The organism is Klebsiella sp. HMSC25G12 (assembly GCF_001807705.1).
GTDB classification, from domain to species: Bacteria; Pseudomonadota; Gammaproteobacteria; order Enterobacterales; family Enterobacteriaceae; genus Klebsiella; species Klebsiella variicola.
This window is the reverse complement of the sequence record NZ_KV789895.1, coordinates 143,127-199,272: the sequence shown is the minus strand read 5'-3', so window position 1 is coordinate 199,272 and position 56,146 is coordinate 143,127. Positions and strand designations below refer to the sequence as shown.

General features: G+C 57.9%; 50 protein-coding genes, 2 tRNA genes, 2 pseudogenes and 1 riboswitch (1 of these 55 running past the window's edge). Of the genes and pseudogenes, 28 read left to right on the top strand and 26 right to left on the bottom strand.

Annotated elements, in window-relative coordinates:
* A riboswitch (molybdenum cofactor riboswitch) is annotated at positions 1–10 on the bottom strand (it extends 129 nt beyond the left edge of the window).
* A 208-nt stretch (positions 11–218) separates the two neighbouring features.
* From yvcK to pmrB, 4 genes are all read left to right on the top strand, one after another.
* Complete coding sequence (gene yvcK / locus HMPREF3096_RS15705) at positions 219–1,124, top strand: uridine diphosphate-N-acetylglucosamine-binding protein YvcK (protein WP_008805745.1); 906 nt, start codon at positions 219–221, stop codon at positions 1,122–1,124.
* Positions 1,125–1,227: 103 nt separating this feature from the next.
* Positions 1,228–2,868, top strand: coding sequence for a phosphoethanolamine transferase EptA (gene eptA / locus HMPREF3096_RS15700; protein WP_032729724.1), 1,641 nt, complete (start codon positions 1,228–1,230; stop codon positions 2,866–2,868).
* Entirely contained in the window at positions 2,868–3,539 is a 672-nt protein-coding gene (gene pmrA / locus HMPREF3096_RS15695; protein WP_023297250.1) for a two-component system response regulator PmrA, read from the top strand. The genes eptA and pmrA overlap by 1 nt, the downstream gene beginning before the upstream one ends.
* 3 nt (positions 3,540–3,542) lie before the next feature.
* Positions 3,543–4,640, top strand: a complete 1,098-nt coding sequence (gene pmrB, locus HMPREF3096_RS15690; protein ID WP_012968668.1) for a two-component system sensor histidine kinase PmrB — start codon at positions 3,543–3,545, stop codon at positions 4,638–4,640.
* A 250-nt stretch (positions 4,641–4,890) separates the two neighbouring features.
* Here pmrB and uvrB read toward each other — a convergent pair whose 3' ends face one another.
* The gene (gene uvrB, locus HMPREF3096_RS15685; protein ID WP_032729722.1) at positions 4,891–6,912 is read right to left on the bottom strand and encodes an excinuclease ABC subunit UvrB; all 2,022 of its coding nucleotides are present in this window, start codon (positions 6,910–6,912) and stop codon (positions 4,891–4,893) included.
* A 411-nt stretch (positions 6,913–7,323) separates the two neighbouring features.
* Here uvrB and HMPREF3096_RS29445 point away from each other — a divergent pair.
* Together HMPREF3096_RS29445 and HMPREF3096_RS15680 are read left to right on the top strand one after the other, a co-directional pair.
* Positions 7,324–7,533 (top strand): annotated as a pseudogene (locus HMPREF3096_RS29445) (hypothetical protein); the annotation flags it as partial.
* A gap of 89 nt (positions 7,534–7,622) precedes the next feature.
* Positions 7,623–8,345 carry an ABC transporter ATP-binding protein gene (locus tag HMPREF3096_RS15680; RefSeq protein WP_008805739.1) on the top strand — a complete coding sequence of 241 codons (723 nt, stop codon included), beginning with the start codon at positions 7,623–7,625 and terminating at the stop codon, positions 8,343–8,345.
* Here the strand turns inward: HMPREF3096_RS15680 and bioD are convergent.
* Genes bioD through bioB form a run of 4 tightly spaced genes read right to left on the bottom strand, consistent with a single transcriptional unit; the run spans position 8,287 to position 11,935 of the window.
* Positions 8,287–9,009: a dethiobiotin synthase gene (gene bioD / locus HMPREF3096_RS15675; RefSeq protein WP_008805737.1), complete on the bottom strand. Its 723-nt coding sequence runs from the start codon at positions 9,007–9,009 to the stop codon at positions 8,287–8,289. The two genes, HMPREF3096_RS15680 and bioD, sit on opposite strands and share 59 nt — an antisense overlap.
* Complete coding sequence (gene bioC, locus HMPREF3096_RS15670) at positions 9,002–9,757, bottom strand: malonyl-ACP O-methyltransferase BioC (protein WP_032729720.1); 756 nt, start codon at positions 9,755–9,757, stop codon at positions 9,002–9,004. The genes bioD and bioC overlap by 8 nt, the downstream gene beginning before the upstream one ends.
* A complete protein-coding gene (bioF, locus tag HMPREF3096_RS15665) occupies positions 9,741–10,898 on the bottom strand; it encodes an 8-amino-7-oxononanoate synthase (RefSeq protein ID WP_048293363.1) in 1,158 nt (385 codons plus the stop codon). The genes bioC and bioF overlap by 17 nt, the downstream gene beginning before the upstream one ends.
* Positions 10,895–11,935, bottom strand: coding sequence for a biotin synthase BioB (bioB, locus tag HMPREF3096_RS15660; RefSeq protein ID WP_023297246.1), 1,041 nt, complete (start codon positions 11,933–11,935; stop codon positions 10,895–10,897). Before bioB ends, bioF begins: the two co-directional genes overlap by 4 nt.
* A gap of 85 nt (positions 11,936–12,020) precedes the next feature.
* On the opposite strand from bioB, the gene bioA reads away from it, so the two are divergent.
* Entirely contained in the window at positions 12,021–13,310 is a 1,290-nt protein-coding gene (gene bioA / locus HMPREF3096_RS15655; RefSeq protein ID WP_012542401.1) for an adenosylmethionine--8-amino-7-oxononanoate transaminase, read from the top strand.
* 70 nt (positions 13,311–13,380) lie between these two features.
* Positions 13,381–13,857 (top strand): kinase inhibitor, encoded by a 477-nt coding sequence (locus tag HMPREF3096_RS15650; protein ID WP_012542402.1) that lies wholly within the window; start codon positions 13,381–13,383, stop codon positions 13,855–13,857.
* A 100-nt stretch (positions 13,858–13,957) separates the two neighbouring features.
* On the opposite strand, the gene HMPREF3096_RS15645 is transcribed toward HMPREF3096_RS15650, so the two are convergent.
* The 6 genes from HMPREF3096_RS15645 to hutI form a co-directional block, all read right to left on the bottom strand.
* A complete protein-coding gene (locus HMPREF3096_RS15645; RefSeq protein WP_012968669.1) occupies positions 13,958–15,340 on the bottom strand; it encodes an amino acid permease in 1,383 nt (460 codons plus the stop codon).
* 98 nt (positions 15,341–15,438) lie between these two features.
* Positions 15,439–16,965, bottom strand: coding sequence for a histidine ammonia-lyase (gene hutH, locus HMPREF3096_RS15640; protein ID WP_032729716.1), 1,527 nt, complete (start codon positions 16,963–16,965; stop codon positions 15,439–15,441).
* Positions 16,962–18,650 carry a urocanate hydratase gene (hutU, locus tag HMPREF3096_RS31480; protein WP_008805729.1) on the bottom strand — a complete coding sequence of 563 codons (1,689 nt, stop codon included), beginning with the start codon at positions 18,648–18,650 and terminating at the stop codon, positions 16,962–16,964. The genes hutH and hutU overlap by 4 nt, the downstream gene beginning before the upstream one ends.
* 142 nt (positions 18,651–18,792) lie before the next feature.
* The gene (locus HMPREF3096_RS15630) at positions 18,793–19,518 is read right to left on the bottom strand and encodes a histidine utilization repressor (protein WP_008805728.1); all 726 of its coding nucleotides are present in this window, start codon (positions 19,516–19,518) and stop codon (positions 18,793–18,795) included.
* Between the two features lie 61 nt (positions 19,519–19,579).
* On the bottom strand, positions 19,580–20,536 hold the full coding sequence (gene hutG, locus HMPREF3096_RS15625; protein WP_032729713.1) for a formimidoylglutamase: 957 nt from the start codon (positions 20,534–20,536) through the stop codon (positions 19,580–19,582).
* Positions 20,533–21,852, bottom strand: coding sequence for an imidazolonepropionase (gene hutI, locus HMPREF3096_RS15620; RefSeq protein WP_162550400.1), 1,320 nt, complete (start codon positions 21,850–21,852; stop codon positions 20,533–20,535). The genes hutG and hutI overlap by 4 nt, the downstream gene beginning before the upstream one ends.
* A 154-nt stretch (positions 21,853–22,006) precedes the next feature.
* Between hutI and HMPREF3096_RS15615 the strand changes: the two genes are divergently transcribed.
* Positions 22,007–23,290 (top strand): putative acyl-CoA thioester hydrolase, encoded by a 1,284-nt coding sequence (locus HMPREF3096_RS15615; RefSeq protein ID WP_008805725.1) that lies wholly within the window; start codon positions 22,007–22,009, stop codon positions 23,288–23,290.
* Positions 23,291–23,563: 273 nt separating this feature from the next.
* On the opposite strand, the gene HMPREF3096_RS15610 is transcribed toward HMPREF3096_RS15615, so the two are convergent.
* On the bottom strand, positions 23,564–26,251 hold the full coding sequence (locus tag HMPREF3096_RS15610) for a cation-transporting P-type ATPase (RefSeq protein ID WP_008805724.1): 2,688 nt from the start codon (positions 26,249–26,251) through the stop codon (positions 23,564–23,566).
* Positions 26,252–26,302: 51 nt separating this feature from the next.
* A complete protein-coding gene (locus HMPREF3096_RS15605; RefSeq protein WP_008805723.1) occupies positions 26,303–26,734 on the bottom strand; it encodes a universal stress protein in 432 nt (143 codons plus the stop codon).
* A gap of 533 nt (positions 26,735–27,267) precedes the next feature.
* On the opposite strand from HMPREF3096_RS15605, the gene HMPREF3096_RS15600 reads away from it, so the two are divergent.
* Genes HMPREF3096_RS15600 through HMPREF3096_RS15590 form a run of 3 tightly spaced genes read left to right on the top strand, consistent with a single transcriptional unit; the run spans position 27,268 to position 32,381 of the window.
* The gene (locus tag HMPREF3096_RS15600; protein ID WP_012542406.1) at positions 27,268–28,353 is read left to right on the top strand and encodes an efflux RND transporter periplasmic adaptor subunit; all 1,086 of its coding nucleotides are present in this window, start codon (positions 27,268–27,270) and stop codon (positions 28,351–28,353) included.
* Positions 28,354–31,419, top strand: a complete 3,066-nt coding sequence (locus tag HMPREF3096_RS15595) for an efflux RND transporter permease subunit (RefSeq protein ID WP_012542407.1) — start codon at positions 28,354–28,356, stop codon at positions 31,417–31,419. It abuts the gene before it with no gap.
* Between the two features lie 38 nt (positions 31,420–31,457).
* A complete protein-coding gene (locus HMPREF3096_RS15590; protein ID WP_162493330.1) occupies positions 31,458–32,381 on the top strand; it encodes an acyltransferase in 924 nt (307 codons plus the stop codon).
* Between the two features lie 16 nt (positions 32,382–32,397).
* Here HMPREF3096_RS15590 and HMPREF3096_RS15585 read toward each other — a convergent pair whose 3' ends face one another.
* The gene (locus HMPREF3096_RS15585) at positions 32,398–32,904 is read right to left on the bottom strand and encodes a hypothetical protein (RefSeq protein ID WP_012542408.1); all 507 of its coding nucleotides are present in this window, start codon (positions 32,902–32,904) and stop codon (positions 32,398–32,400) included.
* Between the two features lie 734 nt (positions 32,905–33,638).
* Here HMPREF3096_RS15585 and HMPREF3096_RS15575 point away from each other — a divergent pair.
* Both HMPREF3096_RS15575 and HMPREF3096_RS15570 read left to right on the top strand, forming a co-directional pair.
* Positions 33,639–33,854: a biofilm development regulator YmgB/AriR family protein gene (locus HMPREF3096_RS15575; protein WP_012968674.1), complete on the top strand. Its 216-nt coding sequence runs from the start codon at positions 33,639–33,641 to the stop codon at positions 33,852–33,854.
* 82 nt (positions 33,855–33,936) lie between these two features.
* Entirely contained in the window at positions 33,937–34,491 is a 555-nt protein-coding gene (locus tag HMPREF3096_RS15570) for a helix-turn-helix transcriptional regulator (RefSeq protein ID WP_008805716.1), read from the top strand.
* 37 nt (positions 34,492–34,528) lie between these two features.
* On the opposite strand, the gene HMPREF3096_RS15565 is transcribed toward HMPREF3096_RS15570, so the two are convergent.
* Together HMPREF3096_RS15565 and HMPREF3096_RS15560 are read right to left on the bottom strand one after the other, a co-directional pair.
* Positions 34,529–35,263, bottom strand: a complete 735-nt coding sequence (locus HMPREF3096_RS15565; RefSeq protein WP_008805715.1) for a MerR family transcriptional regulator — start codon at positions 35,261–35,263, stop codon at positions 34,529–34,531.
* A gap of 154 nt (positions 35,264–35,417) precedes the next feature.
* Positions 35,418–36,629, bottom strand: coding sequence for a diguanylate phosphodiesterase (locus HMPREF3096_RS15560; RefSeq protein WP_032729709.1), 1,212 nt, complete (start codon positions 36,627–36,629; stop codon positions 35,418–35,420).
* Between the two features lie 330 nt (positions 36,630–36,959).
* Here HMPREF3096_RS15560 and ycgZ point away from each other — a divergent pair, with 330 nt between their 5' ends.
* From ycgZ to HMPREF3096_RS15545, 3 genes are all read left to right on the top strand, one after another.
* A complete protein-coding gene (gene ycgZ, locus HMPREF3096_RS15555; RefSeq protein WP_012542413.1) occupies positions 36,960–37,205 on the top strand; it encodes a regulatory protein YcgZ in 246 nt (81 codons plus the stop codon).
* Between the two features lie 125 nt (positions 37,206–37,330).
* Positions 37,331–37,636 (top strand): hypothetical protein, encoded by a 306-nt coding sequence (locus tag HMPREF3096_RS15550; protein WP_008805712.1) that lies wholly within the window; start codon positions 37,331–37,333, stop codon positions 37,634–37,636.
* A gap of 51 nt (positions 37,637–37,687) precedes the next feature.
* Positions 37,688–37,954 carry a biofilm development regulator YmgB/AriR family protein gene (locus HMPREF3096_RS15545; RefSeq protein ID WP_012542414.1) on the top strand — a complete coding sequence of 89 codons (267 nt, stop codon included), beginning with the start codon at positions 37,688–37,690 and terminating at the stop codon, positions 37,952–37,954.
* Between the two features lie 107 nt (positions 37,955–38,061).
* Here HMPREF3096_RS15545 and pgl read toward each other — a convergent pair whose 3' ends face one another.
* Complete coding sequence (gene pgl / locus HMPREF3096_RS15540; RefSeq protein ID WP_070544522.1) at positions 38,062–39,057, bottom strand: 6-phosphogluconolactonase; 996 nt, start codon at positions 39,055–39,057, stop codon at positions 38,062–38,064.
* Between the two features lie 228 nt (positions 39,058–39,285).
* Between pgl and HMPREF3096_RS15535 the strand changes: the two genes are divergently transcribed.
* Positions 39,286–40,104 carry a pyridoxal phosphatase gene (locus HMPREF3096_RS15535; RefSeq protein ID WP_008805709.1) on the top strand — a complete coding sequence of 273 codons (819 nt, stop codon included), beginning with the start codon at positions 39,286–39,288 and terminating at the stop codon, positions 40,102–40,104.
* Here the strand turns inward: HMPREF3096_RS15535 and modC are convergent, their stop codons facing one another.
* The 4 genes from modC to HMPREF3096_RS15515 form a co-directional block, all read right to left on the bottom strand.
* Positions 40,105–41,163, bottom strand: coding sequence for a molybdenum ABC transporter ATP-binding protein ModC (gene modC / locus HMPREF3096_RS15530; protein WP_012968677.1), 1,059 nt, complete (start codon positions 41,161–41,163; stop codon positions 40,105–40,107).
* Positions 41,164–41,165: 2 nt separating this feature from the next.
* Positions 41,166–41,855, bottom strand: a complete 690-nt coding sequence (gene modB, locus HMPREF3096_RS15525; protein ID WP_008805707.1) for a molybdate ABC transporter permease subunit — start codon at positions 41,853–41,855, stop codon at positions 41,166–41,168.
* On the bottom strand, positions 41,855–42,628 hold the full coding sequence (modA, locus tag HMPREF3096_RS15520) for a molybdate ABC transporter substrate-binding protein (RefSeq protein ID WP_012542417.1): 774 nt from the start codon (positions 42,626–42,628) through the stop codon (positions 41,855–41,857). Before modA ends, modB begins: the two co-directional genes overlap by 1 nt.
* Positions 42,629–42,770: 142 nt before the next feature.
* Positions 42,771–42,920 carry an AcrZ family multidrug efflux pump-associated protein gene (locus HMPREF3096_RS15515; protein WP_002895156.1) on the bottom strand — a complete coding sequence of 50 codons (150 nt, stop codon included), beginning with the start codon at positions 42,918–42,920 and terminating at the stop codon, positions 42,771–42,773.
* Positions 42,921–43,073: 153 nt separating this feature from the next.
* Between HMPREF3096_RS15515 and modE the strand changes: the two genes are divergently transcribed.
* The 7 genes from modE (at position 43,074) to gpmA (ending at position 50,915) form a co-directional block, all read left to right on the top strand.
* On the top strand, positions 43,074–43,862 hold the full coding sequence (modE, locus tag HMPREF3096_RS15510) for a molybdenum-dependent transcriptional regulator (protein ID WP_023322245.1): 789 nt from the start codon (positions 43,074–43,076) through the stop codon (positions 43,860–43,862).
* A 67-nt stretch (positions 43,863–43,929) separates the two neighbouring features.
* Entirely contained in the window at positions 43,930–45,402 is a 1,473-nt protein-coding gene (gene modF, locus HMPREF3096_RS15505) for a molybdate ABC transporter ATP-binding protein ModF (RefSeq protein ID WP_032729706.1), read from the top strand.
* 209 nt (positions 45,403–45,611) lie between these two features.
* The gene (gene galE, locus HMPREF3096_RS15500) at positions 45,612–46,628 is read left to right on the top strand and encodes a UDP-glucose 4-epimerase GalE (protein WP_012542419.1); all 1,017 of its coding nucleotides are present in this window, start codon (positions 45,612–45,614) and stop codon (positions 46,626–46,628) included.
* 9 nt (positions 46,629–46,637) lie between these two features.
* Complete coding sequence (gene galT / locus HMPREF3096_RS15495; RefSeq protein WP_032729705.1) at positions 46,638–47,684, top strand: galactose-1-phosphate uridylyltransferase; 1,047 nt, start codon at positions 46,638–46,640, stop codon at positions 47,682–47,684.
* Positions 47,685–47,686: 2 nt separating this feature from the next.
* A complete protein-coding gene (gene galK / locus HMPREF3096_RS15490) occupies positions 47,687–48,835 on the top strand; it encodes a galactokinase (protein WP_012968679.1) in 1,149 nt (382 codons plus the stop codon).
* Complete coding sequence (gene galM / locus HMPREF3096_RS15485; protein ID WP_032729703.1) at positions 48,829–49,872, top strand: galactose-1-epimerase; 1,044 nt, start codon at positions 48,829–48,831, stop codon at positions 49,870–49,872. Before galK ends, galM begins: the two co-directional genes overlap by 7 nt.
* A 290-nt stretch (positions 49,873–50,162) precedes the next feature.
* Positions 50,163–50,915 carry a 2,3-diphosphoglycerate-dependent phosphoglycerate mutase gene (gene gpmA, locus HMPREF3096_RS15480; RefSeq protein WP_002895089.1) on the top strand — a complete coding sequence of 251 codons (753 nt, stop codon included), beginning with the start codon at positions 50,163–50,165 and terminating at the stop codon, positions 50,913–50,915.
* A gap of 73 nt (positions 50,916–50,988) precedes the next feature.
* On the opposite strand, the gene aroG is transcribed toward gpmA, so the two are convergent.
* The gene (gene aroG, locus HMPREF3096_RS15475; protein WP_032729700.1) at positions 50,989–52,041 is read right to left on the bottom strand and encodes a 3-deoxy-7-phosphoheptulonate synthase AroG; all 1,053 of its coding nucleotides are present in this window, start codon (positions 52,039–52,041) and stop codon (positions 50,989–50,991) included.
* 314 nt (positions 52,042–52,355) lie between these two features.
* Here aroG and HMPREF3096_RS15470 point away from each other — a divergent pair, with 314 nt between their 5' ends.
* Together HMPREF3096_RS15470 and zitB are read left to right on the top strand one after the other, a co-directional pair.
* Positions 52,356–52,733 (top strand): YbgS-like family protein, encoded by a 378-nt coding sequence (locus tag HMPREF3096_RS15470; RefSeq protein WP_012542423.1) that lies wholly within the window; start codon positions 52,356–52,358, stop codon positions 52,731–52,733.
* Positions 52,734–52,851: 118 nt separating this feature from the next.
* Positions 52,852–53,796: a CDF family zinc transporter ZitB gene (gene zitB, locus HMPREF3096_RS15465; protein ID WP_032729693.1), complete on the top strand. Its 945-nt coding sequence runs from the start codon at positions 52,852–52,854 to the stop codon at positions 53,794–53,796.
* Here zitB and pnuC read toward each other — a convergent pair.
* Complete coding sequence (gene pnuC, locus HMPREF3096_RS15460; protein WP_008805696.1) at positions 53,793–54,512, bottom strand: nicotinamide riboside transporter PnuC; 720 nt, start codon at positions 54,510–54,512, stop codon at positions 53,793–53,795. The genes zitB and pnuC overlap by 4 nt on opposite strands.
* A gap of 35 nt (positions 54,513–54,547) precedes the next feature.
* Entirely contained in the window at positions 54,548–55,591 is a 1,044-nt protein-coding gene (nadA, locus tag HMPREF3096_RS15455) for a quinolinate synthase NadA (RefSeq protein WP_012968682.1), read from the bottom strand.
* Between the two features lie 69 nt (positions 55,592–55,660).
* Here nadA and HMPREF3096_RS30925 point away from each other — a divergent pair.
* Positions 55,661–55,809, top strand: a pseudogene (locus HMPREF3096_RS30925) (hypothetical protein).
* 76 nt (positions 55,810–55,885) lie between these two features.
* Here the strand turns inward: HMPREF3096_RS30925 and HMPREF3096_RS15450 are convergent.
* Together HMPREF3096_RS15450 and HMPREF3096_RS15445 are read right to left on the bottom strand one after the other, a co-directional pair.
* Positions 55,886–55,961: transfer RNA gene (locus tag HMPREF3096_RS15450), tRNA-Lys, on the bottom strand.
* Positions 55,962–56,007: 46 nt separating this feature from the next.
* Positions 56,008–56,083, bottom strand: a tRNA-Lys gene (locus HMPREF3096_RS15445).
* Positions 56,084–56,146 lie beyond the last annotated feature (63 nt).

Sequence of the window (56,146 nt, the reverse complement as noted above, 5' to 3'; positions counted from 1 at the left end):
AACAGGTTATGCCGATAGTAGCGCGTTACGGACGGTTTCGCCATTTGCGATTTCGTTATATAACCTTGTATATATCGCTACCTTCGTGCATTTTCGCTACAGAATAGCCATAAATCATTTTTTTGCCTTGATGTCGGTCAGTTTGTCGGGCTCCTCCCATCGTCTTTTAGGGGTAGATCGGGTAGTGTGTGGCCGTTTATGTGAAATAAGGAATTTCTATGCGCAATCGTACATTCGCTGACCTCGATCGGGTGGTCGCGCTCGGCGGCGGGCATGGTCTGGGCCGGGTGATGTCCTCCCTCTCCTCGCTCGGCTCGCGGCTGACCGGCATTGTCACCACCACCGACAACGGGGGCTCCACCGGGCGGATCCGCCGCTCGGAAGGCGGCATTGCCTGGGGCGATATGCGCAACTGCATCAATCAGTTAATTGCCGAGCCCAGCGTGGCGTCGGCGATGTTCGAGTATCGTTTTAGCGGTAATGGCGAACTTTCCGGGCATAACCTCGGAAATCTGATGTTAAAGGCGCTGGACCACCTGAGCGTGCGGCCTTTAGAAGCTATCAATTTAATCAGAAACCTGCTCAAAGTAGACGCGTTTCTTATCCCGATGTCGGAACAACCGGTGGATTTGATGGCGCTCGATCATGAAGGCCATGAAGTTTACGGCGAAGTGAATATCGATCAGCTCGACAACCTACCGCAGGAGCTGATGCTTACCCCACCGGTACCCGCCACTCGCGAGGCGGTGGAAGCGATCGCCGAAGCCGATCTGATCCTCATCGGCCCGGGCAGCTTTTACACCAGCCTGCTGCCGATCCTGCTGCTCGACGAGATGGCCCAGGCGCTGCGCCGCACCCCGGCGCCGATGGTGTTTATCGATAATCTGGGCAAAGAGCACAGCCCGGCGGCGAGGCTGTCGCTGGCGGAACGCATTGCGATTATGGAGCGCTACGTGGGTAAGCGGGTGGTGGATGCGGTGATCGCCGGGCCAAAAGCCGATATCCGCGGCATCAACGACCGGCTGGTGATCCAGACGCCGCTGGAGGCCAGTGACGTGCCCTATCGCCATGATCGGGCGCTGCTCCGCGGCGCGCTGGAAAAGGCGATTCAGCTTCCTGGCTGACGCTGCGCGCCGGAGGGCCAACCTTCGGTGCACCTTAAAATCTTAAGGTTGTCTTAAAATAGGGCTGGCACTATACGCTTATCTCTTTCTGTGGGTAGGTATTATGTCGTTATTGCCTCTGCGTCGGCCGCTCTTCAGCCGCACGACTTATTTGATTCTCTTTGCTTGCTATATCGGTATCTTTCTCAACCTGGCTTTTTATCGCCAGGTTTTCCCGTTACTGCCGGTAAACAGCCTGCATAACTGGCTGGTATTCCTCAGTATGCCGATCGTGGCCATTAGCGTGATGAATATCATCACCACCCTCGCCTCGTTCCTGAAGCTCGATCGGGTGGTCATCAGCCTGTTTATTCTGCTCAGCGCGTCGGCGCAGTACTTTATCTGGAACTTCGGGGTAGTGATCGACCGCAGCATGATCACCAATATCCTCGACACCACTCCGGCGGAGAGCTTTGCTCTGCTCTCCGGCGAAATGATCGCCGTACTCGGCCTCTCGGGGGTTTTAGCGGTATTCGTCGCCTGGTGGGTGAAAATCCGTAAGCCCGCCACGCGGTGGCGCGGCGCGGCGATGCGCCTGCTCAATATCGCCGTTTCGGCGCTGCTGATTATTCTGGTGGCCGCGCTGTTCTACAAAGATTACGCCTCGGTGTTCCGTAACAACAAAGAGCTGGTGAAATCCCTGAGTCCCTCCAACAGCATTGTGGCGCTGAACTCGTGGTATGCGCACAACCGCATGGACAATCTGCCGCTGGTGAAGATTGGCGAAGATGCCAGGCAGAAACCGGTGATGCATAGCGGCCCCCGCAAAAACCTGACGATTGTGGTGCTGGGCGAAACCTCGCGCGCCGGGAACTTCTCGCTGGGCGGCTACGATCGGGAGACTAACCCACGCCTGCAACGGGACGACGTGGTGTACTTCCCGAAAACCACCTCCTGCGGCACGGCAACTGCGGTTTCCGTCCCCTGTATGTTCTCCAATATGCCGCGCGCGCATTACGATGAAGAACTGGCGCACCATCAGGAAGGCGTCCTGGATATTCTGCAGCGCGCCGGTGTTCAGGTGCTGTGGAACGACAATGACGGTGGCTGTAAGGGCGCCTGTGACCGCGTACCGCACCAAAACGTCACCGAACTGCACCTCAGCGGTCAGTGCATCGACGGCGAGTGCTACGATGAGGTCCTGTTCCATAATCTGGACAGTTACATCGACAACCTGAAACAGGATGGCATTATCGTACTGCATACTATCGGCAGCCACGGCCCAACCTATTACAACCGCTATCCGGCTGAATTCAAAAAATTCACCCCGACCTGCGATACCAATGAAATCCAAAGTTGTACGCAACAACAGTTGACCAATACCTACGACAACACCATTCTGTATGTCGACTATGTTGTTGATAAAGCGATAAAATTACTGCAATCCAAACAGGATAAATTTACCACTAGCCTGGTTTATTTGTCCGATCACGGCGAATCGCTGGGTGAAGATGGCGTCTATTTGCATGGTCTGCCGTACTCAATTGCGCCGGATACGCAAAAACACGTGCCCATGCTGCTGTGGCTGTCGCCGGATTACCAGCAACGTTACGGTGTCTCCAGCCAGTGTTTGCAACAACAGGCTAAGACGAAGGATTATTCACAAGATAATCTGTTCTCCACCCTGCTCGGCCTGCTCGGCGTCAGCACCCACGAGTACCAGGCAGCAGATGATATTTTAACGCCATGTAGAGAGGCTGGTTGATGAAAATCTTAGTCATTGAAGACGATGCGCTGCTGTTGCAGGGGTTGATTCTGGCGATGCAAAGTGAAGGATACGTATGCGACGGCGTCTCCACAGCGCACGAAGCGGCGCTATCGTTGGCCAGCAATCACTACAGCCTGATCGTACTCGACCTCGGCCTGCCGGATGAAGACGGTCTGCATTTTCTCACCCGCATGCGGCGGGAGAAGATGACCCAGCCGGTGCTGATCCTCACCGCCCGCGATACGCTTGAGGATCGCATTAGCGGTCTCGATACCGGCGCGGATGACTATCTGGTGAAACCCTTTGCCCTGGAAGAGCTGAATGCGCGCATTCGCGCCCTGCTCCGCCGGCATAATAACCAGGGCGATAACGAAATCAGCGTCGGCGATCTGCGCCTCAACGTCACCCGCCGCCTGGTGTGGCTGGGTGAGGCGGCGCTGGAATTGACGCCAAAAGAGTATGCCCTGCTGTCGCGGCTGATGATGAAAGCCGGTAGCCCGGTGCATCGTGAGATCCTCTACAACGACATCTACAGCTGGGACAACGAGCCGGCGACCAATACCCTTGAGGTGCATATTCATAACCTGCGCGAAAAGATTGGCAAATCGCGGATCCGCACCGTCAGGGGTTTTGGCTATATGCTGGCTAACCACATCGACACGGAATAGACCATGGCTCTGTTTGCAACCGAAACCTGGACCATGCGCCACCGGCTGCTGCTGACCATTGGCGCCATCCTGGTGGTCTGCCAGCTGATCAGCGTCTTCTGGCTATGGCATGAGAGCAAAGAGCAGATCCAGCTGCTGGTGGCCAGCGCCATCGAAGGCCACAATAACCAGAAACATGTGGAGCATGAGGTACGGGAAGCGGTCGCCAGCCTGCTGGTGCCGAGCCTGTTGATCGTTGGCCTGGCGCTGTATATCAGCATGCTGGCGGTGCGCAAGATCACCCGCCCGCTCTCCCGACTGCAAAGCGAGCTGGAGAGCCGCACGCCGGACAACCTCACCCCCATCGTGCTCAGCGAATCGGTGCCCGAAGTCACGGCGGTGACCACCGCCCTGAATCAGCTGGTTTCCCGCCTCAATCTGACCCTCGACCGTGAGCGGCTGTTTACCGCCGACGTGGCGCATGAGCTACGTACCCCGCTGGCCGGCCTGCGGTTGCACCTCGAACTACTGGCGAAAGTGCACGGCGTGGGCGTCGACCCGCTGATCCAGCGCCTCGACCAGATGACCACCAGCATTTCGCAGCTGCTGCAGCTGGCGCGCGTCGGACAGTCTTTTTCCGCCGGCAGCTATCAGCAGGTGCTGCTGCTGGATGACGTGGTCAAACCGCTGCAGGATGAGCTGGAGACCATGCTGGCGCAGCGTCAGCAGCGGCTGCTGCTGACGGATGTCGAAAGCGAGGCCATCGTCTCTGGCGACGCGACGTTAATCCGTGTGATCCTGCGCAATCTGGTGGAGAATGCTCACCGCTACAGCCCGGAAGGGTCAACTATCCGCGTGTCGGTGAAAGCGGGCCTGATGCCGGTGATGGCGGTGGAAGATGAAGGCCCAGGGATTGATGAGGCGAAAAGCGGCGAACTCAGTAAAGCGTTTGTGCGCATGGACAGTCGCTACGGCGGCATAGGCCTCGGACTGAGCATCGTCACGCGCATTGCTCAGCTGCATGACGCCCAGTTCTTCCTGCACAACCGCCAGCCGGGGCCCGGCGTCCGCGCGTGGGTGTTATTCCCGCGGCGCGCGGGTCAGAACGTCAGTACCCACTGATGGAAAAAGGCAACAATAATAACCAGGGCGGTGGCGACCGCCAGATATTCACGGAAGTTGATTTTTTGCATGGGCGCTATCCTCATCATGGGGAGGTTAGTGTCGCCTGGCGAGATTAAGCAAACATTAAGAAGGCCGCAATGCGGCCTTTTTTCTTCTCAAAGGTTTGCTATCTGGTAGCGGGACAATGAGAGAAGCGTCCCGCCTTCACTACGCCCCACACGCCCACTCCGGCAGTATGCGCCGGGACTCAGGAGGCGGCGATAAACAGCTCGCGCAGCTGATGCAACTGGTCGCGAATTTGCGCCGCCTCTTCGAACTCGAGGTTCTGGGCGTGCTGCATCATCTGCCCTTCCAGCTCGTGGATCTTCTGCTGCAGCGCTTTTGGCGTCATCTCCACGGCGCTAAGCCCGGTAGGCTCAACGGCCTTCGCTTTACCGCGCCCTTTGGCTTTAGTTTTCGCCAGGCCCTGGCCCAGCTGCAGGATATCCACCACTTTCTTGTTGAGGCCCTGCGGTACGATGCCGTGCTCTTCGTTATAACGCTGCTGTTTCTCCCGTCGACGCTCGGTCTCGCCAATGGCTTTGGCCATGGAAGGGGTGATCTTATCGCCGTAAAGGATGGCCTTGCCGTTGATGTTTCGCGCCGCGCGGCCGATGGTCTGGATAAGCGAGCGTTCGGAGCGCAGGAAGCCCTCTTTATCGGCATCCAGGATCGCCACCAGCGACACCTCCGGCATATCCAGCCCCTCACGCAGCAGGTTGATCCCTACCAGCACGTCAAACTCGCCAAGGCGCAGGTCGCGGATAATCTCCATGCGCTCGACGGTGTCGATATCCGAGTGCAGATAGCGCACCCGCTCGCCGTGCTCCTCAAGATACTCGGTTAAATCCTCCGCCATCCGCTTAGTGAGGGTGGTCACCAGCACGCGCTCGTTGATGGCCGTGCGCAGGCGGATCTCTGACAACAGATCGTCTACCTGGGTGGCTACCGGCCGCACTTCGATGATCGGGTCAAGCAGACCGGTCGGCCGCACCACCTGATCCACCACTTCGCCGCCGGATTTATCCAGCTCGTAGGCGCCGGGGGTTGCCGAGACGTAGATGGTTTGCGGGGCCAGCGCTTCAAATTCTTCAAACTTCATCGGCCGGTTATCCAGCGCCGACGGCAGGCGGAAACCGTACTCCACCAGCGTCTCTTTGCGCGCCCGGTCGCCCCGGTACATACCGCCGATCTGCGGCACCGTAACGTGGGATTCGTCTATCACCAGCAGACCGTCTGCCGGCAGATAGTCAAACAGAGTGGGCGGCGGCTCGCCGGGCCCGCGACCGGAAAGGAAGCGCGAGTAGTTTTCAATGCCCGAGCAGTAGCCCAGCTCGTTCATCATTTCGAGGTCGAACTGGGTACGCTGGGTTAAGCGCTGCTCTTCCAGAAGCTTGTTGTTGGCCAGCAGAACCTTGCGCCGCTCCGCCAGCTCCAGCTTGATCTCTTCCATCGCCTGGACGATGCGTTCCCGCGGCGTCACGTAGTGGGTCTTGGGATAAATGGTGTAGCGCGGCACCGTCGATTCCACGTGGCCGGTGAGCGGGTCGAACAGCGACAGGCGCTCGACCTCTTCATCAAACAGCTCAATGCGCAGCGCGATATCGTCGGATTCCGCCGGGAAGACGTCGATCACCTCGCCGCGCACGCGAAAGGTGCCGCGCTGGAAGGCCTGATCGTTGCGGGTATACTGCAGTTCGGCCAGACGGCGCAGGATAGCGCGCTGGTCAATCAGCATCCCGACCGTCAGGTGCAGCATCATCTTCAGGTACAGGTCCGGGTCGCCGAGGCCGTAGATAGCCGAGACTGACGCCACCACCACCACGTCGCGCCGCTCGAGCAGCGCTTTGGTCGCCGACAAGCGCATCTGCTCGATATGTTCGTTTACCGAGGCGTCCTTCTCAATGAAGGTATCTGAGCTGGGGACGTAGGCTTCCGGCTGATAGTAATCGTAGTAGGAGACGAAATACTCGACGGCATTCTCCGGGAAAAACTCTTTCATCTCGCCATAGAGCTGGGCCGCCAGGGTTTTGTTTGGCGCCAGCACCATCGTCGGCCGCTGCAGGTCGGCAATCACGTTGGCGATGGTGAAGGTTTTACCGGAGCCGGTGACCCCCAGCAGCGTTTGATGCGCGAGCCCATCCTCCAGCCCCTCTTCCAGGCGGCGGATGGCTTCCGGTTGGTCTCCGGAGGGGCGAAAGGCGGAATGCAGAACAAACGATTTACTCATTGATCAAAACCTGAAGATGGATTTAGCGGCCGGTGTTTAATTCTACCCTCCGGGCCATTTTTTGCCAACAAATTATACTGGATATTTAAACAGTACATCACTATGATAGCGTCAGTAAACGGCTTATTTCGCCGCCATGGTGCGCATAAAACGCGCACCGGGTGGAATAATCCTCCGGCCGGCAGGGTTATCCCCAGAAATTTTTACCTTTTAACATTTGTCAAGCGGACGGGTGAAAGTTTTATGGCAGTAGATGACGCTTTTCTTACACCCATTGATTTTAACTAACAAGCTGATATTTAATGACTTTAAAGAAAAGACGCCTTTCGCGCCAATTCAGCCGCAGGCCGCGTACGCTCTAGCTTACCGCAGGTTTTCTAACTCTAATACACAAGGTTATCCACAGGAATAGTGGATAACTGTCTGCAGCCCAAGACCGCCGCCGCCCGGCGCAAATCGACTTTCGCTGTAAACCGTGCGGCGAAAAATTTTTATCGAACTATTTTTAATAACTATCCGTTTAAAGCCGCTCGATTTTTGCTGCTTTTTGCACCACCCTTTAGCGTCGGGCACCGGAAAAGTGCAGCGCCCGCGCTGACTATGCCCGATGGTGTCGGCGTTTCGCGGTTTTTTCCGAGCGTTCTTTTTCCTGGCAAGAGTTTTGCAGCATCTTTCTGTCGCCCTGACGCCAGGATAAGGAGAAAACGTCCATGTTGAATTTACAGGCAGTAAATCATTTTTACGGTAATCAGCACTCGCTGTGGAATGTCGATCTTGAACTACGCCCGGGAGAGTGCATTGGCGTACTAGGACGCGAGGGAATGGGAAAAACCACCCTGGTCAACTGCATTGCCGGCCATCTGCCGGTGGCCAGCGGTCGGATGACCTGGCATGACATTGGCGCCCCGCCGTGCGATCTCACCCCCCTGTCCGCTCAGTCGCGCAGCGCCATCGGCATCGGCTACGTGCCGCAGGATAAACGCATCTTTTCCCAGCTCAGCGTGGAAGAGAATCTGCATATTGCCCTGGCGGCCGGGAAACCCGGGGCTAACGCCAGCGGCGGCGAAATTTATGACCATTTTCCCGAACTCTATGCGCTACGGCAGCGCAAAGGCGCTTCGCTAAGCGCCGACGATCAGTACCAGCTGGCGCTGGCCAGGGCGCTGATCGTCCAGCCACGACTGCTGATCCTTGACGAACCCTCACGCGGCGCAGGGCCGCGCTGCCTGCAAAAGCTGGCGGAATTGCTGCTGCGGTTAAATCGCGATATCGGTCTGACGGTGCTGCTCGCCGAGCAGCACCTGCCCTTTATCCGCCGGGTGGCGGATCGGTTCTGTGTCCTTCACCGGGGGCGTAATGTCGCCGAGGGCGATATTATGGCGCTGGATGAACCGCTGCTGGCGCAGTGGATGACGCCAGATCCAGCGCGCTGAGATCCAGATACTGGCCGAGATCGTCGCGCTGCGCGATATCGACAAGCCACGGTATTTCACCAAGAAACGGCGCGGCCAACCGGTTTTTCAGCGTCGCCAGATATTCGCCATGGCGCTTGCCCGGCGGCTGCACGTCATTGGCGATCCAGCCCGCCAGCGGCAGCCCCGCCTGGCGCACCGCCTGGGCGGTAAGCATCGCATGGTTGATACAGCCGAGCTTGACCCCCACCACCAGAATCACCGGCAGCTGCTCCTGCTGCGCCCAGTCGGCGAAGGTCAGGGTGTCCGAGAGCGGCGTAAACCAGCCGCCGGCCCCTTCCACCAGTACCCAGTCTGCCAGGCGCTCCAGTTCGCGTAAGCCGCTGGAAAGCGTCGTCGCGGCAATCGGTCGCCCTTCATCGGCGCTAATAATATGCGGCGAGGTCGGTTCGGCAAAAGTATAAGGGTTGACCTGTTCATAGCTCAGCGCCACCCGGCTATTACGCTGCAGGGCCAGCGCATCTTCATTGCGTAACCCTTGTGCGGTCAGGTCGCTACCGGAAGCCACCGGTTTATAGCCGGCGGTGTTAAAACCCAACTGGTTCGCCGCCTGCAGCAGTGCGCTGCTGGCGACCGTTTTCCCGACTTCAGTATCGGTTCCGGTGACGAAAAAACGTTTAGTCACGTTCAATGACTCCTGTAAAAAGATAATACGTCAGCGGGAAGATACCCTGCTGTTGCGGCCAGGCCAGCTGCAGTTCGCGCAGTTTGCCGCGGCCAAGCGGGGCGGATGCCCTCCCCTGGTGCAAATGGGTAGCGCCGATGCCCTTCAGGGAGCGCATAGCGCTCAGCGCATCGGCGAACGGCAGGCTAATCTGATGAACGACGCCTTCGGCGCGCAGGCCGCTCAGTGCGGCCCTTACCGCCGGTTCGCTGAGAAAACGGTTGGCATGTGGCCGGTCGTCGATAGCCTGCCACGCCTGATTGAGCTCCGGCAGCGATCCGGCCAGCAGCGTGGTAAACGCCACCCGCCCGCCGGGCCGCACCACCCGGCACAGCTCGCCGATCGCCGCGCGCAGATCGTCGCACCACTGCACCGCCAGGTTGCTCCATGCCAGATCGACGCAGCCATCCGGCAGCGGCAGCGCTTCGATATCGCCCTGCAGATAATGCTGCGCGGCGTCGTGGCGCTGCGCCTGGGCCAGCATGCCGGCGGAGAGATCCAGCGCGGTCACCACGCTGCCCGCCTCACGCCAGTAGCGACTCATGCTGCCGGGGCCGCAGCCGGCATCCAGCACCTGGGCAAAATCGCGGCGCGCCAGCTGGCGCAGCAGCAGATCGGCGCTGCGCCGCTGCAGTTCATCATGTTGCGTATAGCCGCTGGCCGCCCGGCCAAACGCCGCGGCCACCGCCTGCTTATTCACCGTGACCATGCAGCGCCTCCAGTAAACGGTTAATGTCCTCAGCCTGATGAGCGGCGGTCAGGGTCAGACGCAGGCGAGCGCTGCCGACCGGCACCGTCGGTGGACGGATCGCCGTCGCCCAGCAGCCGGCCTCGCGCAGACGGCAGGCCAGGCTCAGCGCTCGCGCGTTATCGCCGACGATCAGCGGCTGGATCGCGCTGACGGAATCGGTCAGCCCCAGCGACACATCGCCCATCCCTGCACGGAACTGACGGATGCGGGCGGCCAGGGTTTCCCGCCGCTGCTGGCCCTCATCGCTACGAATGACCCGCAGCGCCGCGCTCAGCGCCACCGCCTGGGCGGGCGGCATGGCGGTGCTGTAGATCAGATGACGGGCAAACTGCAGCAGATAATCCGCCATCGATTCGCTGCACAGTACCGCCGCGCCGCTCACCCCAAACGCCTTGCCGAAGGTGACTACCAGCAGCTCCGGGCGAACCGCCTGCGTATGACAGCTTCCGCGCCCTTCATCGCCAATCGCCCCGATTCCGTGAGCATCATCAACCAGTAATAATGCTCCGGCGCTGCGAGCTGCCGCCTGAATGTCAGCCAGCGGCGCGCTGTCGCCGTCCATACTGAAAATCCCTTCGGTAACGACTAACTGCTGGCCGTCCAGCGGTTTCGCCAGCAGTTGAGCAAGCTGCTGCGGATCGTTGTGGGCAAAGCGCCGCAGCTGGGCCGGGCTGAGGCTCGCCGCTTCCAGCAGGGAGGCGTGGCTCAGGCGGTCGGCGACAATCCGATCCTCTTTTTCCGCCAGCGCGGCAACCAGTGCCTGATTGGCGGCAAAGCCGGAGATAAACAGTAGCGCGCGCGGGTAACCGAGCCAGTCGGCAAGTTCCTCTTCCAGCGCGCGGTGGGCCTCACTATAGCCGCTCACGTGGCCCGATCCGCCGGAGCCGACGCCATAACGTTCCGCCCCCTGCTGCCAGGCGGCGATAATGCCGGCATGCTGGCTCAGGCCCAGGTAATCATTGCTGGAGAAGTTGAGCCAGCGCTCCCCTTCGCGCTCCAGCCAGCGTCCGGCGCCGTGGCTTACCGGCAGGCGGCGGCGAAACGCATCCGTCTGCTGCCGCTCGTCCAGCGCCCGCTCGATTCGTTGCTGCCAGGTCATAGCGCCGCCGCGTTGTAATATTCCTCAGTGTCGGGGGTGAGTAAGGCCTGCTCCAGGCGCTGCTGCTGCTCATTATCGCCTTCCAGTACCGCCGTCTGCTGCGGGTTGATCCCCAGCTTGCGGAACAGCTGCAGGTCTTTATCTTCTTCCGGGTTTGGCGTGGTGAGCAGCTTGCAGCCGTAGAAAATCGAGTTCGCCCCGGCCATAAAGCACATCGCCTGGGTCTGCTCGTTCATCTGTTCGCGGCCGGCGGAGAGACGCACGTAAGAGGTGGGCATCATGATGCGTGCGATGGCGATGGTGCGGATGAAATCGAAAGCGTCGACATCGTCGTTATCCGCCAGCGGCGTGCCTTTAACTTTCACCAGCATGTTGATCGGCACACTCTCCGGCGGCGTCGGCAGATTAGCCAGCTGCAGCAGCAGCCCGGCGCGATCTTTTACGGTCTCTCCCAGCCCGACGATGCCGCCGGAGCAGACTTTGATCCCGGCATCGCGCACTTTATCCAGCGTATCCAGACGCTCCTGATAGGTACGGGTGGTGATGATGTTGCCGTAAAATTCCGGCGAGGTGTCGAGGTTATGGTTGTAGTAATCAAGCCCCGCACCGGCCAGGCGCTGCGCCTGGCTGGCGGTAAGGGTACCGAGCGTCATACAGGACTCCAGACCCAGCGCCTTGACGCCTTTCACCATCTGCTCCAGATAGGGCATATCGCGGTCATTGGGGTTCTTCCACGCCGCGCCCATGCAGAAGCGAGTGGAGCCGGCGTTTTTCGCCTGACGCGCTGACTCCAGCACCTGCTCGACTTCCATCAGGCGCTCGGATTCAAGACCGGTTTTGTAGCGTGCGCTTTGCGGGCAATATTTACAGTCTTCCGGACAAGCGCCGGTTTTAATCGACAGCAACGTACTGACCTGCACCTGACGCGGGTCAAAATGCTGGCGGTGGATTTGCTGCGCTTCGAATAACAGATCGATGAGTGGTTTATTAAATAACTCAGTAACTTGCGACATTGTCCAGCGTGCGTGGTGAGCCATTAGCCTCTCCAAAAGGTTTTGTTAATTTGCGGTTCGGTTTATACTCGTAAACCTAAATGTTTTCAAAATGGTTTACAAGTCGCTTATGACACTGGACGATCTCGCCTTCGATCGGCGCCACATCTGGCACCCCTACACCTCTATGACTTCCCCCCTGCCGGTCTACCCGGTGGTTTCCGCCCACGGGTGCGAGCTGTCCCTCGCCGGCGGTGAACAACTGGTTGACGGCATGTCCTCCTGGTGGGCGGCGATCCACGGCTACAATCACCCGCGCCTCAATGCGGCGATGAAAGCGCAGATCGATCAGATGTCGCACGTGATGTTTGGCGGGATCACCCATCCGTCGGCGGTGGCGCTGTGCCGCCAACTGGTGGCGATGACCCCGGAATCGCTGGAGTGCGTTTTCCTCGCCGATTCCGGTTCGGTGGCGGTAGAGGTGGCGATGAAAATGGCGCTGCAGTACTGGCAGGCCAAAGGCCAGCCGCGTCGTCGTTTCCTGACCTTCCGCAACGGCTATCATGGCGACACGTTCGGCGCGATGTCGGTCTGCGATCCGCAGAATTCAATGCACAGCCTGTGGCAGGGCTATCTGCCGGATAACCTGTTTGCCCCCGCGCCGCAAAGCCGCTTCGACGGCGAGTGGGATGAGCTGGATATGGTGCCGTTTGCCCGCCTGATGGCCGCGCATCGCCACGACATCGCCGCGGTGATCCTCGAACCGATCGTCCAGGGCGCCGGCGGAATGCGGATGTACCATCCGGAGTGGCTGAGGCGGGTGCGTAAAATGTGCGACCGGGAAGGGATTTTGCTGATCGCCGATGAGATTGCTACCGGCTTTGGCCGCACCGGCAAACTGTTCGCCTGCGAACACGCTGGTATCGCCGCCGATATTCTGTGTCTGGGTAAAGCGCTGACCGGCGGCACCATGACTCTTTCCGCCGCACTGACCACCCGCGAGATCGCGGAAACCATCAGCAATGGCGAAGCCGGCTGCTTTATGCACGGCCCCACCTTTATGGGCAATCCGCTGGCCTGCGCGGTGGCAAGCGAAAGCCTGCGCCTGCTGGAGAGCGGCGAGTGGCAACAGCAGGTGGCGGCGATTGAAGCCCAACTACAGGCCGAGCTGGCTTCGGCGCGGGGATCTGCGCTGGTCGCCGATGTGCGCGTGCTGGGCGCGATTGGCGTGGTTGAAACCCGGCGTCCGGTAAATATGGCCGCCCTGCAGCGCTTTTTCGTCGAACAAGGGGTGTGGATCCGCCCGTTTGGCCGTCTGATTTATCTGATGCCCCCGTACATCATCACGCCCAAACAGCTGACCCGCCTGACCCGTGCGGTCAACCTGGCCGTGCAGGACGAAACATTTTTTAGCGAATAAACAGCGGATTTGCGCCGCCGGGAAGGCTACACTTCTTTGTTAATCTGCACATTATCAATGAGGATGAAGCATGAAATTGATCAGTCACGATCTCCAGGACGGCGGCAAGCTGCCTAATCGTCACGTCTTCAACGGCATGGGCTATGATGGCGACAATATTTCGCCGCACCTGATGTGGGATGATGTGCCCGCGGGCACCAAAAGCTTTGTCGTCACCTGCTACGACCCGGATGCACCGACCGGCTCCGGCTGGTGGCACTGGGTGGTAGTCAACCTGCCTGCCGATACTCGGGTGCTACCGCAGGGTGCCGGCTCCGGTCAGGCGGAGCTACCGGAAGAGGCCGTTCAGACCCGCACCGATTTTGGTAAGGCAGGCTACGGCGGCGCGGCACCGCCGAAGGGCGAAACCCACCGCTACATTTTTACCGTCCACGCCCTGGATATCGATAAGATTGATGTCGATGCCGAGGCCAGCGGCGCGATGGTCGGCTTTAACGTCCATTTCCATTCGCTCGCCAGCGCTTCCATCACCGCCCTGTTCAGTTAATTATCCCCCCGGATAGCGGCTTACGCCTTATCCGGGCTACTCGCTACAGTCAGTGCCATTTGTAGCCCCGGTAAGCGCAGCGCCACCGGGGAGATTGACCTTACTGTTCCGTGGCCACCTGCAGCGCGGTTTTACGCACGCGCGCGTACCACACCACCGTCAGCAGCCCCAGCCAGACCAGCCCGGCTAACAGCGCCACGCGCGTCTCTTCCACCATTCCCAGCACGGCGATCACCAGCCCCATAAACAGTAGCGTCAACAGCGGGCCAACCGGCCAGAAGGGGATCGGGAATTCGATCTTACTGCGCTCTTCGGCCGACAAACCGCGACGCATCGAGAAATGAGAGAGCAGGATCATCAGCCATACCCAGACGGTAGCGAACGCCGCCAGCGAGGCAATCAGGACAAAGACCTGTTCCGGCATCAGATAGTTAAGCACCACCGCCACCAGCAGCGCCACGCCCATCACCACCACCGTCATCCAGGGTACACCGTTGCTGGCGAGCCGCTGGAAGCACTTCGGCGCCAGCCCCTCTTTCGACATGCCGTACATCATGCGCCCGGCGCCAAAAATATCGCTGTTAATCGCCGAGATACTGGCGCTAATCACGATGATATTCAGCACGGTCGCCGCCGCCGGGATCCCCAGACCATCGAAGATCAGCACAAACGGACTGCCCTGCTCGCCAAAACTATTCCACGGGAAGATCGCCATCAGCACCGCCAGGGTGCAGACGTAAAACAGAATAATACGCAGCGGAATGGTGTTGATGGCCTGCGGGATGACCTTCTTCGGGTTCTGCGCTTCCGCCGCCGTGACGCCGATAATTTCCACGCCGCCGAAAGCGAACATCACGATGCCAAGCGAGGCGATGATCCCCTGCCAGCCATGTGGCGCAAAGCCGCCGTGGCTCCACAAATTTTCCAGCCCGGTAGCCGGGAAACTATGGCCAAAGCCAAAGAAGATGATCCCCGCGCCCGCCGCCATCATGGCGATAATCGCCACCACTTTAATCAGCGACAGCCAGAACTCCATCTCGCCGAACACCCGCACGTTGCACAGGTTCATCGCGCCAATAAAGAAGATGATGCTGAGGATCCAGATCCAGCGCGGCACATCGGGATACCACAGTCCCATATAGATACCGAACGCGGTGACGTCGGCCAGCGCCACGATCACCATTTCAAAGGTGTAGGTCCAGCCGGTAATAAATCCGGCCAGCGGCCCGAGATACTGGCGAGCATAGCTGCCAAAGGAGCCGGAAACCGGATTGCGCACCGCCATTTCACCCAGCGCGCGCATCACCATAAAGACCGCCGCGCCGCCAATCAGGTAGGCCAGCAGCACCGCCGGACCCGCCGCCTTAATGGCGGAGGCCGAACCATAGAATAGCCCGGTGCCGATAGCGGAACCGAGCGCAATAAAACGAATGTGTCGGGCATTCAGCCCGCGCAGCAGATGCGGTTTGTGTTGTTGTTGCATATACAGGTGTCCTGATTTTTTTATATGACGACAAATATGCGATGTAGGTCGGCCGGGGGAATGACTTCCCCCGACGCGGGTACAGAGAACAACGGTGATTAATGCAGTACGGCAGGCAGCAGACGCGTCAGGTGACGTGCAGCCAAAAGTGCAATGGCATTTTCAATATCAGGGGCGAAGAAACGATCCTGCGTATAGTGAGATACGCGTTCGCGCAGCAGATGGCGCGCCTCTTCCAGCAGCGGACTGGTGGTCAGCCCTTCGCGCATATCCAGGCCCTGCACCGCCGCCAGCCACTCAACGGCCAGTACGCCGCGGGTGTTTTCCGCCATCGCCCACAGCCGACGGCCGGCAGCCGGCGCCATCGAGACGTGGTCTTCCTGGTTGGCGGACGTCGGCAGGCTGTCAACGCTATGCGGGTGTGACAGCGCTTTGTTTTCACTGGCCAAAGCCGCCGCTGTGACCTGGGCAATCATAAACCCGGAGTTGACGCCGCCATTTTTCACGAGGAACGGCGGCAGCTGCGACATATGGCTGTCCATCATCAGCGCGATACGACGCTCGGAGAGCGAGCCGATTTCGGCGATCGCCAGCGCGATATTATCCGCCGCCATCGCCACCGGTTCGGCGTGGAAGTTACCGCCGGAGATGACGTCATTTTCGGCGGCAAAGACCAGCGGGTTATCGGAGACCGCATTCGCTTCGGCTAACAGTACTTCCGCCGCCTGGCGGATCTGCGTCAGGCAGGCGCCCATCACTTGCGGCTGGCAGCGCAGTGAGTACGGATCCTGAACCTTGGTGCAATTATGATGCGACCGCGAGATCGCGCTGTCATCGGTCAACAGGTGACGATACAGTGCCGCCGCATCAATCTGCCCGCGCTGGCCGCGCACCTCGTGAATACGCGCGTCGAACGGACGACGCGAACCCAGCGCCGCTTCAGTGGTTAACGCCCCGCAGACGACCGCGGAGGCGAACAGATCTTCGGCTTCGAACAGACCGCGCAGGGCAAAAGCGGTTGAGGCCTGGGTGCCGTTGAGTAGCGCCAGGCCCTCTTTCGCCGCCAGGGTTATCGGCTCCAGCCCCGCCTGACGCAGCGCGTCGGTCGCTGGCAGCCATTCGCCACCGCGAACCCGCGCTTTGCCTTCACCCAGCAGGGTCAGCGACATATGCGCCAGCGGCGCGAGGTCACCGGAGGCGCCGACGGAACCTTTCGCCGGGATCCACGGCGTCACGCCGGCATTGACCAGGCCAATCAGCGCCTGGATCACGCTCAGGCGGATCCCGGAGAAACCGCGAGACAGGCTGTTAATCTTCAGCACCATAATCAGGCGCGCCAGGTCGTCGTCCAGCGGCTCACCTACGCCCGCCGCATGGGACAGCACCAGCGAACGCTGCAGGTTCTCCAGATCGTCCGTCGAGATACGGGTTTGCGCCAGCAGGCCAAAACCGGTGTTGATACCGTAGGCGGTACGCCCTTCGGCAAGGATGGCGTTGACGCAGGCCACGCTCTCATCAATGGCGGCAAACGCGCTGCTGTCGAGGGTAATGTTCAGCGGGTGGCTGTAAACCTCGCGGAGCTGCGACAGGCTCAGTTTCCCCGGAATGAGCGTTAACGATTTCATTTAGCGTTCCCCTGCGTTGCTGCCACCATCGGAAGATTCAGACCCTGTTCTGCTGCGCATTCAATAGCAATATCGTAACCCGCATCGGCATGACGCATCACGCCGGTCGCCGGGTCGTTGCGCAGGACGCGAGCGATACGCGCCGCCGCTTCATCGGTACCGTCACAGACGATAACCATCCCGGAGTGCTGCGAGAAGCCCATACCTACGCCGCCGCCGTGGTGCAGCGACACCCAGGTCGCGCCGCTGGCGGTGTTAAGCAAGGCGTTCAGCAGCGGCCAGTCGGATACCGCATCTGAGCCGTCGCGCATGGCTTCGGTTTCGCGGTTCGGGCTGGCGACGGAGCCGGAATCAAGGTGATCGCGGCCAATCACGATCGGCGCGGAGACTTCGCCGCTGCGCACCATTTCGTTAAACGCCAGACCGAGCTTCTGACGCCACTCCAGACCTACCCAGCAGATACGCGCCGGCAGTCCCTGGAAGCTGATGCGCTCGCGCGCCATATCCAGCCAGTGGTGCAGATGCTTATCATCTTTAATGATCTCTTTCACTTTCGCGTCGGTTTTGTAGATATCCTGCGGATCGCCGGACAGCGCTACCCAACGGAACGGGCCGATACCCCGGCAGAACAGCGGGCGGATATACGCCGGCACGAAACCCGGGAAATCGAAGGCATTGCTGACGCCCACTTCCTGCGCCATCTGACGGATGTTGTTGCCGTAGTCGAAGGTCGGCACCCCCATCTCGTGGAAGGCCAGCATCGCCTGCACGTGGTCGGCCATTGAGCGTTTCGCCGCCAGAATGGTGCCCTGCGGATCGGATTCGGCTTTCTGCTGATACTCCTCCCAGCTCCAGCCTTTCGGCAGATAGCCATGCAGCGGGTCGTGGGCGCTGGTCTGATCGGTAACCATATCCGGGCGCACGCCGCGTTTCACCAGCTCTGGCACGATATCCGCAGCGTTGCCGCACAGCGCGATGGAGATGGCGCGGCCTTCGGCGGTGTATTTTTTGATGCGCGCCAGGGCGTCATCCAGAGAAGTGGCCTGTTCATCCACGTAGCGGGTACGCAGACGGAAATCGATGCGGCTCTGCTGACATTCGATGTTCAGCGAGCAGGCGCCTGCCAGCGTCGCGGCCAGCGGCTGCGCGCCACCCATGCCGCCCAGACCGGCGGTTAATACCCAACGGCCTTTCAGGCTGCCCTGATAGTGCTGGCGACCGGCTTCGACGAAGGTTTCGTAGGTGCCCTGCACGATGCCCTGGCTACCGATGTAGATCCAGCTGCCGGCGGTCATCTGGCCGTACATCGCCAGCCCTTTGGCATCCAGTTCGTTGAAGTGTTCCCAGGTGGCCCAGTGCGGAACCAGGTTGGAGTTAGCGATCAGCACGCGCGGCGAGTTTTCATGCGTTTTAAAGACGCCGACCGGTTTGCCGGACTGCACCAGCAGAGTCTCGTCGCTTTCCAGGTTTTTCAGCGCCTTCACGATAGCGTCATAGCATTCCCAGTTGCGCGCAGCGCGACCAATACCGCCATAGACCACCAGCTCATGCGGGTTTTCAGCGACATCGGGATCGAGGTTGTTCATTAACATACGCAGCGGCGCTTCGGTCAACCAGCTCCTGGCGGTCAGCGTCGTGCCTCTCGGGGCACGGACGTCCAGCTGGCGATATTTGCTTTGCGACATCGGGGTTTCTCCTGACAATTAACGTTGTGTACGTAGATACATATACTTGTCTATACAACTCTGCGCAAGCCAGGATTTAACAGAAATGATACAATTTTGTTATATTGCGTCAGCAATCACGTTTTGCTGACGCCAGGGAAAATTACGAGCTGAAATGGCCCTGCAGACGGTAGCGCGCGCCGGGGAACAGCAGGCGAGCGTGAGAGACAATATGCGTCTTCGACCAGGTGCGACGGCGAATGAGCAGGCAGGGATCGTGCGGCAGAATGCGCAGCAGCGCGCACTCCTCTGACGTCGCCTGCACCGCCTCGACAATATGTTCGCCTTCGGTTAATGGCGCGATCAGCGACAGATAATCATGCGGCGTGGTAGTGGTGTAATCCTGTAACAAGTAATCCGGCACCACCGCAGCATTCACGCAGCGATCTTCGATTTGTACCGGAACCTCGTTTTCGAAATGCACCATCCGTGAGTGGAAGATACGCGTGCCTTCGGCGACGGTGAGCGCCTCCGCCTGAATGAGATCGGCTTCGGTCTCCTCCAGCAGCAGCACTTCACAGCGGTGCTGATGGCGACGAGAGACAATCTCATCGGCAATGCTGCGCACTTCAAACAGCGCCGACTGCCCTTTCGGCTCGGCGACGAAGGTCCCGACCCCCTGCAGCCTGACCAGCAGGCCTTCATCCGTCAGCTCGCGCAGCGCGCGGTTGATGGTCATCCGGCTGAAGCCGAACTGGGCAACCAGTTCAGCCTCCGAGGGAATTCGGTCGTGCGGACGCCACTCGCCGCGGTAGATTTTTTCGCTAATCGCCTGCTTCACCTTTTCATAGAAAGGCGCGGGCGCGGAACGAGGTTGTTGTGCAAACATGGCCTGGCTTTCCTTATGCATAATAAGCGGAGCGGCGAAGCGAAAATAATAGCGCGGATCGCTAGCGCCACCAATGGGCGATTTGCCATGCCAGACGGGCCGCCGCGCGGGCACCCTGTCCGTCGATGTCAAATTGCGGATTAAACTCGACCAAATCCACCGCCTGCAGCTTTCCGCTGCGGCACAACGGCTCAACGATGCGCAGCAGGATTGCCAGCGGCACGCCCAGCGCCGCCGGCGCGGAAACCGCCGGCATTTCGCGCGCCGGCAGCACGTCGAGATCGATGGTCAGATACAGACGGTCGAATTGCGCGATATTGCGCTCCAGCTCCGGCAACACGTGAGTGTCGAAGTCCGCCAGCACCGCCAGATCCTCAACGACAGCCACCTGGCGGCGCGCTGCTTCATCCCATAGCGCCTGGGTGTTCGCCGCCCGGCTGACGCCGATGCAGGTATAGTGAAAACCGCGCTGCTGGGCGTCACACTCCAGCGCCAGCTGGCGGAACGGCGTCCCGGAGCTGGCGCATTCGGCAAAGCGTAAATCCAGATGCGCATCGAGATTAATAATGCCCACTTTTTCGCCCGGGAAGGCATCCAGAACCCCAGCGCCATGGCCGAAGGCCGTCTCATGACCGCCGCCCAGGACCAGCGTGCGTTTGCCGGCACGCTGGCAGGCGGCCACCGCCTCGCGCAGCGCCTGATGCGCGGCTTCTAACTGTTCGCCATCGACGCTAATCGTGCCCATATCCACGCAGCGGTCGTGGCCCTGATGGCTGGCCATATTGGCCAGCGCCCGGCGCAGCGCTTCCGGACCATGCCCGGCGCCGGTACGCCCTTTGTTACGCCGGACGCCTTCGTCACAGGCGAAGCCGAGCAGCGCGATATCGCCGGGCATCTCCTGCGGCGCGAAGCGTTCCGCGCGGGCGATAGTCTGGAACAGGCGCAGCGCATTAGGCGCTTCCGCGCTATCATCGCGTCCCTGCCAGAGACTGGCGGGCGTAGCTTGCCACAGCATCATTGCCGTTCTCCTCGTACCACGCGTCCCCAGAGCGGCGCGCGCCCCGGCTCATACACCATCTCGACCGGATGCTCGGCATCCCAGATGGCAAAGTTAGCCACAAAGCCCGCCGCCAGCTGACCGTGGCTGTCCTGCCGCCCCAGCGCCCGCGCGGCATGGCGCGTTACCCCGGCCCAGGCCTCTTCCGGCGTTAAACCAAACTTGACGCAGGCCATGTTCATCGCCAGATGCAGGCTGGCGAAGGGGCTGGTGCCGGGGTTGAAATCGGTCGCCACCGCCATCGGCACCTGGTATTTGCGCAGCAGTTCCACCGGCGGTTTGCGGGTTTCATTAAGGAAGTAGAACGCGCCGGGGAGCAGAGCTGCCACGGTGCCGCTTTCGCGCATCGCCGCCACGCCCTCTTCCGTCAGATACTCGATATGGTCGGCGGACAGTCCGTGATAGCGGCTCACCAGCTGCGCACCGCCCAGCGACGAGAGCTGCTCAACGTGGCCTTTTACCGGAATGCCCAGCGCCTGCGCCGCCTGAAATACGCGCTCGGTTTGCTGCGGGCTGAAGCCAACGTTTTCACAGAAGACGTCAACGCTTTCAAACAGTCCCTCCTGCCACAGCGTCGGCAGTATGGTCTCGCAGACCAGCGAGATATAGCCATCGGCGTCGCCATGATATTCCGGCGGCGTGGCGTGAGCGGAGAGCAACGTCGCCGACAGTTCCACGCCATTGTCGTCGGCCAGCTGGCGGGCGACCCGCAGCATTTTGCGTTCGTTTTGCAGATCGAGACCGTAGCCTGATTTAATCTCCAGGGTGGTCACCCCTTCACGCAGCAGGCGCGCCAGACGCGGCTGCGCCAGCGCCAGTAGTTCAGCTTCGCTGCTGTCGCGCGTGGCGTGCACGGTGGAATTAATCCCACCGCCGTTAGCGCTGATGGTTTGATAGGAGACGCCGTTCAGCCGCTGCTCCCACTCCTGCGCCCGGCTGCCGCCAAAGATCAGGTGGGTATGGCAGTCGATTAAACCCGGCGTAACCAGCCGGCCTTCGAGATCAATACTGCGCCCGCCGGGGGCGTCAGCGTCGGCGACAATTGCCTCAATGCGGCCATTGCGCACCAGCAGCGCATGGCGCTCCAGCAGACCGTAGGGTTGAGAGTAATCAGGGTTCAGGGTGGCGAGACGCGCGTTTCGCCAGATAACGCGTTCAGAGGTGGCTTGAGTCATAGCGCTTAACTTGTCATGGGTTGTATAGACATTTATTTTCATAACGCCGATAAAGTCAACAATAGCGCGGGGAAATGTTATTTTTTTGTGACTAAAGACCATCCAGCAGGACTGCACGTTGCGTAAAGACGGTAAGTTTTTCCGCCCATGTCTTCCCGTTTCGTTCAAGTTAGTATAAAACAGCAGGTTTTAAAGGACTTATACCCTGGCGTCTCAGCCGGGGTATTTCACTACGCTTAATTTTGCCTGGAGCAACATGAACACATATTCCGTTTCCCGTCTGGCGCTGGCGCTGGCCTTCGGCGTGACGCTGTCCGCCTGTAGCTCGACGCCTGCCGATCAACAGCCCTCTACGCAGACTGCACCGGGCACCACCGCGCGTCCCATTCTGAACGCCGATGAAGCGAAAAACTTTACCCCGGCGGCCTATTTCCAGTCGCTGACTCCCAATGCCGCGGCCTGGACGCCATCTGCCATCAGCCTGCCGGCGCAGCCTGACTTTATCGTTGGCCCGGCGGGAACCCAGGGCGTGACCCATACCACCGTCCAGGCGGCGGTCGATGCGGCGATTGCCCGTCATTCAAATCGCCGTCTGTTTATTGCCATCATGCCTGGCGAGTACCCGGGAACGGTTTACGTACCGGCGGCGCCTGGCGCCCTGACCCTGTATGGTACCGGCGATAAACCGATTGACGTGAAAATCAGCGAAGCCATTGATTCTGAAATGGATCGCAACACCTGGCGCCGTCTGGTCAATCCGGGCGGTAAATATATGCCGGGCAAACCGGCATGGTATATGTTCGATAGCTGCCAGAATAAATCCGCGGCCACCGTCGGCGTGATGTGCTCTGCGGTCTTCTGGTCGCAGAATAACGGCCTGCAGCTGCAGAACCTGACCATCGCCAACAACCTTGGCGACAGCGTCGACGCCGGTACTCACCAGGCCGTCGCCCTGCGCACCGATGGCGATCAGGTGCAGATCAACAAGGTCAATATTCTTGGCCGTCAGAACACCTTCTTTGTGACCAACAGCGGCGTGCAGAACCGTCTGCAGGATAACCGCCAGACCCGCACCCTGGTGACCAACAGCTACATTGAAGGCGATGTGGATATCGTGTCCGGTCGCGGCGCGGTGGTATTTGATAACACCGATTTCCGCGTGGTGAACTCGCGTACCCAGAAAGAAGCCTATGTTTTCGCGCCGGCTACCCTGAAGAGCGTGACCTACGGCTTCCTGGCGACCAACAGCCGCTTTACCGCGTCCGGCGATAACGTCGCGCAGCTGGGCCGCGCGCTGGACGTTGACGGCAACAGCAATGGCCAGGTCGTGATCCGCGACAGCGTCATCAATGAAGGCTTTAACATCGCCCAGCCGTGGGCGGCAGCGGTCGGTTCAAACCGTGCCTTTAGCGGTAACGTTGGCGCAGTAGATGCCAAAGGCAATCTGCAGCGCAACCTCAACGACAATAGCGTCAATCGCATGTGGGAATATAACAACCGCGGCGTGGGAAGCACTGTGGTCGCCGAGCCGAAACAGTAACGCGCAACAAGCGTGAACCATAATAAAAGAGAGGGCGATGCCCTCTCTCAGACTGCTGACAACGTGCAATCTTCAGGGATTGCCCGGCGGCGCTGCGCTTGCGCGGGCCTACTGCTAACTGCATAACAGTTTGATATTGAAGTCTTTCGTAGGCCGGGTAAGGCGAATGCCGCCACCCGGCAGAAATGCGAGCACAATGACGAAACAGGTTTGTCGTCAGCCAGAGAGGGGGCGATGCCCCCTCTTCTCTTTTGCGTACTGCACGTCACGCCGTCAGGCGGTTCGCCATTTGCGGGTCAGCGGTTTTTCCAGTTCAACGATCAGGAACATCGCGAAGCCGATGATGAAGGTGATCACCCAGTAGCGGAACGGCAGCCCGGTGGTACCGAACAGCATCTGCATAAACGGCGCATAGATAATCAGCAGCTGCAGCACCAGCAGCACGCCGCTGACAATCCAGATCCCTTTGTTAGCCAGCAGACTTTTCGTCAACGAGAAACCATCCGACACGCGGCAGTTCAGCATATAGAACCATTGGGCGGTGACCAGGGTCTGCAACAGCACGGTACGGATAAACTCCGGCGAATAGCCGCGCGGCTGCAGCCAGGCTTCGAGAATAAATGCGCTGACCGCAATCATCGACCCCACAAACGCCACGCGCCAGATGGCAAAGCCGTCCATGACGTGAATTTTCGGATCACGCGGCGGCCGCCGCATAATATTTTTCTCACCGGCTTCAAACGCCAGACCAAACGACAGCGTGGCGGAAGTGGCCATGTTCATCCACAGGATCAGCACCGGCGTCAGCGGCAGTACGTTGCCCGCCAGCAGCGCGATCACGATCAGTAACCCCTGCGCAAGGTTGGTCGGCATGACGAAGAGAATGGTTTTCTTCAGGTTGTCATACACCCGACGCCCCTCGCGGACCGCGCTGGCGATGGTGGCGAAGTTATCATCGGTCAGCACCATATCGGCGGCTTCCTTGGTCACCTCGGTCCCCTTGATCCCCATCGCCACGCCGACGTCAGCCTGCTTCAGCGCCGGAGCATCGTTCACCCCGTCGCCGGTCATCCCGACAATCTCTTTCTTGCTCTGCAGGGCCTGCACCAGGCGGAACTTATCTTCCGGGCTGGTTCGGGCAAAGATATCATACTGCTGCGCGGCCACGCTCAGCTGCGCGTCGTCCATCACCTCCAGTTCGCGCCCGGTAATGGCATTCCCCGCATTGCCAATCCCCAGCATCTTGCCGATACTCATCGCCGTTTGCGGGTGGTCGCCGGTGATCATCTTCACGCGGATCCCGGCCTGCAGGCAGTCGGCAATCGCCGTGATGGCCTCCGGACGCGGCGGATCCATCATCCCGGCAACCCCTAACAAAATCACCCCCTGCTGCAGATCCTGATGGGTTAGTTCCGTCTGGCCTGCGGAAGCCGGCTTCCAGGCCGCGGCCACCATCCGTAGCCCTTCCCGGGCGTACTCTTCAATTTTGCCTTCCCAGTACGGTAGATCCAGCGGCTGCAATCCGCTGTCGCTCTGTTGATATTGACACAAGCGGAACAGGACATCCGGCGCGCCAGTGACCAGCACCACCTCCTCTTCACCCAGCCGGTAGAGGGTCGACATGTATTTATATTGCGAATCAAAAGGAATTTTACTGCGCAGCTCGCTGGTCAGCGGCGGCAGAGTAACCTTCGCCGCCAGTACCTTCAGCGCCCCCTCGGTCGGGCCACCGGTGATTTTCCACAACCCGCTCTCATCTTTAATAAGCTGACTGTCGTTACACAGATCGATGGTACGCAGATAGCGTTCGAACAGCGTGCCAGGCGCGACCGCGACCGGCGTCGGGTCATCAATGGCGTGGATCTTACCGACCGGCTCATAGCTATCCCCTTCCACCCGATAGACGCTGTCCGCGGTGATCACCGCCTTCACCGTCATTTCGTTCATGGTGAGGGTCCCGGTTTTATCCGAACAGATAACCGTCATCGCGCCGAGGGTTTCCACCGTCGGCAGCTTGCGGATAATCGCTTTCTGGCGCGCCATCGCCTGCACACCGAGCGACAGAATAATCGAGATAATCGCCGGCAAGCCTTCCGGGACTGACGCCACCGCGAGGCTAATCAGCGACAGCATCAGTTCGGAGACCGGCATATCGCGGAACAGCAGGCTAAAGACGAACAGCGCCGCCATCATCACCAGAATGAGGATAAAGATGGCTTTGCCCAGCTTGTCCATTTGCACCAGCAGCGGCGTACGGTGTTTTTCAATGCCCGCCATCATCTGGTTGATGTGACCCAGCTCGGTATCGCCGCCGGTCGCCACCACGATCCCTTTGCCCGCCCCTGAGCTGACGGTGGTACCGGAAAACAACAGGTTGCTGCGATCGCCGAGCGGTAAATCGCCGCTCAGCGGCTCGGTGGTTTTTTCCACCACCGTTGACTCCCCGGTGAGGATGGCCTCTTCCACCCGCAGGTTGTGCGCCTCAATCACCCGTAAATCAGCGGGGATACGGTCGCCGGCGCGGATCACCACGATATCGCCGGGTACCAGCGAGGTGGTGGGGATGGTTTCATGGTTACCCTGGCGGATCACTACCGCTTCGCTGGACAGCATATTGCGGATACTCTGCAGCGATTTCTCCGCATTACTTTCCTGGATGAAGCCAATCAGCGCATTGACGACCGCCACCGCGAGGATCACCGCCATGTCGATCCAATGGCCCATCACCGCCTTCAGCAGCGCCGCCGCCAGCAGCACGTAGATTAGTACATCGTTAAAATGCACGATAAAACGCAGCCAGGCTGGCTTACCCGGCTTCTGCGGCAGGGCGTTTTCGCCATACTGCTGCAGGCGTGTGGCCGCTTCTGTCCCGCTAATGCCCTCCGGCGTACTTTGCACGCTGGCGAGCGTCTCCTCGACGGAACGCTGATAGAAGGGCGCCCCCGGTTTATCTGTATTCATACTCTCTCCCTCGATTTCTGAAGCGGAAGTCAGGACGACATCCCGCCGTCATCAGCGCACAACGAAAACCGGTACATGGGCGTAGCGCACGATGTTTGCCGCTTCAGAGCCCAGAAGATGGGTCTGGATCCCCGGATTGCGCGAACCGACAATCACCACGTCCGCTTTCAGCTCATCGGCCAGGTCAATCACTTGATCGCGAATATTGCCACTGCGCACATAAAGATGGCTGGTCTCTTCCGCCAGAGAATTTTTCTTTACCAGATCGCTGAGTTTTTCCTTAGCGGTAGAAATCAAATGCTCTTCCATCTTTCGCGCATCAGAGATAAATCCACGCGTTAATACCGGTGAAAATGCCGGAATAACATGCACAAGATGAATTTGCCCGGCAGAGTGCTGGGCGAGGAACTTCGCATGAGAGAGGGCTTTGTCGGCCAGGCCTGCATCAAACACGTCAACGGGAACAACGATATTTTTATACATGAGATAATCCTTTTATTACCAATACAATGCGTAGTGATGAATAGCCCCATACTTGGGGAGGAAGCAAATCTCAACAACAGAAGCGGCAAGCGGAATCGATGTTATTAAACGTAGCACAGGAAAATTAACATTAGAAAATGAGCCATTAATAGACTGAAAAATATTATAAAAGCCCGCGAAAGCCCGCAGATCTCCTGCCCTTAACCCCTTGACGCCAACAGCGACGCGGTATTCTCTTTTTTAACACTTCATGTTTTCTCCGACTATGCTGATTACAAGCAGGAGTGCCGCACCGAATGTCCGACGGTCACACATTGTGCCGGGCGAAATGACATTCGCGGTTCGGGTGGGAGTTAAGGGAGAAAATCATGTTTGGTTATAGCCTGTTACGTCTGGGATTGTTTGTCGCGCTGGCCATTGTCGCCTGTACACTGGTAGGACTATTCACCTATCTGGTTGTCGCCGCCCTCGCAGAATAAGCGTGCGCCGCCTAATAAAAACGTAAAATAAATCATGAGTCTGAGGGGAATACTGTGAACCGTTATTTTTCTCTCATCCCGGTTGTTATTTTATTAACAACCGCTTGCGATCAGAAAGCGCCGTCCGTCGAAGCCGCTCCCCGGATGGTCAAGGTGGCGCAAGTCACCGCCGTGGGTAACACCCAGCAGCGGACGTTTCCAGCCCGCATCGAGTCTGGCGACTCCACCGAACTGTCGTTTAAACGGGGTGGTCAGGTGGAGTCACTGGATATTCGCCAGGGTGCAACCCTAACTCAGGGACAAACGCTGGCGCGTCTGAATGCCCGCGAAGCCCAGCAGCGGGTCAATGAGCGACAAACGGCGGCAACCCTCGCCCAGCGTCAGTTTGATCGTTTCCAGACCCTGGCAGGACGTCAGGCGATTTCCCAGGCGGAGATGGACGTGCAGCGCGCCAATCGCGATGCCGCCAACGCGGCCTTGAAAATTGCCCGTGAAGAGCTGGCGCAAATGAGTCTCACCGCCCCCTTCGGCGGGATTGCCGCCGGCGTGCATATCCGTAATCATCAGGTGGTCGCCGCTGGCCAGCCGGTGATTACCCTGACGCGTACCGACCTGCTCGATGTGGTCTTCAGCATTCCGGAAAATCTGTTCACCTCGCTCGATATCCGCAATACCGCCTACCGCCCCGTCGTCAGGATCAATACTCTGCCGGGCCGCGAGTTTACCGCGGAATACAAAGAGCATACCGGCAGCAGCGACAACAGCACCCTCACCTGGCAGATCATTTTAACCATGCCGCGACCAGATGATTTTCCCACCGTCGGCGGGGTTAGCGGCACCGTGACGGTCAATCTCGGCAATTTGCCGGCCAGCGCCGGACGGGAAACCCTCGTAGTGCCCGTGGAAGCAGTGTTTAACCCCGATAACCGACCGAAGAATGAACCGGTCGTCTGGGTGGTAAAAGGCGAAAACGCCCATCTGTATCTTGAGGAGCGCAGAGTCACGGTCGGGGAAGTGACCTCGCAGGGAGTGATGATCACCGAAGGGCTCCGTGCGGGCGAACAGGTGGTTGCAGCGGGGGTAAGCGAACTCCACGACCGGCAGCCGGTGCGGATCTGGACGCGTGAACGAGGATTATAAATGGACATTTCCCGTCAGTTTATTAACAACCCGACCCGCGTCTGGTTAGCCATTTTGCTGTTGGGGGTGGGTGGCCTGTTCGCCCTGCTCAATATTGGCCGCCTGGAAGATCCCGCCTTCACCATCAAAACGGCGGTGATCGTCACCCACTACCCTGGCGCGTCCGCTCAGCAGGTGGAGGAGGAGGTGACCCTGCCGCTGGAAAACGCGATTCAGCAGCTTCCCTCGCTGGATAACGTCAGCTCCATCTCCTCGAATGGCTTATCGCAAATTACAGTGAATATTGCTTCGCAGTACCATTCCAGCGAACTGCCGCAAATCTGGGATGAGCTGCGTCGTCGCGTCGGTGACGCCAGCCGGCTTTTTCCCCCGGGGGTAGTCCCCTCCTTCGTCAATGATGACTTTGGCGATGTGTTTGGCTTTTTCTTCGCCATTTCGGGCGACAGTTTTACCAATCCTGAGCTGGTGCGCTATGCCGAGCAGTTGCGCCGTGAGCTGGTGCTGGTGCCGGGCGTCGGCAAAGTCGCCATTGGCGGCGCGATTCCACAGCAGATCAATGTTGATATCTCGCTGGCGAAAATGGCGGCGCGCGGTATTACGCTTAACCAGCTTGCCGCTATCCTGACCCGGCTCAACGTGGTATCCAGCGCCGGGGAGATCCGCGCCGGCAGCGAATCGATCCGCCTTCACCCCACCGGGGAGTTTCAGAATATCGATGAACTGGGGGATCTTCTGGTCAGCCCTCATGGCGCCAGCGCCACCACCCGACTACGGGATATTGCCACGTTGTCGCGCGGGCTGACCGACTCTCCCTCCAGTATCTATCATGCCAACGGCCGCCAGGCGGTGACCATGGGGGTCTCCTTTATCCCTGGCGTTAACGTCATTGACGTGGGGCATGCCCTCGAAGCCCGACTTCAGCAGATGGCCGCCGATAAACCGGCGGGTATCGACATCGCCATTTTTTACGATCAGGCGGCAGAGGTCGCCCACTCGGTCAATGGCTTTATTACCAACTTCCTGATGGCCCTGGCGATCGTCGTCGGCGTGCTGCTGGTGTTCATGGGGGTGCGCAGCGGGATCATTATTGCTTTGTCGCTGGCGCTCAACGTCCTCGGCACTCTGCTTATCATGTATATCTGGGGGATCGAGTTACAGCGAATCTCCCTCGGGGCGCTGATCATCGCCCTGAGTATGTTGGTGGACAATGCCATTGTCATTGTCGAAGGGGTGCTGATCGCCCGCCAGCAAGGATCTCCGCTGCTGGGCGCGATTAATTATGTGATCCGCCGCTCCGCCCTGCCGCTGCTCGGCGCCACCGTTATTGCCATCCTCGCCTTCGCGCCAATTGGCCTCTCACAAGACTCCACCGGGGAGTATTGCAAATCCCTGTTCCAGGTGCTGCTGATCTCCCTGATGCTCAGCTGGTTTTCCGCCCTGACCATCACGCCGGTACTCATCAAGTGGTGGTTGTTTAAAAACGCCCCGTCGGCCGAGGCGCCGAAGGAAAAAGCCGATCCCTACCGCGGCCGCTTCTATCGCGGCTATCAGCAGACGCTGCGAATACTGCTGCAGCAAAAGACCCTGACGCTGGTGCTGATGGGCGCGCTGTTAGCCGGGGCGATCTGGGGCTTCACCTTCGTCCGGCAGAATTTCTTTCCGTCATCGAATACGCCCATTTTCTTTGTCGACCTGTGGCTGCCCTACGGTACCGATATTAACGCCACCGAGCAGATGACCCGCGATATTGAGCGGTCGATCGCCAGCCAGCCGGGGGTGGCTACCACCGTCTCCACCATTGGCCAGGGCAGTATGCGATTTATTCTCACCTACAGCGGGCAGCGCCAGTACAGCAACTACGCGCAGATTATGGTGCGGATGGACGACCAGCGCAGTATCGCCCCCGTCACCCGCCACGTCGAGGCCTGGATTGCCAGAAACTACCCGCAGGTGAACGCCAGCACCAAACGCATTATGTTCGGCCCGTCCGGCGATAGCGCGATTGAAGTGCGCATTAAGGGCCCTGATCCGGATACCCTGCGCGCGCTGGCCAGTCAGGTGGGCGACATTCTCGCCGCGGATCCGGCGACCGACAGCGTACGTAACGACTGGCAGAACCGCAGCAAGGTGATCCGCCCACAATACTCTCTGGCGTTGGGACGTGAGCTGGGGGTGGATAAACAGGATATTGATAGCGCGCTGGAGATGAATTTCTCCGGCAGTCGCGCCGGGTTATATCGCGAGGGCGCCGACCTGCTGCCGGTTATCGTCCGTCCGCCGGAAGCGGAGCGACAGGATGCCAATCACCTGAATAACGTGCTGGTCTGGAGCCAGAGCCGGCAGCAGTATATTCCGTTGAGTAACGTCATCCATGGCTTCTCGCTGGAGTGGGAAGATCCATTGATTCTCCGTCGCGATCGCACCCGCGTGCTTACCGTTCAGACCGACCCCAGCCCGCAAAGCGGCCAAACGTCGGGCGATATCCTTGCCAGGGTGAAACCACGCATTGACGCGCTGACGCTGCCGCATGGCTACCGCATCGAATGGGGCGGCGATGCGGAGAACTCCAGTGAAGCGCAGCAAGGGCTGTTCACGACCCTGCCGCTTGGCTATCTGGTGATGTTTATCATTACGGTGCTGATGTTCAGTTCGCTGAAAAACGCTGTTGCCATCTGGCTGACCGTCCCGCTGGCGCTGATCGGCGTCACGCCCGGTTTTTTGCTGACCGGCATCCCTTTCGGCTTTATGGCCTTAATCGGCCTGCTTAGCCTCAGCGGTATGCTGATCCGCAACGGCATTGTGCTGGTGGAAGAGATAGAGCAACAAAAACAGGAGAAAGATCAAAGACAAGCAATCATTGATGCGGCAACCTCTCGTCTGCGGCCGATCCTGCTGACCGCCTTTACTACTGTGCTTGGCCTTGCCCCGCTGCTGCGCGATGTCTTTTTCCAGAGTATGGCGGTGGTGATCATGTTCGGCCTCGCCTTTGCCACCGTACTGACGCTACTGGTTCTGCCGGTAATTTACGCTTGCTTCCACCATAAGGATATGACGCCTCAACGATGAACAGTACCGGTCTCAGCATTATCAAGACATTAGGCTGTATGACAGCGGTGACCTTTTTCACTATCTATAACACCTGGGATCACTATGATTATGACTATCACTGGATCCTCGGGCTGCTGACCTTTATCTCGACCATCGCGACGCCGTTGTTTTTTGTGGTGGCTGGTTATCTTGATGCACAGACGCGTCACGATGCCAACTGGCAAATCGGCAAAATTAAAAGCGTGGTCATCGTCTTTCTGTTCTGGGTAACGGTCTATTATGTCTGGGAGCCTTATCAGCGCGGCTACCTGATCCAGCCCTGGTTTATTTTCGCCCTGATCGTGATCTATACCTTCCATCCCTTTATCGCCTGGCTCAGCCAGCGGCGGGGCCTGTTTTTCACCGTGGTTCTGACGCTGCTGTGCTGCGCTTATGGTTACGACCTGCTCTCGGTGCTCTACCCGGACAAACATCTCTTCAGCCTGCCGCCGCAGTATCGTCTGTGGACATGGCTACTTTTTTATTTAACCGGGCAGTTGTTTAACGATCCGCGAGTCACGGAGTGGATACGCGACCCGCGGGTGATTAAAGCCTCCATTATCGCCCTGCCCTTTGTCTATTTATTTACCTGGTTTTATGAACGCCATTTTTTCTTCGCGCTGTTTAAAGCCGATCGCAATGCGTTCATTCTGACGGGATCGCAAATTTATATTCTGATCGTCCTGCTGGTGATCGCCGCTAACGCCGTGCAGTTTAAAAAGAACCGCGAACTGAAGGAGGCGGTGCTGGCGACGGTTAGCAAAGCGATGACCGGGGTCTATATTCTGCACTACTCCGTTTTCCACCTGCTGGTGATGCTGATCCCTATTCACTCGTTAGCCACCAAGCTGGGCGTGATTGCGCTAACGTTTATCCTGTCGGTGCTCATTTCTCTCGCTGTGCTCTCCAGCACGCTGCTCAAGAAGGTGATAACCCTGTGACAAACGACGCGGCAACTTAGCGGAAACTCCACTGGATGCTAATCACAAACACGCTGGGAATAATGATGCCGCTCTCAAGGGCGAAATAGTCGGTAAAGTTGTACTGAATGGCATGGTAGATATAGGGGGAAAAGCCGATCCCGGTGGCGTCCTTAAAATCTTTGTAGGAGCCATGATCGCCGCAATGCTCAAAGGCGTCGAAGAAGAATTCGCCGGTGTAGCCGTAGACCCCTTTAAAGGTCCATCCACTGCCGTTGTGGTACCAGTCTCTTCTCACCCCCAGCGCCAGGCAACGATCGTCGAAACTATTGTTCATCGTGCCAATCAGCAGACTATATTTCGAATCTTCCGAGAATTTCCGCTCTACCGAGAAAAAGTGGTTTTCAAAATTCTCAGTATATTGTCCGTGGTTATTGGTCAGATGGTAAACATAGGAACCAGTATTTACCGAATAGAGATTAATTTCTTTCGCCTGCGCGAAAGCGGCTAACCCGGCCAGGAGCATCACGCTTTTACCACGCATCATCCCTCCTCAGTCCTCTATGCCTGTCCATGAACAGAATGCTTTTGCCGTATTTACCGGTCGTTATGCTGGTGCGACACCCGACAGGAAAATGGGGGAAGATAACCGTGCCGAAATGAAAATGGAGTTCCAGAAAAGCGTAGCACACGCCTAATCCGCCAACAAACCGACCATGGCGATAGCGGAGTGGTTGATATTTCTCTCTTTACTATATTGTGCAAAAAACAGACAAAACCTCACCTGTTTTCCGCTATGCTGAGGGTCCGACGCGGAAGTTAGCCACCTGTCGACGACAGAGTTGCTGTGTACCCCTTCCTGCGTCGGCGCTCTTTCTGCTCAAGTGACGTAAACCGACAGAGCCCGTATTCCGATCGGGTCTGCGTCATTATCCCCTGTCTGATTGCCCTGTATCCGCATCCTGCACAGAACCGCTTTTTTGTACAAGTTAATAAAATCAAAAATACCTTTAAAATCAATAAATAAAATTAAAACGAAAAAATAAACCGTCTCGCTGTACATATCGTTATGAAAAAAGTTGTACATCCTGAGATCACCGACTATAGTTTTTGAGTGTTAACTGCTTGTTGCGCAACAAAGCGGGAACGCTAAACGGTTGCGTGGCGAGTCTGGCGGTGGTTCCTGGTTTTGCATTTCCTGTTAGTGACTTTTCGCGTACCACCGGTACGCTGCGACTTTTATGGTCAGTTTGCTTTATACGTGGGAGAGTTCGAGCTATGCATATTAAAAATACCATTCCAGCAGAATTTGTCTTCAATTCAGCCCTGATGAAGAATATTGAAAACACGCTCATGAAGCAGCACAGCACGATCAATAATGAGCGGATGATTACGGAAATCCAGCACCGCCTGCAAACGGAAAGTAATGAAATACTTTCCGACCTCTATCTGCAGGCGTTGGATATGCTGTACAGCAAAAAACATCATCATTAAGTGATCCCACCGCGCCGACAGCAGGGACAGCCCTGCTGTGCCGGCACGCCTGGGTTTTCATCTGCTAACTGGGGCTCAAAAAATGTCACACCATAATACTTGCTATCGTTCTGAGCATTACGATCTGTGGTTTGATAATCGTTTTCTTCTCTACGGGATGTCGCTGATCCTGAATACCTTGCCGGCATCTTATTTTCGTAAAAAACATGTTTTTTTTACCAGCGACAATTATTTCGCGGTGCTTGAGCATAACTATAATCGGCGGGATACGTTATTTATTCTGTTAACTGAGGGAAACGATCTTAATTTTCTCAGTGAACTGCCTATGTTGCGCTTACCGGCAAATTCGACGCCGGAAGAATTAAAAATCTTCCTGCATCAGCCCACCCGCTATTACAAAACGCACCCGGCGCCGGGCGCCTCGGTGCAGTTTACCGAACGGGAAAAGAAAGTTATTCAGCTTATCAGCAATGGCGAAGCGGTTGCCAGCATTGGTCGTTCGCTAAATCTGCACATCAAAACCATTTATCAGATCCGGCTGAATCTGATTAAAAAGCTCGGCTGTAGCGGTAGGACCGATTTTTTTAATATCAGTCGTAGTGAAACCTTTAAATCCTGGAGTCAGATTCACCTGTAGTCAGGTGCAATAGCCCCGGCCTGTCCCCCAGACGGGGCTATTGCGTACCGTGAAAATGAATGCTGAAGCCCTGCTCCTGCCAGTGGCTGAGCAGTTCCTCCTGCAGTGGCGTGGCGGCGCGTCCGGTCCAGACAAAGATATGCTGCCCGGGGAAGAGCTCGGGCCGCGGCGACTCCAGCGGTTCAGCGAGAACATTGACATGCCAACCGCGCTGCGAAAGACGCCATGCCTCCAGCCACAGACGCGTCCGGTCTTCATTGCTCCAGCCCACCAGCAGCGTCTCTTTACCATTTTTTTTACGCGCTTCGGCGAGAAACAGCGCCACGCAGTCAATGAGCAAGCCGTCCAGCAGGCTGCTAATCACCAACGAGGTATTCTGATCGAGCTTGAGACGCTGTCGTACCGGCACTAACAGGCTATCGATAAGGGTATCAACGGGGTGTTGATGGCTCAGCGCCATTAATTTGGCGCGGATTCTGGCGGGCTGCATATAACGCAGAATGGACATCATCTCTTCCTGAAGATGCGCGGATTCGTCGCGCGCCGCCGGCAGATTATCCTCCAGCAGCGCTTTGACTTTCCCTACGGATACACCGCGCTCTATCCAGCGCTTGATCTCTTCTATGCGCAGGATATCTTCTTCATCAAACTGTCGATGCCCGCCTTCGCTGCGCTGCGGTTTCAGTAGACCGTAACGCCGCTGCCAGGCGCGCAATGTAACCGGATTGATTCCGCAACGTTCGGCGACTTCACCGATACTGTAAAACGCCATAGCAGCCTCACATCAACCTGATACTTTTTACCTAAACTAACGAATTCAGGCATCCTGTACAACTCTATTTTCTTGTACAGATAAAGATATCAGGTTGTGGCTCACAGCGCGCGGGGAAAAAGATGAAAAAATAGTAAGCTGATTTCGCGGTGGATCATTTCTTCTCCGGCCAGGCAACGGCGGGCAGGCCCCCCAGGCGGGCACCCGCGAATAAATTGCCCTGAAACTGCGAAATCCCGGCTGATTCAAGCCACATCCACTCTTCAGCACGCTCAACGCCGACGGCTGAGACCGCAATCTCCAGAGAAGTACAGCATTTGATAATCGCCTGTACAATCGACTGGCGCGGCCCGTCCTGGTGGATATTGCGGATCAGCTCATGGTCGATTTTAATTCTGTCGGGTTGGTATTGCGCCAGCAGCGACAGCCCGGCAAACCCGGCGCCGAAGTGATCGATGGCAAGATTAATCCCCGCGCCCTTCAGTTTGCGCACCGCATCGGTAAAATCGGCCATCCGCGAAATCACTTCCCGCTCAGTGAACTCGACAATAATCTGCTCCGGGATCAGGTCATTGCGACTAATTTCGTCGAGCAGGAAAGCCACCGCATTCGGCGCTTTGACCAGCGTCATCGGCAGCAAATTAATGCTTAACGCCTTATTACGTAAACCTAATTTACCCGCCAGAGACAGCGCGACGCGCTTACTGTGCAGGTCGGCGAGATAAATATCATCCCCTGCCAGCCCGGCAAAATAGGCGCCAGGAGACTGGCCGTCCGGTGTACGCAGCAGCGCTTCCCACGAGATAATTTCGCAGGCGAAAGGATCGACGATCGGCTGAAAGGCAAAAGACCAGTTTTCCGTATTATCGATAATGGGGGTGTCCGGATAAAAAGTGTCCTTATCGGGAATAAAAACCCAACTGTCCGCCGAAGGGATCTCAAAATAGTTCGCTTTTTCCGTGGATTCGACAAAAGTACGGAAAAATTGCAGCGCCCGGTCGTCATAGGTGAGCTGATATTTTGTCGTGCCCCGGTCCATTACTGTCTGTAGTACTTCCTCACGATCATGTTCCCGTAAATCAAACAGTTCCATACCGACCTTACCAAATCGACGGGACGGTGCATAATCGCAAAACAACTCCACCAGATTATAATGACGAGGATCGAGGAAAATTGTTTGATAAATATCCCTTACCTTTTCTTCCGGTCCTTCAATAAGTTGAAAAAAATGCGTCCCGTTAAACAGTAATATACCGGTGACATCCGCCTGCCCATTTCTCTCGTTTGCCCTGGCAACCATGGCCTCGATCGATTTGAATGAGACATTGTCGCAAATATGGCTGCGATAAATGATGGTGGTAAGCATAGTGATTCCAGATGGGAGGGATAAGCATTCACAGTAGCAGTTATCAGGCTAATCGTCTTGCAAAACTACGTTTTATCTTAACAAAAAAGATACACTAAAAATCCACTCTTTGTGCAAGGTTTTTTTCTTTTTTTCTTTCCTTGTACAACATGCAACGCTAACCCCTACCTTTACAAGCCAGGATCTCCGCAAACAAAAACAAATATTACATTAAAAATCATCATGATAGCAACGATCGCTGCAATATTACGCAACTTTCTATGTACAACTTATTAATTATTGTATAAGTTTATTTGCAGTTAACAGATGAATGAAATGAAAGGAGCACATATGCAGCAGAATGGTTACATTCCAGATACAGCGAACGCAATTGCCCAGTATTTCAACAAAGCATCGTTACCTTCCCAGCAGGAAACGCTGGGTCAGATCGTGATGGATATTCTCAACGAAGGGCGCCATCTCAACCGCAAGGCCCTGTGCACCAAACTGTTGAGCCGCCTTGACAGCGCCCGTGCGCCTGAGGAAGAGAGCCACTATCAAACCTTAATTGGTTTGTTGTTTGCCGGTCAGGAATAACGTCATCGATCGTCGCCTGTTGCAACCGCAGTAGCAGATGAGGGGCGATCGCTTCCATAAACCTGCTGCTGACCTGAATGCCCGTTATCAGATTCAGGAAGAGTGTGGCATGCAGAGAGACGGTTATGAATAGCAGTGATACTGAGGAAATAACCGATGAGATCATCGGCGAGGCGGTGCTCGCGCTTCTGAAAACGAATCGCCCGATTACCACCCCGACCCTGCTGGTTCGGCTTCGGTTGATGCAGGCCACAGAGTCAGATCGCCAGCGAAGGAAAATCATCGCTGCCGTTATTGAAGAAATTTGCGCGAAGCTCGCCCTCCAGCGGAAGCACGCGCCTTTGCAGGTTAAGAAAATCAATGGCCGTTGGGAAAGCAGAGGAACGCTGGCGCAGAGCAGCATGGCGCCGGAAGCTAAAAAAATCCACTGATTGTCCCAACCATGGTGAATAAAACAGAGTGAGAATGTGATGAGACAGACTATGCATCAGCAACCCGATATTTACGCAGGACTGCAGGACACCGCGCTCTCAGATTATTTCCGTACCGCCGGTGATAAACTGGTTGATGAGTCCGCCGTCATGTCGCTCGCCATCAACAGTATTCTTCAGTCCGAGGGGCACCTGAACAATAAGGCCATTATATTATGGCTGATTCAGGCGCTGGAAAGCACCGATGACGTGGTCACTGCTGACGTGATCCGTAAAACGCTGGAGATTGTCGTCGGCTACACCATGGACGATATCTAAAGCCGTCACGCTTCAGGCCCGCCAGGGCAACAGCTTCTCTACAGAGCCTGTCCGCTCTGATCAAAAAACCTCGCTGACGCGAGGTTTTTCTTTTACCGCCTGACCCTTCAGTGGGCGTTGACCACCACCCACATCGGCCCCTGCCCAACCACATAGCGGCCTTTCTCATGCAGCAGCCCCTGCTCACCCTCAATTTCATACACTGCGATATGGTGCGATTTCTGCCCTGCGGCAATCAGATACTTACCGCTGTGATCGAGGTTAAAGCCGCGTGGCTGAGTTTCCGTCGGCTGATAGCCTTCCACTGCCAGCACGCTGCCATCTTCCGAGACGCTGAACACCGTAATGATGCTGGCGGTACGATCGCAGGCGTACAGATGACGACCGTCAGGGGTGATGTGAATATCCGCCGCCCAGCGCACGCCGGTGAAATCCTGCGGCATCATATCCAGGGTTTGTACACATTCGATGTTGCCATTCGGGTCTTTCAGCTCCCAGACGTCAACGGAGCTGTTGAGTTCATTGACGCAATAACCATACTGCTGGTTCGGATGGAACACCATGTGGCGCGGACCGGCGCCCTCGACGGTGGTCACTTCCGCCGGCTCCTGAGCGGAGAGAAAACCATCCTCGCTAAGGGTAAACAGGCAAATACGATCCTGCTTCAGCGCCGGCACCCACAGGGTGCGGTTGTCCGGGGAGATATTGGCCGAGTGGCAACCTTCCAGCCCTTCCACCACGGTGACGGTTTCGCCCGGCAGGCCGTCCTGCAGCGGGGTCACGCTAACGCAGCCCTGATTGTAGGAAGCGCTGAAGACAAAGCGGCCATGATGATCGGTAGAAATGTGGGTCGGGCTGCCTGGCAGCGCCGCTTCCCCCGCGAAGGTCAACGCCCCGTTATCCGGCGTGATGCGATACGCTAACACGCGAAACTCCGGACGAACGCCAACGTACAGATACTCCTTGTTGGGACTGACCACCATCGGCTGTACCTGTCCCGGGGCATCAACCACCTGCACCAGCGTCAGTTTGCCGTCCGCTTCAAGACTCCAGACGTGGATTTGTTGGCTTTCCGGGCTGGCGGTATAAACGGTTTGTTTCATGACTACTCCTTCCCTCACTGCACGTGGAATTTTCATTTTCAGGATAACAGCACCCTGAAAATTATAAGACATCCGCCCATGATACTCGCAAAGTCCGCTGAATTTCCGACGGACGGCGGCACAAAGGGCATACAGGTATTCACGGCAGATGTGGAAAAATTGGTCCTGACGCCACGGCGGTGTACCATCATGGCCAGGTCACTTTTCAACATCAACCGGAAATAACACATGACAACACGCGTGATTGCCCTGGATTTAGACGGCACCCTGCTCACCAGCAAAAAAACCATCCTGCCTGCTTCGCTGGAGGCACTGGCCCGCGCCAGAGAGGCGGGCTACCAGGTTATCGTCGTTACCGGACGTCATCACGTCGCTATCCATCCTTTTTATCAGGCACTGGCTCTCGATACACCTGCAATTTGTTGTAATGGCACTTATTTGTATGATTATCACGCAAAAGAGGTTTTGGCAGCCGATCCTATGCCGGTAGCGCAAGCGGTAAGCCTGACGGCCATGCTCGCCGAACAGCAGATCCATGGCCTGGCGTATGTGGATGATGCGATGCTTTATGAACAGCCCACCGGGCATGTGATCCGCACCCGTAACTGGGCGCAGGCGCTGCCGGAGGATCAGCGCCCGGTCTTCCGCCAGGTCGATTCGCTGGCGCAGGCGGTCCGCGAGGTCAACGCGGTATGGAAATTTGCCCTCACCGATGAAGACATTCCCCGCCTGCAGCGCTTTGCCCGCGAGGTCGGCGAGACGCTGGGCCTGGAATGCGAATGGTCGTGGCACGATCAGGTGGATATCGCGCGCGCCGGCAACAGCAAAGGCAAACGCCTGGCGCAATGGGTGGCCAGCCAGGGGCTGTCGATGCAGGATGTGGTGGCCTTCGGCGATAACTACAACGATCTTAGCATGCTGGAAGCGGCGGGCACTGGGGTGGCGATGGGCAATGCGGTGGACGAGGTGAAAGCCCGCGCCAGGGTGGTCATCGGCGACAATGAGTCCACCAGCATCGCCGAGTTTATCTACCGCCAGCTGCTGTAATCAGGCGGCGATCGACACGCTTTTGATCTGAGCAAACACCTGCTGACCTGGCGCTATCGCCAGGTCGTCCCGCGCCCATGGGCTAATCCTGGCCCATAGCAGACGGCCACTCACTCTGAGCTGCACTTCAATCTGTCCGTTGACCTCCAGACACTGAGCCACCTCGGCGCGCAAGATATTGCGGATGCTGGTCCCGGACGGCTGGGCCAGTGTCAGCGAAACGTCCGACGCCTGAATGCGGATCCGTGCGGTGTCGCCTGCGGGACGTTCGAGCCGGTTGACCCACAGCAGCTGGTCGCCCAGCGTCAGAGCCGTCATCGCGTACTGCGGATGCTGCGCGGCGACGGTGGCGCTGAGGATCGTACTCTGCTGTTCCGCCGGCAGCCAGGGGTGCATCACGCTGCTGCTCCAGACCTCCTCCAGCGGACCAAAAGCCTTCACCTTACCGGCCTCCAGCACCAGCACGCGATCGGCCAGATGCTGGATCTCATCCAGTGAGTGGCTGACGTAGAGCATCGGAATATGGATCTCCTGCGCCAGCCGCTGCAGGTAGGGCAACAGTTCGCGTTTGCGCGGAATATCCAGCGAGGCCAGCGGCTCATCCAGCAGCAGTAGCTCCGGTGCGGTCAGCAGGGCGCGGCCGATGGCCACTCGCTGCTTTTCGCCGCCGGATAACCGGCCCGGCAGGCGATCCAGCAAGGGCGCGATCCCCAGCAATTCCACCAGCTTATCGAACTGGCTGACCATGGATTTCGCCATCCCGTAGCGCAGATTACCGCGCACTTTATAGTGGGGAAACAGGCGCGCGTCCTGAAACACATAGCCGATACGGCGCTGCTCCGGCGCCAGACAGATACGCTGGGCGGTGTCGTTCAGCACCCGGCCGTTGAGCACGATGCGCCCCGTCTGCGGCCGGGTCAGGCCGCTAATGGCGTTAATCAACGAGGTTTTGCCAGCGCCGGAGACGCCAAAGATGGCGGTGATCCCGCTGGCGGGCAGGGTTTCACGGATCTGCAGGCAGTGACTGCCGAGGGTCTGGGTAAAGTCCAGCTCCAGCATCATTATCCTCCCATGCGCTGGCGGCTCACGCGGGCCAGCCATTCCGAAATCAGCAGCGAAACCAGCGCCAGTCCGATGGCGATGAGGCAGAGGCGAGCCGCCGCCCCCTCCCCGCCCGGGGTCTGGATCAAGGTGTACATCGCCGAAGGCAGGGTGCGCGTTTCGCCGGGAATATTGGAGACGAACGTGATGGTCGCGCCAAACTCCCCTAACGAGCGGGCGAAGGCCAGCACCGTGCCGACAATAATCCCCGGCAGAGTCAGCGGTAGCGTAATCGTCATAAACACTCGCCAGCGGCTGGCCCCGAGGGTTCTCGCCGCTTGCTCCAGTTTGACATCCACCCCTTCCAGCGCCAGGCGAATGGCGCGCACCATCAGCGGGAAAGACATCACCGCCGCCGCCAGCACCGCCCCGCGCCAACTGAAGGCAAAGCTGATGCCGAACCAGTCATACAGCCAACTGCCAATAAACCCGCGCCGCCCCATGGCCACCAGCAGCAGATACCCCACCACCACCGGCGGCAGCACCAGCGGTAAATGGAGAATACTGTCGAGCAGCGCCTTGCCGGGAAAGGTGCGCCGAACCAGCAGCCAGGAAAAAAAGATGCCAAAAGGCAAGCTCAAGGCCACCGCCAGGGAGGAGACTTTCAGGCTCAGCAGCACCGCCTGCCATTCGGGTTCGCTCAGAAACATCAGCGGGTGGTAAATCCGTAACGTTTAAAAATCGCGGACGCTTCCGGCCCTTTCAGGTAGTCATAGAAAGCGCTCACGGCCGCATTGCGATGACCATCGACAATCGCCAGCGGGTACTCGACTTTCTGATGCGAGGCCTCCGGGAAGGTGCCGACCACTTTAACCCCTTTGCTGGCCACGGCATCGGAGCCATAGACAATCCCCAGCGGCGCTTCGTTGCGCTCCACCAGGGCCAGCGCGCCGCGCACGTCTTCCGCCGGGGCAAGTTTCGGCGACAAGGTCTCCCAAGCGCCGAGTTTCTGCAGCGCCTCTTTAGCGTAGATGCCTGCCGGAACGTGCTGCGGATCGCCCACCGCCAGACGGCCTCCTTTCAGCAGGCTGGTCCAGTCGGTTTTCTCATCAATGGTAATCGCCCCCTGCGCGCTGGCTTTCGGCGCGACCACCACCAGGCTGTTGCCAAGCAGGGTGGCACGGGTTGCCGGGTCGATGGCCTTTTTGTCTGCGGCGTAATCCATCCATTTCTGATCGGCGGAGATAAACAGATCGGCTGGTGCGCCCGCTTCAATTTGCCGCGCCAGCGTCGACGACGAGGCAAACGACGACACGACATCGACGTTTTTCTCTTTCTTATACGCCTGGGCAATATCCTGCATCGCGTTGGTTAACGATGCGGCGGCGAAAACGGTCACTTTCCCCTCTGCCGCCAGCGCCTGACCCGCGACGCACAGCGTGAGTGATACCCCGATAACCCCGCGTAACCAAGAACCTGCCATCTGAATCTCCTGTCAATGCGTTATGTATTCGACAATATAACGATATGCAGAGCATTTTTATAGTGACACAGGACAATAAAACGAAGGGAAATGATACAGGAGGGAAATAGCACAGCGCCCGGTTAAACCGGGCGCCGGGAAATCAATGATTTTGCTGGCTGCGATCTTTGTGGCCTACGCCGGAGAAGAGGTTGAACACTTCGCCAAGACCGTAAATCAGTCCCAGGATGACCGCCATCACCACCGGTACCATGATGACCGCAAAAACCAGACTTTTCAAAAGCTCTAACATGGTTCACTCCAGATAGTATGATTTGCTGATTGTAACGGTTTCAGCCGAAAAAACACGCCCCATTTGTGCGGTGGGTAATGACAAAACCGCGCACAGAGGTTTTGCAAGCGGGTGACTATCGGTCACAATACCCTTTTTTGTCAGGAAACGATTATGCAGGCCGAAATTCTTCTTACCCTTAAGCTACAGCAGCGCCTGTTTGCCGATCCCCGGCGGATCGCCCTGCTCAAACAAATTGACCAGACCGGTTCGATAAGCCAGGGGGCCAAGCACGCGGGTATCAGCTACAAAAGCGCGTGGGATGCCATCAACGAGATGAACCAGCTCAGCGAACAACCGCTGGTGGATCGCGCCACCGGCGGTAAAGGCGGCGGCGGCGCGGTGCTGACCCGCTATGGGCAGCGGCTGATCCAGCTGTACGATCTGCTGGCGCAGATCCAGCAGAAAGCGTTTGATGTGCTCAGCGATGACGATGCCCTGCCGCTGGATAGCCTGCTGGCGGCCATCTCACGCTTTTCCCTGCAGACCAGCGCCCGCAACCAGTGGTTCGGCACCATTACCGGCCGCGATCGCCAGCAGGTGCAGCAGCACGTCGAGGTACTGCTGGCCGACGGGCAGACGCGCCTGACCGTCGCCATCACCGCGCAAAGCGCTGAGAAGCTGGGGCTCGATGAGGGCCAGGAGGTGCTGGTCCTGCTGAAGGCCCCCTGGGTCGGCATCACCCTCGACCCCGACGTGGCCCGCCAGGCCGATAACCAGCTGTCGGGACGTATCAGCCATATCGAATGCGGGTCCGGGCAGTGCGAAGTACTGATGACGCTGGCCGACGGTCAGACCCTGTGCGCCACTCTGCCACAGGCGCAGACGTCTGGCCTGGCGGAAGGGACGGAGGCGATCGCTTACTTCAATGCCGATCGCATCATTCTCGCGACGTTATGCTGACCCCATTGACATTACGCGCCCGAAGTCGTATCCCTGATGCACATCGCTGCAAAAAATGGGATACATCATGTCATCATTGCAAATTTCGCAAGGCACGTTTCGCCTGAGCGATACAAAAACCTTAAAAATAGACCAGCTGAACCTGAGAGCGGGTCAAAGCTGGGCGTTTGTCGGTAGCAACGGCAGCGGCAAATCCGCCCTCGCGCGGGCTCTGGCTGGCGACCTGACCCTGCTCAGCGGCCAGCACGAAAGCCACTTCTCCCGCGTAACCCGCCTCTCCTTCGAGCAGTTGCAGAAGCTGGTCAGCGACGAGTGGCAGCGCAATAACACCGACCTGCTCAGCCCCGGCGAAGAAGACACCGGCCGCACCACCGCAGAGATTATCCAGGATGAGGTAAAAGATCCTGCCCGCTGCGCGCGCCTGGCCGAACAGTTTGGCATCAGCGCCCTGCTGGACCGCCGGTTTAAGTACCTGTCGACCGGGGAAACGCGTAAGACCCTGCTGTGTCAGGCCCTGATGACCGATCCGCAACTGCTGATCCTCGACGAACCTTTCGACGGCCTCGACGTCAACTCCCGCCAGCAGCTGGCTGCCCTGCTGGCCGACCTGCACCGCGCCGGCATCACCCTGGTGCTGGTCCTCAACCGCTTCGATGAGATCCCGGAGTTTGTACAATTCGCCGGCGTGCTGGCTGACTGCACCCTCAGCGAGACCGGCGAGAAGTCTTCCCTGCTGCAGCAGGCGCTGGTCGCCCAGCTGGCGCACAGTGAAAAACTGGACGGCATCACCCTGCCGGAGCCGGATGTTCCACCAGCCCGTCATGCGCTGGCAGACTCGGCGCCGCGTATCGTGCTCAATGACGGTGTGGTCTCCTACAACGATCGCCCGGTCATCAATCACCTCTCATGGACCGTGAACCCGGGCGAACACTGGCAGATCGTCGGCCCCAACGGCGCCGGTAAATCCACGCTGCTGAGCCTTATCACCGGCGATCATCCGCAGGGTTACAGCAACGATCTGACGCTCTTTGGCCGCCGTCGCGGCAGCGGTGAGACCATCTGGGATATTAAAAAGCATATCGGCTACGTCAGCAGCAGCCTGCATCTGGACTACCGGGTCAGCACCAACGTCCGCAACGTCATCCTGTCGGGCTATTTTGACTCTATCGGCATTTATCAGGCGGTCTCGGACAAGCAACACAAGCTGGTGCAACAGTGGCTGGATATTCTCGGCATTGATAAACGCACTGCCGACGCGCCGTTTCATAGCCTGTCGTGGGGCCAGCAGCGGCTGGCGCTTATCGTTCGCGCGCTGGTGAAGCATCCGACCCTGCTGATCCTCGATGAACCGCTGCAGGGGCTGGATCCCCTCAATCGCCAGCTGGTGCGTCGCTTTGTCGACGTGTTGATTGGCGAAGGGGCCACACAGCTGCTGTTTGTCTCGCACCATGCGGAGGATGCCCCGGACTGTATTACCCATCGCCTGGCGTTCGTTCCCAGTGGAGACGGTTACACTTATCAGCTCGGTCCTATGGCCTGATGCCCCCTGCCGGGGGTCGAAAGATCCCTGGTATTTTTCAGAAAAATAGCGGCAAAACCACCTAACCATCTGTATTAAAGATAAAAAATTTTAATTTATGTCGTTTCACCATCAAGTGTAAACGATTCCACTAACTTGCCCTGTGTCACACTTTTCACTTCTTTGATATGCTATCTTCCTCATACACGATAAGCCGAATGGAGCGAATCATGAAAGTTCTGGTTACAGGTGGTAGCGGTTACATTGGAAGTCATACCTGCGTTCAACTGCTGCAGCAGGGACATGAGGTGGTGATCCTCGACAATCTCTGCAACAGCAAGCGCAGCGTACTGCCGGTGATTGAGCGTCTCGGCGGCAAAGAAGCCACCTTTATTGAAGGCGATATTCGTAACGAAGCGCTGATGACGGAGATCCTCCACGATCACGCCATTGAGGCGGTGATCCACTTCGCCGGGCTGAAAGCCGTCGGGGAGTCCGTCGCCAAGCCGCTGGAATATTACGATAATAACGTCACCGGCACACTGAAATTAGTTTCTGCCATGCGCGCCGCGGGCGTGAAGAACTTCATCTTTAGCTCCTCAGCTACCGTCTACGGCGACCAGCCGAAAATCCCATATGTAGAAAGCTTCCCGACCGGCACCCCGCAAAGCCCTTACGGCAAAAGCAAGCTGATGGTGGAGCAGATCCTGACCGACCTGCAGAAAGCCCAGCCAGAGTGGAGCATTGCCCTGCTGCGTTACTTCAACCCGGTTGGCGCCCATCCGTCGGGCGACATGGGGGAAGACCCGCAGGGGATCCCTAACAACCTGATGCCGTACATTGCCCAGGTCGCCGTTGGCCGTCGCGACTCGCTGGCCGTCTTTGGTAACGACTACCCGACTGAAGATGGCACCGGCGTACGCGATTATATCCACGTGATGGACCTCGCCGATGGCCACGTCGCGGCCATGGAAAAACTGGCTGACAAAGCCGGGGTCCATATCTACAACCTTGGCGCCGGCGTCGGCAGCAGCGTGCTCGACGTGGTCAATGCTTTCAGCAAGGCCTGCGGCAAACCGATTAACTACCATTTCGCGCCGCGCCGCGATGGCGACCTCCCGGCCTACTGGGCGGATGCCGCCAAGGCCGACCGCGAGCTGAACTGGCGCGTGACGCGCAACCTGGACGAAATGGCGCAGGACACCTGGCACTGGCAGTCCCGCCATCCGCAGGGTTATCCAGACTAAGGAACCTTCATGAGCGTATTTAACCCCGTTGACCATCCACATCGTCGTTATAACCCGTTAACCGGGCAGTGGATTCTGGTTTCTCCGCATCGCGCCAAGCGCCCCTGGCAGGGGGCGCAGGAAACGCCGGCAAAACAGACCTTGCCAGCCCACGATCCGGACTGTTTCCTGTGCCCAGGTAATACCCGGGTCACCGGCGACACCAACCCGAATTACACCGGTACCTACGTGTTTACCAACGACTTTGCGGCCCTGATGACCGACACTCCGGACGCACCGGAGAGTGACGATCCGCTGATGCGCTGTCAGAGCGCGCGCGGCACCAGTCGGGTGATCTGCTTCTCGCCAGACCACAGCAAAACGCTGCCGGAACTGAGCCCTGAAGCGCTGGAAGGCGTGGTTAAAGCGTGGCAGGAACAGACCGCGGACCTCGGGAAACGCTACCCGTGGGTCCAGGTCTTTGAAAACAAAGGGGCAGCGATGGGCTGCTCCAACCCTCACCCGCATGGTCAGGTGTGGGCCAATAGCTTCCTGCCCAATGAAGCGGAACGGGAAGACCGTCTGCAGAAAGAGTATTACGCCGGACAAGGTCAGCCGATGCTGCTGGACTATGTTCAGCGCGAACTGGCCGACGGCAGCCGCACGGTGGTGGACACCGAGCACTGGCTGGCGGTCGTGCCCTACTGGGCCGCCTGGCCATTCGAAACGCTGCTGTTGCCGAAAGCGCACGTGCAGCGTATTACCGATCTCACCGACGCCCAGCGCAGCGATCTGGCGCTGGCGTTGAAAAAGCTGACCAGCCGTTACGACAACCTGTTCCAGTGCTCATTCCCCTACTCCATGGGCTGGCACGGCGCGCCGTTTAACGACGAAGACCATCACCACTGGCAGCTTCATGCCCACTTTTATCCGCCGCTGCTGCGCTCCGCGACGGTCCGCAAGTTTATGGTTGGCTATGAAATGCTGGCCGAAACCCAGCGCGATCTGACCGCCGAGCAAGCTGCCGAACGACTGCGTGCCGTCAGCGACGTCCATTTTCGTGAATCCGGAGTGTAATGATGAGTCTGAAAGAGAAAACCCAAACCCTGTTTGCTGACGCCTTCGGTTATCCGGCCAGCCATGTCATTCAGGCGCCAGGCCGCGTCAACCTGATCGGCGAGCATACCGATTACAACGACGGTTTTGTGCTGCCCTGCGCCATCGACTACCAGACGGTGATCAGCTGTGCGCCGCGCGACGATCGTACGGTGCGGGTGATTGCCGCCGATTACGACAATCAGACCGATGAGTTCTCTCTCGACGCGCCGATTATCAGCCACGATACCCAGCAGTGGTCGAACTATGTCCGCGGCGTGGTAAAGCATCTGCAGCAGCGGAACAACCACTTTGGCGGCGCGGATCTGGTGATCAGCGGCAATGTACCGCAGGGTGCGGGGTTAAGCTCCTCAGCCTCGCTGGAAGTCGCCGTCGGCACCGTGTTCCAGCAGCTCTATCATCTGCCGCTGGATGGCGCGCAAATCGCCCTCAACGGCCAGGAGGCGGAAAACCAGTTTGTCGGCTGCAACTGCGGCATCATGGATCAGCTGATTTCGGCGCTGGGCAAAAAAGACCACGCGCTGCTGATCGACTGCCGTTCGCTGGGCACCAAAGCCGTCTCGATGCCGAAAGGCGTGGCAGTGGTGATCATCAACAGCAACTTTAAGCGCACCCTCGTCGGCAGCGAGTACAACACCCGTCGTGAACAGTGCGAAACCGGCGCGCGCTTCTTCCAGCAGCCCGCCCTGCGCGATGTTACCCTCGAGCAATTTAACGCCGTCGCCCATGAGCTGGATCCGGTCGTCGCGAAGCGCGTACGCCATGTGCTGACGGAGAATGCCCGCACCGTGGAAGCCGCCAGCGCCCTCGAAAAAGGCGACCTGAAGCGGATGGGTGAGCTGATGGCCGAATCCCATGCCTCGATGCGCGATGATTTCGAGATCACCGTCCCGCAGATCGACACTCTGGTGGAGATCGTTAAGGCCACGATCGGTGATAAAGGCGGCGTACGCATGACCGGCGGCGGCTTTGGCGGCTGCGTGGTAGCGCTGGTCCCGGAAGATCTGGTCGATACCGTTCAGCAGGCCGTTGCTAAAACGTATGAAGCGAAAACCGGTATTAAAGAGACATTCTATGTCTGCAAACCGTCACAGGGGGCAGGCCAATGGTAACGCAAACCACCGCGCTGGCGCCGGACGGCCAGCCCTGGCAGCAGGTGACCCTGCGCAATAAGGCGGGGATGACCGTTACCGTGGCGGATTGGGGCGCGACGCTGCTCAGCGCCGAGGTGCCGCTGGCCGATGGCAGCGTACGCCGTCCGCTGCTGGGCTGCGCGAAACTCGAAGATTACACCCGTCAGGCCGCGTTTCTTGGCGCCTCGGTAGGCCGCTACGCCAACCGTATCGGCAATAGCCGCTTCCCGCTTGACGGCCAGCTCGTCAACGTCACGCCATCAAACGACGCGGGCCATCAGCTCCACGGCGGCCCGGAAGGGTTTGATAAGCGCCGCTGGCGCATTGTCCGCGCCGACGAGCAGGAAGTGCTGTTCGCTCTGACCTCGCCCGATGGCGATCAAGGCTTCCCCGGCACTCTGCAGGCCACCGCGCACTATCGTCTGACCGACGATAACCGCATCGCGATTACCTATCGCGCCACCGTGGACCAACCCTGCCCGGTGAACATGACCAATCACGTCTATTTCAACCTCGACGGTGACCAGCGCGACGTGCGCCAGCACCAGTTGCAGATCCTCGCCCAGAGGTATCTGCCGGTGGAAAGCGACGGTATCCCGGGTGGTGAACTCAAAGATGTTGCTAACACCAGCTTTGATTTCCGCCAGCCGAAAACCATCGCCGCCGACTTCCTCGCCGACGCCGATCAGCAAAAGGTGAAGGGATACGATCATGCCTTCCTGCTGGATGCCAAAGGCGACGCCAGCCAGCCTGCGGCGCAGGTCTGGTCGCAGGACGGCAAGCTGCAGATGACGGTCTATACCTCCGCTCCGGCGCTGCAGTTTTACTCCGGCAACTATCTCGGCGGCACCCCGTCGCATACGACGGAGCCCTACGCCGACTGGCAGGGGCTGGCGCTGGAGAGCGAATTCCTGCCGGATTCGCCGAATCATCCGGAATGGCCGCAGCCGGACTGTGTGTTACGTCCGGGCCAGGAGTACGTCAGCCTGACGGAATATCAGTTTATCGCCTGTTAATCGCCAGCGCCCTCCGCCGGGGGCGCTGTTTTTCGTCCCCGCCCTCCTCTCTGCCGCCTCTTTTTTCAGCAACCTGCTCTATTTTCCGTCACCAAAGGACAAAAAAATAACCTGTGTTTTACAAGCACCTTACACTGAGCCACTATTTTCGCTATGGTTAGGGATAAGCATTGCCGTGAGCCAAATCACGGCAATATAATGAGAATAGTTATCAATCAATAACACATACACCAACATATTCAGCGCACCGTTCGCGGCGCGAGGGATGGCGTGTAGAGAGGAGTAAGAGAATGGCTGTAACTAAGCTGGTACTGGTTCGTCATGGCGAAAGCCAGTGGAACAACGAAAACCGCTTCACCGGTTGGTACGACGTTGATCTGTCCGAGAAAGGCGTTAGCGAAGCGAAAGCGGCAGGTAAACTGCTGAAGGCTGAAGGCTTCAGCTTTGATTTTGCTTATACCTCCGTGCTGAAACGTGCCATCCACACCCTGTGGAACGTGCTGGACGAACTGGATCAGGCCTGGCTGCCGGTTGAGAAATCCTGGAAGCTGAACGAGCGTCATTACGGCGCGCTGCAGGGCCTGAACAAAGCGGAAACCGCTGAGAAATACGGTGACGAGCAGGTTAAACAGTGGCGTCGCGGCTTCGCTGTCACTCCGCCGGAGCTGACCAAAGACGACGAGCGCTACCCGGGCCACGATCCGCGCTATGCAAAACTGACCGACGCCGAACTGCCGACCACTGAAAGCCTGGCGCTGACCATCGACCGCGTCGTGCCTTACTGGAACGAAACCATTCTGCCGCGCCTGAAAAGCGGTGAGCGCGTGATCATCGCCGCTCACGGTAACTCCCTGCGCGCGCTGGTGAAATACCTCGACAACATGGGCGAAGACGAGATCCTAGAACTGAACATCCCGACCGGCGTACCGCTGGTGTATGAGTTCGATGAAAACTTCAAGCCGATCAAACATTACTATCTGGGCAATGCGGAAGAGATCGCGGCGAAAGCGGCTGCCGTCGCCAACCAGGGTAAAGCGAAGTAATTCCTCCCGGTAAAAACAAAAAAGCGTGGAAATCTCCACGCTTTTTTTATTGCCTTCGCCAGCGCAGATTCGCTTAGCCGCGGCGGGTTTTCACCGCTTCCGCCAGCTGACGCAGGATCGTTTCGGTATCCTCCCAGCCGATGCAGGCGTCGGTGACGCTCTTGCCGTAGGTCAGCGGTTCACCGCTCTCGAGGCTCTGGTTGCCTTCCACCAGATGGCTTTCAATCATCACGCCCATGATCGCCCGCTCACCGCCGGCAATCTGCTGGCATACGTCCGCGCCCACTTCCATCTGCTTCTTGAACTGCTTGCTGGAGTTGGCATGGCTGAAGTCGATCATCACCTGAGCCGGCAGGCCCGCTTTCGCCAGGCCGATCTTCACATCCGCCACGTGCTTCGCGCTGTAGTTCGGCTCTTTGCCGCCGCGCAGAATAATATGGCAGTCGCCGTTACCGCTGGTATTCACGATAGCGGAGTGGCCCCACTTAGTGACCGACAGGAAACAGTGCGGTGCGCCAGCGGCGTTAATCGCGTCGATAGCCACCTTGATGGTGCCATCGGTACCATTCTTAAAGCCCACCGGGCAGGAGAGTCCGGAGGCAAGTTCACGGTGCACCTGGGATTCGGTGGTACGCGCCCCAATGGCGCCCCAGCTCATCAGATCGGCGACATACTGCGGGGTGATCATATCGAGGAATTCCCCCGCCGCCGGCAGGCCGCTGTCGTTAATGTCCAGCAGCAGTTTGCGCGCGATGCGCAACCCGTCGTTGATGCGGAAGCTGTTATCCATATGGGGATCGTTGATAAGCCCTTTCCAGCCGACGGTGGTGCGCGGTTTTTCAAAATAGACCCGCATGACGATCTCGAGCTCGCCCTTCAATGTCTCGCGCAGGGGCAGCAGACGGGAAGCGTACTCTTTCGCCGCTGCCGGATCGTGAATCGAACAGGGCCCAATCACTACCAGCAGACGGTCATCGTCGCCCTTGAGGATCTGATGGATCGCTTTGCGAGCATGCGCAACGGTGTTTGCAGCATTTTCGGTAGCAGGGAATTTTTCCAGGAGCGCAACGGGAGGTAATAATTCGTTGATCTCTTTAATGCGTAAATCGTCGTTCTGATAATTCATCTTCTTTCCAGCGTTGCCATACTTATTCAATGAAATGCAATCCCTCCAATCTATCTCTTCGCCGAAAAAGTGTAAACGTGATTTTACAGTAGTGATGGAATAATCCTGGAAATAGGCAAAAATACGCCATAAAGTAGCGAAACCAGGCTCATGCACTACAATAATTAACTGTTAAAGCTAATTAAGTCTTACGTTTCAGGATTATATAGTGACACTGCGATCGTCTGCGGAGTCTTTAACCATAGCGAGTCAGATCCCTGGCACACTCACCGCGGGAAGCGCATTTCCCCTTCCCGGCTTAACAGGAGTATCCGATGAATATGAAAAAACTGACGACCCTTTTGCTCACCGCCACCTTAGGTCTTGCCAGCGGCGCGGCCCTGGCGGCAGACACCGGCGCCCAGTCCAATAATGGCCAGGCCAACTCTTCCGCGGATGCCGGTCAGGTGGCGCCGGATGCCCGTGAGAACGTGGCGCCAAACAATGTGGACAATAACCAGATTAATTCTGGCTCTGGCGGCACCATGCTCCATCCTGATGGCTCGACGATGAGCCAGGACAATATGTCGAGCGATGAAGTGCATAAAAACTCGATGTGTAAAGACGGCCGCTGTCCGGACACCGGTAAGAAACTGGACAATGGCGGCAGCATGAACCACGACAACAGCAAAACCGACGGTACCACCCAGTAAGTGATACGCTGGGAACAAACGAAGAAAAGGCGAGCCTGGCTCGCCTTTTCTTCGTTTGTTATCGCTCTCTGTTTATGATGTCATAGCGTAATAATGATAACTATCAAGGGACGACACGATGGCCCACCCGCATTCGCACTCCCCTGCCCAGGCTCCGGACAGCAGTAACGCTCGCCGGCTGCGATGGGCGTTTATCGTCACCGCCGGTTTTATGTTGATTGAAGCCGTCGGCGGCGCAATCTCCGGCTCACTAGCCCTGCTGGCAGATGCCGGCCATATGCTCACCGACTCTGCCGCCCTGCTGTTTGCGCTGCTGGCGGTTCGCTTCGCCAGTCGCCCACCGAATACCCGCCATACCTTTGGCTGGTTGCGTTTGACCACCCTCGCGGCGTTTCTCAATGCCATTGCCCTGGTGGTGATTACCATTTTGATTGTCTGGGAGGCCATTCAGCGCTTCCAGCATCCGCAGCCGGTGGCCGGCGTGACGATGATGGTGATTGCGGTCGCCGGCCTGCTGGCCAACGTGCTGGCCTTCTGGATCCTGCATCGGGGGAGTGAAGAGCAGAATCTCAACGTGCGCGCTGCGGCGCTACACGTGCTGGGCGACCTGCTGGGCTCGGTCGGCGCGATCGTGGCGGCCGTGGTGATCCTCACCACCGGCTGGACGCCTGTCGATCCGATCCTTTCCGTACTGGTTTCCTGCCTGGTATTACGTAGCGCCTGGCGATTACTGAAGGAGAGTCTGAATGAACTGCTGGAAGGCGCGCCGCGTTCGCTGGATGTGGCGGCCCTGCAGCGGGATATCCGTCGCTCTATCCCGGAGGTACGCGATGTTCACCACGTCCACGTCTGGCTGGTGGGGGAAAAACCGGTGATGACGCTCCATGTTCAGGTGGTCCCGCCGTACGATCATGATGCGTTACTCAACCGTATCCTGCATTTCCTGGAACATAAATATGAAATTGAGCATGCCACGGTGCAGATGGAGTACCAGCCCTGCAGCGGCCCGGAGTGCCATCTCAACACGATGCACGCCGGGCACGATCATCACCACCACCATTAGCCAGAAAACGCGTGAGAACCTCGCTCACGCGCGCTGTTTATCCACATCCGGCTGCCGTTCAGCGCAATGAACGTCAGCAAGAGGTATTCCAGCGACATGGCATAGACGCCCTGGCGGGCAAAAATCACCACGCTTATCACGTTGACAATCACCCACAGCAGCCAGTTCTCGACATACTTGCGGGTCATTAAGATCATCGCCACCACCGACAGCACCGTCATGCAGGAGTCCCAGAACGGGAAGGCATCCGGCTGCAGAACCGGCATGGAGACCTGCAGACCCAGCGCTTGCATCAGGCTGACCGCGATCCGCGTCAGGAAAGCAAAAAACGGGTTGATAAACAGGGTCAGCAAGCCGATCGCCACCACGCAGGCCGCCAGCCAGCCCAGGGCTTTACTACGGGGTAGCCAGCGGATCTGCAGCTCAGCCTCATGGTTGCTGCTTTGTCGCGACCAGGCATACCAGCCGTAAACGTTAGCGGCAAAGAAGAACAGCTGCAGCAGCAGGCTGGCATACAGCTGGATCTGAAAGAAGATGATGGCGAACAGCGTGACGTTGACCAGCCCGAAAGCATAGTTACTGATCTTCTCCAGGCTCGCCAGCCAGATGCACAGCAGCCCGGCGATGGTCCCCACGGCCTCTATCCAGGAGAGATCGTACCCCCCGGCGCCGATGGGTATATGTACTAAAATATTCTGCGTGCTAAAAAAATCCATTTCATCCCCTCAGCGTCTTGCGACGCGACAATACGTTATCCCCGTAGTGTAGCCGCAAAATCCAGCATCCGGTTAAGCGGAATCAATGCCCCGGTGCGCAGCGCTTCGTCGACGTGGATTTCGTGTTCAGCACCGCCCTGTTCGAGTCCCTCGGCAATGGCTTTCAGGCCGTTCATCGCCATCCACGGGCAGTGCGCGCAGCTGCGGCAGGTCGCCCCTTCGCCGGCAGTGGGCGCTTCCAGCAGCGTTTTCTCCGGTACCGCCTGCTGCATTTTATAGAAGATACCGCGATCGGTGGCCACGATCAGCTGGCGCTGGGGCAAGCTTTTCGCCGCCGCAATCAGCTGGCTGGTGGAGCCCACGGCATCCGCCATCTCGACGATCGCCTGCGGCGATTCAGGATGGACCAGTACAGCAGCTTCAGGATAGAGGGCCTTCATACGCGTCAGTGCCTGGGTTTTAAACTCATCGTGCACGATGCATGCCCCCTGCCAGCACAGCACGTCTGCGCCGGTCTGACGCTGGACATAGCGGCCAAGGTGGCGGTCCGGTGCCCAGAGGATCTTTTGACCCAGGCTGTCCAGATGATCAATGAGTTCCACGGCGATACTGGAGGTAACCACCCAGTCAGCGCGGGCCTTCACCGCGGCGGACGTATTGGCATAAACCACCACGGTGCGATCGGGATGGGCATCGCAGAAGGCGTTGAATTCCTCAATCGGACAGCCCAGATCCAGCGAACACTCCGCGTTCAGGGTCGGCATCAGAATGGTCTTTTCCGGGCTGAGGATTTTGGCGGTTTCCCCCATAAAACGCACCCCGGCGACCAGCAGCGTGGAGGCCGAATGACGGGCGCCAAAACGCGCCATCTCCAGCGAGTCGGCGATACAGCCGCCGGTTTCTTCCGCCAGTTGTTGAATTTCAGGATCGGTGTAGTAATGCGCCACCATCACGGCGTCGCGCTCGCGCAACAGGCGCTTGATTTTTTCGCGATAAAACTGCTTTTCGTCGACGGTCAGCGGTTGTGGTTTCGCTGGAAAAGGATAAATCGCCGTTTCAGGATCAAACATTACGCTCATCATGCAATCTCGTTTTACTGGCTTAACTCTAAGACCGTCACTATGGCCTGTCTGCGCCTTAACACGGTCATGGTGTTTTATATGCTAAACAAGATAGCGGATTACGAGCAAAAAGTCGTGATGAATTTTGTACATCAGCCCGTATGCCGCGGACGATGCTACACATCTGCCCAAACGACCGGTTCGTACCCTGTGTAGCCACGGTAAGCGCAGCGTGACCGTGGAGTCATGCTGAAGTCGAATTTTGGAGTATGGCGGATAGCAAAAAGGCGCCTTTAGGGCGCCTTTTTACATTGGTGGGTCGTGCAGGATTCGAACCTGCGACCAATTGATTAAAAGTCAACTGCTCTACCAACTGAGCTAACGACCCGCTCTGGTACTACCTGAATAATTTCACTCGACACCAATATTGAAATTGGTGGGTCGTGCAGGATTCGAACCTGCGACCAATTGATTAAAAGTCAACTGCTCTACCAACTGAGCTAACGACCCCTTGCGGGATTTTGCTACTGTAATCATTCAGGATGGTGGGTCGTGCAGGATTCGAACCTGCGA

What these genes read in the sequence shown, in the direction of transcription:
- HMPREF3096_RS15585 (WP_012542408.1), bottom strand. Translation starts at nt 32,904, where the DNA reads ATGCGTGGTAAAAGCGTGATGCTCCTGGCCGGGTTAGCCGCTTTCGCG.
- HMPREF3096_RS15470 (WP_012542423.1), top strand. Translation starts at nt 52,356, where the DNA reads ATGAATATGAAAAAACTGACGACCCTTTTGCTCACCGCCACCTTAGGT.
- galK (WP_012968679.1), top strand. Translation starts at nt 47,687, where the DNA reads ATGAGTCTGAAAGAGAAAACCCAAACCCTGTTTGCTGACGCCTTCGGT.
- bioB (WP_023297246.1), bottom strand. Translation starts at nt 11,935, where the DNA reads ATGGCTCACCACGCACGCTGGACAATGTCGCAAGTTACTGAGTTATTT.
- pmrB (WP_012968668.1), top strand. Translation starts at nt 3,543, where the DNA reads ATGGCTCTGTTTGCAACCGAAACCTGGACCATGCGCCACCGGCTGCTG.
- HMPREF3096_RS15535 (WP_008805709.1), top strand. Translation starts at nt 39,286, where the DNA reads ATGACAACACGCGTGATTGCCCTGGATTTAGACGGCACCCTGCTCACC.
- gpmA (WP_002895089.1), top strand. Translation starts at nt 50,163, where the DNA reads ATGGCTGTAACTAAGCTGGTACTGGTTCGTCATGGCGAAAGCCAGTGG.
- hutI (WP_162550400.1), bottom strand. Translation starts at nt 21,852, where the DNA reads ATGGTCTTTAGTCACAAAAAAATAACATTTCCCCGCGCTATTGTTGAC.
- pmrA (WP_023297250.1), top strand. Translation starts at nt 2,868, where the DNA reads ATGAAAATCTTAGTCATTGAAGACGATGCGCTGCTGTTGCAGGGGTTG.
- HMPREF3096_RS15570 (WP_008805716.1), top strand. Translation starts at nt 33,937, where the DNA reads ATGTCACACCATAATACTTGCTATCGTTCTGAGCATTACGATCTGTGG.
- nadA (WP_012968682.1), bottom strand. Translation starts at nt 55,591, where the DNA reads ATGAGCGTAATGTTTGATCCTGAAACGGCGATTTATCCTTTTCCAGCG.
- pgl (WP_070544522.1), bottom strand. Translation starts at nt 39,057, where the DNA reads ATGAAACAAACCGTTTATACCGCCAGCCCGGAAAGCCAACAAATCCAC.
- hutH (WP_032729716.1), bottom strand. Translation starts at nt 16,965, where the DNA reads ATGAAATCGTTAACGCTCATTCCGGGGAAACTGAGCCTGTCGCAGCTC.
- HMPREF3096_RS15550 (WP_008805712.1), top strand. Translation starts at nt 37,331, where the DNA reads ATGAATAGCAGTGATACTGAGGAAATAACCGATGAGATCATCGGCGAG.
- HMPREF3096_RS15595 (WP_012542407.1), top strand. Translation starts at nt 28,354, where the DNA reads ATGGACATTTCCCGTCAGTTTATTAACAACCCGACCCGCGTCTGGTTA.
- HMPREF3096_RS15590 (WP_162493330.1), top strand. Translation starts at nt 31,458, where the DNA reads ATGACAGCGGTGACCTTTTTCACTATCTATAACACCTGGGATCACTAT.
- galE (WP_012542419.1), top strand. Translation starts at nt 45,612, where the DNA reads ATGAAAGTTCTGGTTACAGGTGGTAGCGGTTACATTGGAAGTCATACC.
- modB (WP_008805707.1), bottom strand. Translation starts at nt 41,855, where the DNA reads ATGTTTCTGAGCGAACCCGAATGGCAGGCGGTGCTGCTGAGCCTGAAA.
- bioF (WP_048293363.1), bottom strand. Translation starts at nt 10,898, where the DNA reads ATGACCTGGCAGCAACGAATCGAGCGGGCGCTGGACGAGCGGCAGCAG.
- HMPREF3096_RS15605 (WP_008805723.1), bottom strand. Translation starts at nt 26,734, where the DNA reads ATGTATAAAAATATCGTTGTTCCCGTTGACGTGTTTGATGCAGGCCTG.
- ycgZ (WP_012542413.1), top strand. Translation starts at nt 36,960, where the DNA reads ATGCAGCAGAATGGTTACATTCCAGATACAGCGAACGCAATTGCCCAG.
- uvrB (WP_032729722.1), bottom strand. Translation starts at nt 6,912, where the DNA reads ATGAGTAAATCGTTTGTTCTGCATTCCGCCTTTCGCCCCTCCGGAGAC.
- HMPREF3096_RS15515 (WP_002895156.1), bottom strand. Translation starts at nt 42,920, where the DNA reads ATGTTAGAGCTTTTGAAAAGTCTGGTTTTTGCGGTCATCATGGTACCG.
- aroG (WP_032729700.1), bottom strand. Translation starts at nt 52,041, where the DNA reads ATGAATTATCAGAACGACGATTTACGCATTAAAGAGATCAACGAATTA.
- HMPREF3096_RS15645 (WP_012968669.1), bottom strand. Translation starts at nt 15,340, where the DNA reads ATGCAACAACAACACAAACCGCATCTGCTGCGCGGGCTGAATGCCCGA.
- zitB (WP_032729693.1), top strand. Translation starts at nt 52,852, where the DNA reads ATGGCCCACCCGCATTCGCACTCCCCTGCCCAGGCTCCGGACAGCAGT.
- yvcK (WP_008805745.1), top strand. Translation starts at nt 219, where the DNA reads ATGCGCAATCGTACATTCGCTGACCTCGATCGGGTGGTCGCGCTCGGC.
- HMPREF3096_RS15680 (WP_008805739.1), top strand. Translation starts at nt 7,623, where the DNA reads ATGTTGAATTTACAGGCAGTAAATCATTTTTACGGTAATCAGCACTCG.
- hutG (WP_032729713.1), bottom strand. Translation starts at nt 20,536, where the DNA reads ATGATGCTGTGGCAAGCTACGCCCGCCAGTCTCTGGCAGGGACGCGAT.
- galT (WP_032729705.1), top strand. Translation starts at nt 46,638, where the DNA reads ATGAGCGTATTTAACCCCGTTGACCATCCACATCGTCGTTATAACCCG.
- HMPREF3096_RS15565 (WP_008805715.1), bottom strand. Translation starts at nt 35,263, where the DNA reads ATGGCGTTTTACAGTATCGGTGAAGTCGCCGAACGTTGCGGAATCAAT.
- modF (WP_032729706.1), top strand. Translation starts at nt 43,930, where the DNA reads ATGTCATCATTGCAAATTTCGCAAGGCACGTTTCGCCTGAGCGATACA.
- HMPREF3096_RS15610 (WP_008805724.1), bottom strand. Translation starts at nt 26,251, where the DNA reads ATGAATACAGATAAACCGGGGGCGCCCTTCTATCAGCGTTCCGTCGAG.
- HMPREF3096_RS15650 (WP_012542402.1), top strand. Translation starts at nt 13,381, where the DNA reads ATGAAATTGATCAGTCACGATCTCCAGGACGGCGGCAAGCTGCCTAAT.
- bioC (WP_032729720.1), bottom strand. Translation starts at nt 9,757, where the DNA reads ATGGTCACGGTGAATAAGCAGGCGGTGGCCGCGGCGTTTGGCCGGGCG.
- galM (WP_032729703.1), top strand. Translation starts at nt 48,829, where the DNA reads ATGGTAACGCAAACCACCGCGCTGGCGCCGGACGGCCAGCCCTGGCAG.
- modE (WP_023322245.1), top strand. Translation starts at nt 43,074, where the DNA reads ATGCAGGCCGAAATTCTTCTTACCCTTAAGCTACAGCAGCGCCTGTTT.
- modC (WP_012968677.1), bottom strand. Translation starts at nt 41,163, where the DNA reads ATGCTGGAGCTGGACTTTACCCAGACCCTCGGCAGTCACTGCCTGCAG.
- HMPREF3096_RS15560 (WP_032729709.1), bottom strand. Translation starts at nt 36,629, where the DNA reads ATGCTTACCACCATCATTTATCGCAGCCATATTTGCGACAATGTCTCA.
- modA (WP_012542417.1), bottom strand. Translation starts at nt 42,628, where the DNA reads ATGGCAGGTTCTTGGTTACGCGGGGTTATCGGGGTATCACTCACGCTG.
- hutU (WP_008805729.1), bottom strand. Translation starts at nt 18,650, where the DNA reads ATGTCGCAAAGCAAATATCGCCAGCTGGACGTCCGTGCCCCGAGAGGC.
- HMPREF3096_RS15630 (WP_008805728.1), bottom strand. Translation starts at nt 19,518, where the DNA reads ATGTTTGCACAACAACCTCGTTCCGCGCCCGCGCCTTTCTATGAAAAG.
- pnuC (WP_008805696.1), bottom strand. Translation starts at nt 54,512, where the DNA reads ATGGATTTTTTTAGCACGCAGAATATTTTAGTACATATACCCATCGGC.
- HMPREF3096_RS15545 (WP_012542414.1), top strand. Translation starts at nt 37,688, where the DNA reads ATGCATCAGCAACCCGATATTTACGCAGGACTGCAGGACACCGCGCTC.
- eptA (WP_032729724.1), top strand. Translation starts at nt 1,228, where the DNA reads ATGTCGTTATTGCCTCTGCGTCGGCCGCTCTTCAGCCGCACGACTTAT.
- bioA (WP_012542401.1), top strand. Translation starts at nt 12,021, where the DNA reads ATGACACTGGACGATCTCGCCTTCGATCGGCGCCACATCTGGCACCCC.
- HMPREF3096_RS15615 (WP_008805725.1), top strand. Translation starts at nt 22,007, where the DNA reads ATGAACACATATTCCGTTTCCCGTCTGGCGCTGGCGCTGGCCTTCGGC.
- HMPREF3096_RS15575 (WP_012968674.1), top strand. Translation starts at nt 33,639, where the DNA reads ATGCATATTAAAAATACCATTCCAGCAGAATTTGTCTTCAATTCAGCC.